Origin of the sequence: Pseudomonas sp. BIGb0558 (assembly GCF_024807515.1) — a bacterium.
GTDB lineage: Bacteria > Pseudomonadota > Gammaproteobacteria > Pseudomonadales > Pseudomonadaceae > Aquipseudomonas > Aquipseudomonas yamanorum_A.
In genome coordinates this window covers 680,373-734,108 of sequence record NZ_JANUEW010000001.1, presented here as the reverse complement: position 1 = coordinate 734,108, position 53,736 = coordinate 680,373, and the positions used below count along the sequence as shown (strand labels likewise).

The following is a 53,736-nucleotide window of genomic DNA, read 5'->3' as shown; positions in this document are numbered from 1 at the left end:
TATAAGGGCTTCCACACCCTGTCACTGAATTTGCAGCGACAGGGCAAAGACTAGTCAGTCGACGCATGCCAAACAAGTTCGCGCCCACCGCTACACGTTGCGGGAAAAGTCCGACGACACACATTCATGCGCTGTGCACATAACCCTGTGGGAGCTGGCTTGCCTGCGATGGGGCCGTGCCAGTCACATATCTGCTGCTGACACACCGCTATCGCAGGCAAGCCAGCTCCCACATTTGATTTGTGTCGCTCAGGGAATTGTCGCCAGGCTTATTTACGCTGCAGCAACCCCGGAAATTGCGCCACCAGCTTCTGGTTGTTCAACGGCGCTCGGATAAACCCGCGCTGCGTCCCATCCGGTCCGATCAGCGCCAGGTTGCCGCTGTGGTCGACGGTGTAGTTGGGCTTGCTGGTGTCCGCCGGAATAAACGGAATGCTCACTGCGTTCGAAACCTTCTGCACCTCCTCAACATTCGCGCCGGTCAGGCCTTCGAACTGCGGATCGAAGTAACCCAGGTACTGCTTGAGCTGCGCCGGGGTGTCGCGGTTGGGGTCGACGCTGACCAGGATCACCTGCAACTTGTCCACAACGTCTTTAGGCAGCTCGCTCTTGATCTGCCGCAGTTGGGCGAGGGTGGTCGGGCAGATGTCCGGGCAGAAGGTGTAGCCGAAGAACAGCACGCTCCACTTGCCTTTCAACTCATTGACCACCACCGGCTGGCCGTCCTGGTTGGTCATGGTCACCGCCGGCAGCTGGCGGCTTTGGGGCAGCAGGATGATGCCCGCGTCGATCAAGGCCGTCGGGTCGCCCTGACCTTTTCCGCTCAGTACTTTGTTGACGGTCAGGCCCATGATCAACGCGACAATGGCCACCAGAATGAAGACAGTTTTTTGAGTTCGAGTCATAGGTTCAACAATAGGTAATGGTCTACGAGCAGGGCGATAAACAGCGCGAACAGGTACCAGATAGAGTACTTGAAGATGTTGATCGCCGCGTGCGGCCGACTGCCACGGTACAGCACCCAGGCCCATTGCAGAAAGCGCCCGCCCAGAACCAGCGCGCACACCAGGTACAGCACGCCGCTCATGTGGATCACATACGGCATCAGGCTGACCGCCAGCAGGGCGAAGGTATAGAGCAGGATATGCACCTTGGTGTAATGCTCGCCATGGGTCACGGGCAGCATCGGGATGTCGGCCTTGGCGTATTCCTCCTTGCGGTGAATCGCCAGGGCCCAGAAGTGCGGCGGGGTCCAGGCGAAGATGATCAATACCAGCAGCAACGGCTCGGCACTGACGTGGCCGGTGACGGCGACCCAGCCCAGCAACGGCGGCGCAGCGCCGGCGAGGCCACCGATGACGATATTCTGCGGCGTGGCACGCTTGAGGAAGCCGGTGTAGATCACCGCATAGCCCAACAGCGAAGCCAGGGTCAGCCACGCGGCCAGTGGGTTGGTAAACGCCAGCAGCAGCGCCAGCCCGGCCACCGCCAGCACCATCGCGAACGTCAGCGCAGCAGCAGGTGATACACGCCCTTCCGCCAGCGGGCGTTTATGGGTGCGCGCCATCAATGCATCGATGCGCCGGTCTACCACATGGTTGACCGCCGCCGCACCACCGGCACACAGGGCGATCCCCAGGTTGCCGAAAATCAGCACCGGCCATGGCACCCCGGCGCGGGTGGCGAGGAACATGCCCACCAGCGAGGTGATAAGCATCAGCACCACTACTTTTGGCTTGGTCAGCTCCAGGTAGTCACGCCAGATCGCCTGGCTATGACGCTCGCCGATCAAGGTCGCCATGGCATCTCTCCTTTGAGGGTTATAAGGCCCGACACGTGTTTACGCGGGCTGAAGCGCCAGCCGAACGGCAACTGGTGCCGCACCCGGACCAGGCTGGTGCGGGCGTGGTAATTGACCAGCACCAGCGACAGCAGCAACGCTGCACCGCCGGCGTTATGCGCAACGGCTACCGGCAGTGGCAAGTGGAAGTAAACGTTGCTCAGGCCCAGGCAGATTTGCGCCGCCAGGGCGATCAGCAACAGGCCGGCCAGGCGGGTCATGCCGACTACCTTGAGTTGCCAGGCCAGGCCCAGCAGCACGACGGTAACCAACAGCGCGCCAATCCGGTGAGTCAGGTGAATCGCCGTGCGCGCATCACTGTCCAGTTGGCCACCGAGGTAATTGGGGCCGATATGTTGAGTCAGGTGGAAACCATTGGCGAAATCCGCCGCCGGCCACCATTGGCCGTGACAGGTCGGCAGGTCGATACAGGCCACCGCCGCGTAGTTGGAGCTGACCCATCCACCCAGCGCAATCTGGCCGATCACCAACACCAGCCCGGCCGTGGCCCAGTACTGCAAACGCCTGGGAACGATCAGCGCCGGCAGCACGCCGGACAATCGCAGCGTCAGCAAAAACAGCAGGCTCAACGTCGCGAACCCGCCCAATAAATGCCCGGTGACCACCTGCGGCCAGAGCTTCAGCGTCACCGTCCACATGCCAAACGCCGCCTGGGCAAACACCACCGCCAGCAGGAACAACGGCAGCTTCAATGGCTGCCCCGGATGATGCCGATGGGTCCAGGCGCGCGCCGCCAGCAGCACGATTAGCAGCCCGAGGGTGCCGGCGAAGTAACGGTGGGTCATCTCGTTCCAGCCCTTGTCCGCCTCTACCGGCGTGTCCGGGTAATGCAGTTCGGCATGGGCCAACTGGGCTTCGCTTTTCGGCACGCTGATAAAGCCATAGCAACCCGGCCAGTCCGGGCAACCAAGGCCGGCATGGGTCAGCCGGGTATAGGCACCCAGCAGCACCACGATCAGGGCCAGCAGGGTGGCAAACAGCGCGAGGCGAAATCCAGGTTTGGCCATGACGGTGTCCTTTATCCGATGTTCGACAGTTTCAACAGCAGGCGCAGGTCGTTCAGCAGGTCCTTGCCCTTGACCCGGGCGTCGTAGCGCAGCACCAGGTTGCCGTGGGGGTCGACGATCCACAGCTGGGCATCACCGCTGCCCTGGGCGGCGGCGTCTTTATTGAAGGTCGACAGGTCCAGGGAATAACGCTGCAGTTGCGGGTATTCGGCCTTGAGCTTGGCGTCGTAGGCAGTGCTTACCGGCTGCGCGCTGGCCAGGGCGTGGCTGGCGCGGGAGGCGTCACGACCCAGGCCGATCTGGAGTTGGCGTGCGAGGTACACCAGTTGCTGGCAGTCGGCGGCGCAGGCCGTGGGTGCGGTGACCAGCAGTTGCCAGCGGTCTTCGTCGGCCTGCACGCCGATGTCGGCGCGGGTCTGGCCATTGCCGATCATCTCGCCGTGGTAGCTGCGGCTGTCCGGCACCCAGAACTGCAGCTTGTACATGAAGGTGGCGAGCACCATCGGGCCGATCACCATCAGCAGGATCAGGATCAGTTGCCAGCGGCCCTTGCGCCGATTGGGCGCTGCTGGCGCGTCAGACATGTTGAGTGGATTCATGGCCGCTCCCATGGCGCTTCTCCTTTTTTGTGTTGTGCCATCCGAGGTAGAGGTAAAGACCGAACAGCGCCACCGCCATGGCGAACCACTGCACGGCATAGCCCAGGTGTTTTTCCGGGCCCATGGCAACCACGGGCCAGTTGGTTTCGTAGGTGGCCGGGCCCGCTTCAGCCCGCACTTCATAGGCGAATCCGCTGCGATCCAACTCGGCCCACAATGCTTCGGGATGCAGTGCAGTCAGCAATCGCGGCCACTTTGCGCCCGCCGGATCGGCGTGCAGCTGGAAGGTCTCGCCCGGGGCTACATAGACCCAAGCGTCGACATTCAGCGGTTGTTCGGGGGTATTGAAAGCGGGCGGCGTGCGCCGGTCCGGCCAGGGCAGCCAGCCGCGATTGAGCAACAGCCACTGGCCGCTGGCCTGATCATGGAACGGTTGCAGCAACTCGACGCCGACCTTGCCGTCACGAAAGCGGTTATCCAGCAACACGCTGTGCTCGGCGTCGAACTGCCCGCGCAAATGCACACGTCGGAACGCCGGATCTTCGGTGGCCTGCAATTGCGTACTGCTCATGGGCTCGGCAGCACGGCGCTCGGCGTAGGTTGCCAGCAGCGCCTGTTTTTCGTGACCACGGGACAGCTGCCAGAAGCCGAGAAACACCAGCAACGGCAGCAGCACAAGCACCACCAGCGTCGGCGCAATACCGGGGCGAAAGGGTTTCATGGCATTGCCGCAGAGGTCGGTGCTGCGCTGGCTATACTGAATCTCATTGCTCGCCCCCTCCAAAAAAAGAGCCCCGGAGCCCACCATGCTCAAAGCAGCCATTGCCCTGATGCTGATTGCTACCGTCGTGAGCCTGTTCAGTGGCTTGTTCTTCCTGGTCAAGGACGAGGGCAACTCCAATCGCCTCGTCACTGCCTTGACCGTGCGTGTGGTGCTGGCCGTGATCACCCTGGGGTTGATCACCTGGGGGTTCTTCAGCGGCCAGCTGGTGTCTCATGCACCCTGGTGAAAATCCTCAAAGCACGTAAACGAAGAAAAACAGCCCGATCCACACCACGTCCACAAAGTGCCAATACCAACTGGCCGCCTCGAAGCCGAACTGGTGCTCGTTGTTGAAATGCCCCTTCAGGATGCGCATCAGCATCACAAACAAAATGATCGTGCCGATGGTCACGTGGGCGCCGTGGAAACCGGTGAGCATGAAGAAGGTCGCGCCGTACACGCCGGAACCCAGGGTCAGGCCCAGCTCTTTATAGGCATGGATGTATTCCTCGGCCTGGAAGCCGAGAAACGCCCAACCCAGCAGCACGGTGATCGCCAGCCAGATCTTCAGCGCGCCGCGATGGCCTTTGCGCAAGGCATGGTGGGCGATGGTGATGGTCACGCTGGAACTCACCAGCAAGATCGTGTTGATCAGCGGCAGGCCCCACGGGCTGATGGTGCCCTTGGGCGCCGGGAACAGTTTCGGGTCAGGATTGTTCAGCAGCGGCCAGGCAAATTCGAAGTTCGGCCACAGCATGTGGGCGATGCCCTTGTGGCCTTCGCCCGCCAGCCAGGGCGCCGACATGTGCCGCACATAGAACAGCGCACCGAAGAAGGCGATGAAGAACATCACCTCGGAGAAGATGAACCAGGTCATGCCCCAGCGAAACGAGCGGTCCATCTGCGAACTGTACAAACCGGCTCGGCTTTCCTTGATCACCGCGCCAAACCAGCCAAACATCATGTAGGCCAGCAGCAGGCCGCCGACGAAAAAGATCAGCGGGCCGTGGGATTCCGGGCGTGCGGCCTTCAGGTCGTTGAACCAGGTAGCCAGCCCGAACACCGTGATCAGCATGCCCAACGTGGCAATTATTGGCCATTTGCTTTGCGCTGGTACGTAGTACGTATCATGAGTCGACATGTATTCGTTCTCCTAATCGAGCCCGCAAGCAACGCCTAGCCGCCGGTATGGACAGCCACGGGCGGTTGGCGCGCGGTGATATCGAACAGCGTGTACGCCAGGGTCAAATGCTTCACATCCTTGGGCATGTCGCGATCGACAATGAAGCGCACCGGCATCTCTATGCGCTGGCCTGGCTGCAGCACTTGCTGGGTGAAGCAAAAACACTCGGTCTTGTGGAAGTACATCGCCGCCTCGGCGGGCGAAATGCTCGGCACCGCCTGGGCCGTCATCGGTTTGTCGGTGGGGTTGTAGGCCACGAACAGCATCTCGGTGACCGCGCCAGGGTTGACCACCACCTCGTCGGCCTTGGAGTGGAACTCCCAGACCATGTCGATGGCATTGGTGGACAAAAACTGCACACGCACCTGGCGCGTCGGGTCCACCACCTGCTCGCCTTCGTACTGCCCGGCGGTCTTGCCGTTGATGCCGAACGCCTTGCACATCACGTCGTAGATCGGCACCAGGGCAAAGCCGAAGGCGAACATCGCCACCACCAGGATCAGCAGCCGTGTGACAAGGCGCTTGATGGGCACGGACTCAAGCATGGCGGCCACCTACGAATGAATGCTCTGTGAATGGCTTTTCTGTGGGAGCTGCCTTGCCCGCGATGCTGGCAACTCGGTTTTTCAGGCACACCGAGGTGATGCCATCGCAGGCAAGCCAGCTCCCACAGGGTAGGGAGGTGTTCATTTGACCTCCGGCGGCGTGGTGAAGGTGTGATACGGCGCGGGCGAAGGGATGCTCCACTCCAGCCCTTCGGCGCCATCCCACGGCTTGGCCGGCGCGGGCGGGCCGCCACGGATGCACTTGATGACGATGAACAGGAAGAAGATCTGCGTCGCGCCAAAGGTGAAGGCACCGATGGAGGAGACCATGTTGAAGTCGGCGAACTGCAGGTTGTAGTCCGGCACCCGACGCGGCATGCCGGCAAGTCCTACGAAGTGCATCGGGAAGAACGCCATGTTCATCCCCACGAACGACAGCCAGAAGTGCAGCTTGCCCAGGGTTTCGTCATACATGTGGCCGGTCCATTTCGGCAGCCAGTAGTAGGCCGAGGCGAAGATCCCGAAGATCGCGCCAGGCACCAGTACGTAATGGAAATGCGCCACCACGAAGTAGGTGTCGTGGTACTGGAAGTCAGCCGGGGCGATGGCCAGCATCAGCCCGGAGAACCCGCCGATGGTGAACAGAATCACGAAGGCCACGGCGAACAGCATCGGCGTCTCGAAGGTCAGCGAGCCTTGCCACATGGTGCTCACCCAGTTGAACACCTTCACCCCCGTGGGCACCGCGATCAGCAGCGTGGCGTACATGAAGAACAGCTCGCCCACCAGCGGGATGCCCACCACGAACATGTGGTGCGCCCACACGATGAACGACAGGAACGCGATACTCGCCGTGGCGTACACCATCGAGGTGTAGCCGAACAGCGGCTTGCGCGAGAAGGTCGGGATGATCGAGCTGACGGCGCCGAAGGCCGGCAGGATCATGATGTACACCTCGGGATGCCCGAAGAACCAGAACACATGCTGGAACAGCACCGGGTCACCGCCGCCGGCGGCACTGAAGAAGCTGGTGCCGAAGTGGATATCCATCAGCATCATGGTCACGCAACCCGCCAGCACCGGCATCACCGCGATCAGCAGGAACGCTGTGATCAGCCAGGTCCAGACGAACAGCGGCATTTTCATCAGGGTCATGCCGGGAGCGCGCAGGTTGAGGATGGTGGCGACCACGTTGATCGCGCCCATGATCGAGCTGATGCCCATCAGGTGGATGGCGAAGATGAAGAAGGTCACGCTTTCCGGCGCATAGGTGGTGGAGAGCGGGGCGTAGAAGGTCCAGCCGAAGTTCGGCCCGCCGCCGGGCATGAACAGGGTGGACACCAGCATCAGGAACGCCGCCGGCAACAGCCAGAAACTGAAGTTGTTCATGCGCGGCAGGGCCATGTCGGGCGCGCCGATCATCAACGGGATCATCCAGTTGGCCAGGCCGACAAATGCCGGCATCACCGCCCCGAACACCATCACCAGGCCGTGCATGGTGGTCATCTGGTTGAAGAACGCCGGCTCCACGATCTGCAGGCCCGGCTGGAACAGCTCGGCGCGGATCACCATGGCGAACGAGCCGCCGAGCAGGAACATGGCGAAGCTGAACCACAGGTACATGGTCCCGATGTCTTTGTGGTTGGTGGTCAGCACCCAACGCATCAGGCCCTTGGCGGGGCCGTGAGCGTGGTCACCGGCATGACCGTGGTCATCGATCACAGCGCTCATGGCCTTTCTCCTGCGAACGAGTGGGCGGGACGGTTCAGGGAATACGCAATGAAGGAAGTCATTTGCTTTCCGCCTGTTTCAGAGCCAGCACGTCTTTAGGAGTGACCATGTCGCCTTTGTTGTTGCCCCAGGCGTTGCGTTCGTAGGTCACGACCGCCGCGATATCGACTTCCGACAGTTGCTTGCCGAACGCCGCCATGGCGGTGCCGGGCTTGCCGAAGTACACGCGGTGCAGGTGGTCTTCCTTGGCTCCCGTGGCGATCGGCGAGCCTTTGAGCGCCGGGAACATCGGCGGCAAGCCCTGGCCTTCGGCCTGGTGACAGGCTACGCAGGTGGTGTGGTAAACCTTGTCGCCACGGGCCACCAGCTCATCCAGGGTCCATTCCTTGGAGGTCAGCTCCTTGAGCTTGGCCGCCTCTTCCTTGCGCTCGCCGAGCCAGGTGTCGTAGTCGGCCTTGGACTTGACCTCCACCACGATGGGCATGAAGCCATGGTCCTTGCCGCACAGCTCGGCACACTGGCCGCGGTAGATGCCGGGCTTCTCGACCCGGGTCCAGGCCTCGTTGACGAAGCCGGGAATCGCATCGCGCTTGACCGCAAACGCCGGCACCCACCACGAGTGGATCACATCGGCGGCCGTCACCAGGAAACGCACCTTGGCGCCCACCGGCAGTACCAGCGGCTGGTCGACTTCCAGCAGGTAATGCTCGCCTTTGACGGCCTGGTTATGGATCTGCTCGGCGGGCGTGGCCAGGTTGCTGAAGAACTCGACATCCTGGCCCAGGTATTTGTAGTGCCACTTCCACTGGTAGCCGGTGACCTGGATATCGATATCCGACTCGGTGCTGTCGTAGATGTTGATCAGCGTCTTGGTGGCCGGAATGGCCATCGCCACCAGGATCAACAGGGGCACCACGGTCCAGAGAATCTCCACCGTCGTACTCTCGTGGAACTTGGCCGCCACCTGGCCCGTGGAGCGCCGGTGAACGATCATCGACCAGAACATCGCGCCAAACACGACGATGCCGATCACCACACAAATCCAGAAAATGGTCATGTGCAGGTCAAACACGGCGTGACTGACTTCAGTGGCCCCTGGCGCCATATTCGTTGTCCAGGCGGCTTGCGCCTGGCCGAATACTGACCACAACAGTAGGCCCATCCAAACATGTGGATGTCGCGTCATTGCGGGTTCCCCTTATCGTTCTTGTTATCCCGCCGGTTTGCACCTGCGGCCAAGGGAGCGGCTTCCATACTGCTTACAACCGCTAAGCCTTGCCTGCTCATGCAGTCGGGCGTCATCAGCTAATTGCGTACAAAACCGAGTATAGACAGCGACCGCCACCCCGCAATGTGATCGGGCAAATGAACGAAAATGGACGAACCGACCACACAACAGGACAAGCGGAGTGACTTATCCGACGAACGATGGCGATTTGATATAACAGCAGTGCATAACCATGAAATAATTATGACAAATGCGTCTTAGGCTCTCGTATAAACGAGCTACCTTATGCTCTCCCTATTTCCTACGCCTGCACCACTGGAGCTTTCATGAACACCGCCGCATTGCGCGAGCAGATTTCCCGTGCCCATCAACACGAATCCAGCACTGGCCAGCTTGCTCAGCAGCTGGAAGTTCAGTTACCGCACTTGCACCCGGCGATCGCCCTGCCTGATGTCGACGCCAAGGGCGTGATGACGCGTTTTGTCAGCGCCTACATCGACCAGGTCCCGGATTTGCTGGACGCGGCCAACGATGTCGCCCGTGAAGCCGGCATTGAGAGCCAGATCAAACCGGTACTGAAAATCGCCGAGCATTTCTTCCTGCAGCCGCCAGCGATCCTGGCCGGGCATGAGGGCCTGGACGGTTTGCTGGACGAGGCTTACCTGGCGCATCGACTGGTGGAAGAGGTCAACGATCTGTATATCAAGCACTTCGGCCAGCCGTTGATCCCGCTGGATACCACCGTGGCGAACGTGATTGCCCACCAGTTGATCGGCGAGACATTTGCCAACCAGCTGGATGAAGCGGTGCACCACGCGGTGGATGAGATGCTCAACGAAGACAGCTTTGCGCTGGAGTCGGTCGAGACTTACCGCGACAAGCTCAAGAGCCCGGACACGGAAGCCGCGTGGAAACGCTGGCCGTGCCTGTCGCGGCAGTTGGGTGTGGGGCTTGAGCTGGACCAGCCGGCCTAAATCTCCCGACCGACATAGATCAAATGTGGGAGCCGGGCTTGCCCACGATAGCGGTGTATCAGCCAATACATTCTTTGCTGATCTAACGCCATCGCGGGCAAGCCCGGCTCCCACGGGGTTATGCAGGGATCACACAGCAGCTGAACCTATCCCGGTCGTTGTCCTGACTCTGCCTTCCAACCTGCGCTTCAACCCTCGCGCCTCGATCACCAGCGTCGAGCCCTTGGCCGCATTCGCCCGCCCCCATTCCTCCAGCAGCTCAAGGCAGGAGTGGTCGATGTAACTCAGGTTACTGAGGGGCACATGCACGGTCGTCCCGGCAGGTACCGTCGACAACACCTGAGTCAACGCCGGCACCTTGAGAAAGGTCGCAGCCCCCGTCAAGCGCAGCTCCATCTCGCCCTCCGGCGGCAGGTCGATCAGGCTTATCTTCAAGCGCGAAGCCTTGAACGCCAGCTTGACCAGCGTCAGCCCGAAGCCCACCAACACACCCGTCAGCAGGTCGGTAAAAATGATCGCCAGGGCAGTCGCCGCGTAGGTGAACATCGGCATCCGTCCGTAACGCGCCAAGCCACGAAACGCCTTCATGTCCACCAGCTTGATCCCGGTGTACACCAACACGCCCGCCAGGCTTGCCACCGGAATGCTTTGCAGCACGCTGGACAGCAACAGCACGAACGCCAGCAACCACAAGCCGTGGAACATCGCCGACAGCCGCGTGGTGGCGCCGGCCTGGACGTTGGCCGAGCTGCGCACGATCACGCCGGTCATCGGCAGGGCGCCCACCAGGCCACACAGCATGTTACCCACACCTTGTGCCGATAATTCCTTGTCGAAATCGGAACGTTGCCCGGCGTGCATACGGTCGACCGCCGCCGCCGAAAGTAATGTTTCAGCGCTGGCGATAAACGCCACGGCGAACGCGGCGATCAACAGGTTGGGATCTGCCAGGTTCAGCAGGTCGCTGGGGCGCAGCCAGTCGATGGCATCGGCGAGGTTTTCCGGCACCTCCACACGCTTGACCTGCAGCGCCAGCACCAGGCTGGTAACCGTCGCCAAGCCCACGCCGAGCAGGGCGCCCGGCACGAAGCGCAGTTTTTGCGGGCGAAACTTGTCCCACAGCCACATCACCAGAATCGTCGACAGCCCGAGCAAACCGGCCTGCCAGCCGAGGCCGCCGCCGAGGGTGGGTATCGCCTGGACCAACGCCGCCGGAAAGCCGGCGAGGTTATCCAGCCCGGAAGGTTTTGGCACACCGTCGAGCATCACATGCACTTGAGACAGGACAATCAGCACCCCGATCCCCGCCAGCATCCCGTACACCACCGCCGGCGCAGTGACGCGAAACCAGCAGCCGAGGCGCAAACGCCCGGCTACCAGTTGCAGGAAGCCCGCCAGCAACAGGATCGGCCCGAGCATGGCCATGCCATGCTGGCGCACCAACTCGAACACCAGCACCGCCAAACCCGCCGCCGGCCCGCTGACTTGCAGCGGCGATCCCGCCAGCCAACCCACTACCAAACCGCCGATGATCCCGGTGATCAGGCCCTTGGCCGGTGGCATCCCGGAAGCAATCGCGATCCCCATGCATAACGGCAGGGCGACCAGAAACACAACCACGGAGGCCAGCAGCTCCCGTGGCAGTACAGCTTTTAATTGAGCAGCACGCATGATGACTCTCCCGAGGCATTCGCCGGGCGTGGCAAGGCCTGGCTGCTCGAATGGCAGCCATCGCTTTACCCGACAGGGGGATTGTTTTAGAAGCGCGCTTTAGGCGTCGCGGATGGGATCGGCTGGGTGCCGTTCAAAGGCAGGAACGCTGCCTGATCCGCATCGTAGGCCCTGATTTCACTGGTCTCGATGTCATAGACCCAGCCATGGATGAACAGATGCCCGTTGGCCATGCGCGAGGCCACCGACGGGTGGGTGCGCAGGTGTTGTAACTGGGCGATTACGTTTTCTTCGGTCAGCACGTGCATGCTCTCGTGCTCGTTGGCGCAATCGCAGTTGTCCTGGACCATGGTCTTGGCGACCTCGGCATGGCGCAGCCAAGCCTTTACGGTGGGCATTTTTTCCAGGCTCAAGGGGTTGAGCACCGCGCGCATGGCGCCGCAGTCGGAGTGACCGCAAATGATGATGTGCTGCACGCCAAGGGCCAGCACCGCGTACTCGATGGCCGTGGAAACACCGCCGTTCATCTGCCCATAAGGCGGCACGACGTTGCCGACGTTACGGGTCACGAACAAGTCGCCCGGGGAGCTTTGGGTGATCAGCTCGGGAACGATGCGCGAGTCGGCGCAAGTAATAAACATCGCCCGTGGGCTCTGGGCCGTGGCGAGTTTTTTGAAGAGTTCTTCCTGCTGGGGAAAGATCTCGTTATGGAAATGCAAAAAGCCTTCAACGATGTGCTGCAGCGCTGCATCGGCGGACTCCGCCTCGTGAGGGGCTGAAGCCGACACAGCCAACGGCTGTTTATCCTTGTCACTCATGATTCATCCTCTTGGTTGGAGCAGGGGAGTTTTCCAGTGCGGTTGGCGCGCAGACCATGGCGCCGACTCATTAGTCACTCGATGAACAAGGTACCCGCCGAAACTTAACTGAAACTGAATGAACCGCTCTAGATCGGGGCTCTCAGTGATGTCAAAACGCGACCATGCCTGCAAGGCAATGCGCTTTTACCCAGCAGTCTACAACAATGCCATCTGCCTGCCCGGCGGACAAAACGCCGTGCAATCCAGATTAAACCCTTCCCGGCGGTTCAGCCCCAAGCGTTTGATCGCCTTGGCGAAACGTTGCGCCAACAGATCGGCAAACGGCCCTTCGCCGCGCATGCGTACACCGAAGCGACTGTCGTAGACCTCACCGCCGCGCACCTGGCGCACCAGGCTCATCACATGGGCCGCCCGCTGCGGGTAATGAGCCGCCAGCCACTCCTCGAACAGCGGTGCCACCTCCAGGGGCAGGCGCAGCATCATGTACGCCGCGCTTTGTGCCCCAGCGGCATGGGCTTCGGTAAGCAGGCTTTCCAGCTCGCTGTCGTTGATCATCGGAATCATCGGCGAACACAAAACGCCTACCGGAATCCCTGCCTCGCGCATCACCCGGATCGCCCGCAGCCGGGCCTTGGGCGCCGCGGTGCGTGGCTCGAGAATGCGCTTGAGCTCATCGTCCAGGCTGGTGAGGCTGATCATCACGGCCACCAGCCGCTGCTGTGCCAGCTCGGTCAGCAGGTCGAGGTCGCGCAGGATCAGCGAGCCCTTGGTAATGATCGTCACCGGATGACGATAGCGCAGCAGCACTTCGAGGGTCTGCCGGGTGATCTTGTACTCGCGCTCGATGGGCTGATACGGGTCGGTATTGGAGCCCAGGTTGATCGGCGCGCAGGTGTAGCCCGGTTTCGACAATTGCTGCTCCAGCACTTCGGCAGCGTTGGTCTTGGCGATCAGCTTGGTTTCGAAATCCAGCCCCGGCGACAGGTCCCAATAGGCGTGACTGGGCCGCGCATAGCAATAGATACAGCCGTGCTCACAGCCGCGGTACGGGTTGATTGCCCGGTCAAACGGGATATCCGGCGAGCTGTTGCGGGTGATGATGGTTTTCGCGGTTTCGATACGGACTTCGGTGCCCTGGGTCTGTGGCACTTCCTGATACCAGCCGTCGTCTTCAGCCACGCTGACGGTGGGCGCAAAACGGTTGTGCAGGTTGGTGGCCGTGCCGCGCCCGCGAGGCGGCAAAGGAATGCTCATGGTCAGACCTCGATATGTGTATGCATATACAGTATTCGAAGATCATGTGTTCGGCCAGCACCGTTCAGCAGGCGAGAGCCATAACAGTCCTCACACAGGCAAAAACGCAACTTCCTACTTCTAATTAAATATGAAATAAATCGCCACATATGAGGCATGGATTTAGCTTTAAGTACATCGCTATGATCAGCGCCTTAATTCACTCCACACCCAAAGGATATTTATGTCTCAGGATGAACTACGTTTGACGTGCGAAGACTTTGAAAAAGACAACAGCCCGGAAGTTCTGCTGGAACGCTTTACCGAAGGTAAACTTTCGTACGCGATGTATGCCTCTTCTTCCAATAAAGACGGGCACTACGACACGACTTCCTCGCCCACAGACCTGGACAATGACGGGGATTATGATGATGAAGACAAAGCTCTATTCTTGATCCTTGCCAATACTTTTGCGAAAACCTGTGCTCGCCGATAATTAGAGACTAGGTGCCGGCCTTATATATAAATAATTACAAGGCCGGCACACTTACAGTGTCATCGGAAGTTTATTCCTCCCTGACAACCGCAGTATTTTTTCGCAGTGTTGCAACTTGTGAAGTTGTCACCGCATTTGCTTTATTACCCCAACTGTCTCGCACAAAGTTCACTACATCTGCCACTTCCTGATCCGACAACCGCCAGGCAAACGCCGGCATGGTGAAGGTCGAGGGCGCCGTATGCGTAGCCGGCAACGTGCCGCCGTTCAACACGATGTTGATCAACGAAGTGGCGTCCGTTGTCTGCAACACCGGGTTACCCGCCAACGCCGGGAATACTCGGGTGTAGCCATGGCCGTCAGTACGGTGGCAGGCCGCGCAGTTGTCGATGTACACCGAGGCCCCCGGCTTGCTGTCATCGCCCTTCCACAGCGCGTCGGCGACCTGTTTGTCGTACTGGTGCGGCTGATCGTTGGGATCCACCGCCGGCAGGCTCTTGAGGTAACGGGCGATAGCCGTCAGGTCTTCTTCGGACATGTACTGCATGCTGTGGACTACAACATCGCTCATGCCACCAAACACTGCACTACGATCACTGCGGCCGGTCTTGAGGAACTGCACCAGCTGTTCCTCGCTCCAGCTCCCCAGGCCATCCTTGTGATCACCCCGCAGGCTCTTGGCAATCCAGCCTTCCAGCGGCGCACTGCCGGACAAGAACGTACTGCCATCTGTCGCACTCAGGGACTTCTCCTGCATGGTCAGCGCCCGTGGCGTGTGGCAGGCGCCACAGTGGCCGAGGCCTTCCACCAGATACGCGCCACGGCTGGTCACCGGATCGGCACCCGCCTGGGCCTTGTAATCCTCGACCTTGGGCGCAAACATCCAGCGCCATCCCGCCAACGGCCAGCGCATGCTCAGCGGCCAGGGAATGTCACTGTCCTTGTTCACCTGCGCCACCGGCTCGACGCCCTTCATGAAGTACGCATACAGCGCCTGCATGTCGCTTTCGCTCACCCGCGCATAAGACGGGTAGGGCATTGCCGGGTAAAGGGTACTACCGTTCTTGGCGACGCCATGGCGCACGGCCTTGTCGAAGTCTTCGAAGCTGTAGTCGCCCAGGCCGGTTTTGTCCGGGGTGATGTTGGTGGAGTAGATAGTGCCGATCGGGGTTTCCATCGGCAGGCCACCGGCGAACGGCTTGCCACCCTTGGCGGTGTGACAGGCCACGCAGTCACCCGCGCGGGCCAAGTATTCACCCTGTTTGACCAGGTCGGTTTCAGCCGCACTCACCGAGCAACTGCTGAACAAGGCCAGGGACGCGATAACAAATGCTTTCATGGTCATCGCTCCTTATGCCTGAACCAGTGGGCCGGGGTTTTTCAGGTACTGCTCGCGAATCGCCCGCGCCGACCAGTAGGTCAGCGCCGCCACCAGGCCCGTAGGGTTGTAGCCCAAGCCTTGTGGGAACGCGGAGGCGCCCGGGACAAACACGTTGTGTACGTCCCAGCACTGCAAGTAGCGGTTCAAGGCACTGGTTTTCGGGTCGGTGCCCATGATCGCGCCACCATTGAGGTGAGTGGTCTGGTAGGCCGCGGTGTTGAAGTGCTCACCGACTTTTTTGCCCAGCAGGGCAATCGCCTTGGGGTTCATGGCTTCGGCGATCTTGCTCATTTTGTCGACCATGAAGCGGTTCATCTTGATGTCGTTTTCCTGCCAGTCGAAGGTCATGCGCAGCAGCGGCAAGCCGTAGGCATCGCGGTAAACCGGGTCAAGATCAAGGTAGTTACCACGGTAGGATTGATGGGCGCCGTGGGCATCCATCGACACCTGGTGGGTGTAGTAATCGGCGGTGGCGCGCTTCCAGGCGCTGCCCCAGGCTGGCGTCCCCGGCGGGTTGGAAGTACCGGCAATCGGTCGGCTGCCCGCCTGGTTGACCCACATTGGCGAGCCGCCCACGAAACCGTGAGGCCCATGGTCGAAGTTGTCGGCGTTGAAGTCATCGATCGCCACGCCATTGCCGCCGGCGCCGATGAAGTTGTTGGTGTGCACGTCCTTGTCGAAGAACGCCTTGATGGTAGCCATGTTCTGGTAAGCAAAGTTCCGCCCCACCACGCCCTCGCCGGAGATCGGGTCGTAGGGTTTGCCGATGCCCGACAGCAGCATCAGGCGCACGTTGTTGAACTGGAATGAACCAAGGATCACCAGGTCCGCCGGCTGCTCGCATTCGCGGCCTTGGGCGTCGACGTAGGTCACGCCGGTGGCCTTGCGCTTGGTGCTGTCGAGGTTGACCTTCAGCACGTGGGAATTGGGCCGCAGTTCGAACTTGGGCTCCTGGCGCAACGCCGGCAGGATGTTCACGTTCGGCGAAGCCTTGGAATACATGTAACAAACGTAACCGCTGCAGAAGCCGCAGAAGTTGCACGGGCCCATCTGCGCGCCGTAGGGGTTGGTGTATGGCCCCGATGTATTTGCGGAAGGCAGGTTGTAGGGTTTGTACCCCACGGAGGCAGCGGCCTTCTGGAACAGCTGTGCGGACACGGTGTTCTTCTGCGATTCCAGCGGGAAATGATTCGAGCGATCCGGCGCGTAAGGGTTGCCACCCTTGCCTTCGCCCACCAGCTGGCCCTTCACCGTCCAGGCTTGGCCGGAGGTGCCGAAGACTTTCTCGGCATAGTCGAAGAACGGCTCCAGCTCTTCGTAGCTGACGCCGAAATCCTGGATGGTCATGTCCTTGGGAATGAAGTTTTTCCCATAGCGCTCTTCGTAATGGCTGCGCATGCGCAACTCGATCGGGTCCACCCGAAAGTGCACGCCCGACCAATGCAGGCCGGCACCGCCGACGCCGTTGCCGGGCAGGAAAGCGCCCAGTTGGCGGTTCGGCATCGCCACGTCATTCACGCTATGGCGAATGGTCACGGTTTCCTTGGAGATGTCCTGGAAGAGTTTTTTACGCACGCTGTAGGTCAATTCGTCGATGACCTGGGGATAGTTGCCGTCGGGATAAGTGTCCTGCATCGGGCCGCGCTCCAGCGCTACCACGTTGAGGCCCGCCTCTGTCAGCTCCTTGGCCATGATCGCGCCGGTCCAGCCGAAGCCGACGATCACTGCATCCACTTTCTTCATGATGGTCGCCACGTTTATGCCCTCTCGCCACGGATCGAAACAGCCGGGAAGGGGTATTGCTCGTTGCGTTCAACCCAATCCATGAAATCGGCGCGGGCGCCGGGGAAGCCGATCATGGTCCAGCCGACCATGCCTTTGTTGCCACCGTGGACCGGGTCGCAGAAGAACCCCTCCTTGGTGTTTTGCAGCAGCAGGTTGAAGAAAATCTTCGGCGGAACGCTGTCGAACTGCGCGTCGCCAGCCTCCAGACGCTGGAGCAATTTTTCCTGGGTAGCGCTGTCTTGCTCGGCAAATAGCTTACCGTTCATCGCTTTCGACCAGGCATCCGTGGCGGCGATGCCGAGGCGATAGATCTCCTTGGGCACCAATTTGCTCTGCCAGCCCATTTCAGGCGGCGCGTCGGCATTGAACGGGCCCTGCATGAACCACAGGGCGCCAGCCGCATACGGCGTGTTCATCTGACGGTCGATGTATTCCGGTGCTCCGGCTTCCAGGGCGCCTGGGCCTTGGTCGTCTGCCGGGATCAAGCGGGCAACTGCCGCGTTGATGAAGGCCCATTCCTCGGCAGTGAAATAGCTCGGCTCATAGACCTTGCTGCTGACTGGCGCTTTTTCGGAACTGGCTTGAACCGGCTCGGGAACCGCCATCAGCATCGAACCGCCCAGGCCCGTGCTGGCGACAGTGACCACCGGGATCAAGGTCAAGGATTTGCGCAAAAACTCACGCCGGGGGTTGTCTTGATCTTGATCAGACATGGTGGCACCTCATCATGTGGTCACGGATTTATCAGTCGCTTCGAGGAGCAACTTATTAGTTTTGGCAGAAAATGGGATCCAAAGGACCCAAAGGGATAGAACACAGCAGCAATCAATAGTTACAAAGGATAGCAGGCTAAGGATCGAGGAGAATCGATTCAGCCGGAAAAAACAGCAGCCGTTCACGATTCTTTGACGAGAGCCTCACGCGGCATTGACCCCCCTTGGGCGAATCTGGGCCCCATCAGCCCTTTCCTATTCGGTTACATCGCCCATGTTCAACCATCAATTACTGCCTGCCCTCAGCCTGGCGTTCATGGCGCTGTTTTCCACCGTGCAGGCCCACGCCGAAGAGCTCACGCCCATGCGTTCACTGGAATGGGCTCAGCCAGTGGGAAGCCAATACAACCTGTATCAAATGACGCCCACGCTCTATCGCAGCGCTCTGCCGGATAGCGGCGCTGTTCCTGTACTGGAAAAACTCAAGATAGGTACGGTGATTAACTTTCTACCGGAGTCCGATGCCAGCTGGCTGAAAACACCGGGAATCAATCAGGTGCAGTTGTCCTATCGCACCAACCACGTCGACGACGCCGATGTGCTCGCGGCGCTGCGTGCCATTCAGGACGCCGAAGCCAGCGGCCCGGTGCTGATGCACTGCAAACACGGCTCCGATCGCACCGGCCTGATGGCGGCGATGTATCGGGTGGTGGTTCAGGGGTGGAGCAAGGAGGAGGCGCTGAGCGAAATGACCTTGGGTGGCTTTGGCGCAAGCAGCGGCTTTAAAGACGGCGTTCGCTACATGATGAAGGCCGATGTCGACAAGTTACGCACGGCACTGGCCAACGGTGAGTGCAGCACCAGCGCCTTTGCACTGTGCTCGATGAAAAGCTGGCTGAATACCGCGGACACCGCCAAAGACGCGACAGCAGAAAAAACAGCCTTGGTGATCACCCCCTGAGCCATCCGCTCAGGGGGCGTAAACCCGTCAGTCTTTTTTCAACTTCGGATTAGGGAAGAACTGCACCGCCTGCACCTTGGGATCCGGTGCTTTCAGGGCCGAGGTATTCACCCGCGTACCCAATTCCTTGGGCACTGACAGACCTTGCTCATTGAGCGTGTCGGAATAACCGCAGGCCACGCATTCGCGGTGCGGCACGTCGTCCTCGCTCCACATCATCAACTTGTCCGGCTCGCTGCACGCCGGGCAGACCGCCCCGGCGATAAAGCGTTTTTTGGTTTTCACAGGTGCTTCACTCATGCTGCCGCGTCCTCACTCAGGCCGCTGTGGCGCAAGAGTGCGTCAATCGACGGCGCACGTCCGCGGAAATCGACGAACAGCACCATCGGCGCCTGGGAGCCGCCACGGGCCAGAATCGCCTCGCGGAACGCCCGGCCTGTCTCGGCGTTGAGCACGCCATCTTCTTCGAACTTGGAGAAGGCATCGGCCGACAGCACTTCCGCCCACTTGTAGCTGTAGTAACCCGCCGCGTAACCGCCGGCAAAGATGTGCGCGAAGCTGTTCGGGAAGCGGTTGTAGGCCGGCGGACGCATCACCGAGACCTCGTCACGCACGCCTTCAAGCACCTGCAACACACTGCGGCCGTCGCCGTGAGTGGCGTGCAGCTCAAAGTCGAACAGCGAGAATTCCAGCTGGCGCACCATCATCAGGCCGGACTGGAAGTTCTTCGCCGCGAGCATTTTTTCCAGCAGGTCCTGAGGCAGCGGCTCACCGGTTTCATAGTGACCGGAAATCAACGCCAGGCCTTCGGGCTCCCAGCACCAGTTCTCCATGAACTGGCTCGGCAACTCCACCGCATCCCAGGCCACGCCGTTGATGCCGGACACGCCAGCGTGTTCAACACGGGTCAACAGGTGATGCAGGCCGTGGCCGAATTCGTGGAACAGGGTAGTCACTTCATCGTGGGTCAGCAGGGCAGGCTTGCCGCTGTCGGCCGGGGTGAAGTTGCACACCAGGTTGGCCACCGGGCTTTGCAGCACGCCGTCAACAGTGCGGCGACGGTCCCGGGCACCGTCCATCCAGGCACCGCCACGCTTGTTGGCGCGGGCGTACAGGTCGAAGAAGAAACGGCCGACGTGTTGGCCGTTTTCCTTGATTTCGAACAGGCGGACGTCCGGGTGCCAGGTGTCGAAACCTTTCTGCTCGGCGATCTCGATGCCGTACAGGCGTTGAACAATGGCGAACAGGCCGCTGAGCACCTTGTCGATCGGGAAGTAGGCGCGCAGGGCTTCCTGGGCGACGCTGTAGCGTTGTTCACGCAGCTTTTCGCCGTAGAAACCGCTGTCCCAGCTTTGCAGGTCCGGGCAGCCTTGTTCGCCAGCGTAAGCCTTGAGCTGTTGCAGGTCCTGGGTGGCGAACGGCTTGCTGCGCTTGGCCAGGTCCCGCAGGAAGCTCAGCACCTGGTCGCTGGACTCGGCCATTTTGGTGGCCAGGCTCAGTTCGGAGAACGAGGCGAAGCCCAGCAGTTGTGCCAGCTCCTGACGCAGGTCGAGGATCTGTTCCATGACCGGGCCGTTATCGTTCTGACCGGCATTCGGGCCTTGGTCCGACGCGCGGGTGCAGTAGGCCGCGTAGATTTCCTCACGCAGGGCGCGGTCGTGGGCGTAGGTCATCACCGCGTAGTAGCTCGGGAATTCCAGGGTGATCAGCCAGCCATCGAGGCCCTTGGCCTGGGCGGCGGCGGCCATTTGTGCCTTGGCCGAATCGGTCAGGCCGGCGAGGGTCGCTTCGTCGGTGACGTGCTTGGTCCAAGCCTGGGTGGCATCGAGCAACTGGTTGGAGAACTTGCTGCCCAGCTCGGAGAGCTTGCTCTGCACTTCGGCATAACGTTTTTGCTGCTCCGGCGGCAAATCGATACCCGACAGGCGGAAGTCACGCAGGGAATGTTCCAGGATGGTTTTTTGCGACACGTCGAAGCCGGCGGCTTCCGGGCTGCTGGCCAGGGCTTCAAAGGCCTGGAACAGTTCGCGGTTCTGGCCCATCTCGGTGGAGTAGGCGCTCAACGCCGGCAGGCACGCCTCGTAGGCTTCGCGCAGTTCGGCGCTGTTGCACACGGCGTTCAGGTGGCTGACCGGGCTCCAGGCGGCGCCCAAACGGTCATTGAGTTCGTCCATGGCCAGGACCAGCCCGGCCCAGGTCGGATTTTTACCCTGGCTTTGCAGGATGCCTTCGATGGCAACACGGTTGTCGGCGAGGATCTGTTCGATGGCCGGCTGTACGTGCTCGGCACGGATCGCCGAGAACGGCGGCAGGTCGTAGGACTGCAGAAGAGGGTTGTTCGCGCTCACGGTTGGCACCTTGGCTGAAGAAACATGTAAGAACAAAGATGGGGCCATCTTAATTACAATCAACGCCCACCGCAGCTATCAGCAGAAGAGAGAGAGCCTATCGTGACCCTTCGCACTTACCAGAATCACACGCCGGCCTTGGCCGCCGGGGCTTTCGTCGATGCGTCGGCGGTGGTGATCGGCGATGTCGAAATCGGCGCCGACAGCTCGGTATGGCCGCTGACAGTGATCCGCGGCGACATGCACCGCATCCGCATCGGTGCGCGCACCAGCGTGCAGGACGGCTGCGTGCTGCACATTACCCACGCAGGGCCCTTCAATCCTGATGGCTTCCCGCTGCTGATCGGTGACGACGTGACCATCGCCCACAAGGTCATGTTGCATGGCTGCACGGTGGGCAATCGCATCCTGATCGGCATGGGCAGCATTGTGATGGATGGCGCCGTGGTGGAAGACGACGTGATCATCGGTGCCGGCAGCCTGGTACCGCCGGGCAAGAAACTCGAGAGCGGCTTTTTGTATGTGGGCAGCCCGGTTAAACAAATCCGCCCGCTGACTGACAAGGAACGGGCGTTTTTCACCTACAGCGCGGCGAACTACGTGAAGCTCAAAGACCTGCACCTGGCCGAGGGCTTCGACCAATGACAAGGATCCCCATGCATTACCAAACCGTTTTGTTCGACCTCGATGGCACCCTCACCGACCCGCGCGAAGGCATCACCCGCTCGATCCAGTACGCCCTCGCCAAACTGGGGATTGATGAGCCAGACCTGACCAAACTCGAACACTTCATCGGCCCGCCACTGCTGCAAGCCTTCATGCAGTTCTACGGCTTCGACGAGGCCAAGGCGTGGGAGGCGGTGAATTTTTACCGCGAGCGCTTCAAGGTCACCGGTCTGTATGAAAACAGGGTGTTTGACGGCGTGATGCCGCTGCTGGAGGCACTGAACGGCCAGGGCCGCCAGCTGTATGTGGCCACGTCCAAACCTTGGGTGTTTGCCCGGGAAATTGCCCGACACTTTGATTTTGCCCGGCACTTCAAAGTGATCTACGGCAGCGAGCTGGACGGCACTCGCACCAACAAGGTCGAGCTGATTGCGCACCTTATGGCAGAAGAAGGCCTGGACCCGGCCAGCACCTTGATGATTGGCGACCGCAAGCACGACCTGATTGGTGCCCGCAGCAATGGGCTGGATTCGGCGGCGGTGGGTTATGGATTTGGCAGCCATGAGGAACTGAGTGCCGAGGCGCCGACCTGGCATTTTGAAACGTTGGCCGAGATGCATCAGGCGTTTTTGCAGCGGCCTTGAGAGCGCTATCGCAGGCAAGCCAGCTCCCACATTTGATCACGGTTGGCCAAGACAACTCAGTCAAATGTGGGAGCCGGGCTTGCCCGCGATGAGGCCCTACCGGCCAACCACTTGCCCGGCCCCCTCCAACGCCCTCAGTGCCGCCTTACGCTGATCCACCGGCAACCCGCCCAGCCTCTCCACCGCTACAAAAAACCTCACCCAATCCCCGCCTTCCTCCCGGAACAACGCGGCAAACGCCGGCACCCACTGGTCATACAAACCAAACGGCAACAACCTTGCGTTGTTCATCGGCAGGTTCATCCATGCGTCATAGCGCTTGTCGCCGGCCCACTGGCTATCGCGCATTTGCCGGTAGTCACGGCGCAGGCGTTCGAATTCGGCCGCCTTCGCCCCGCGCATGGCATCTGCCGCCAGCGGCTGGGTGTACAACTGTTCCAGGCGCTTGCGGGTGTCGAGCACCAGCCGGGTGAACTGGTCGCGCTGCTTCAACGTCGACTCACTGGCAGGCGGCAAACCCTGGGCTGCACGCCACTGGCGGGTGCCTTCCTGCTCGACAAAGGTGGCGTACGACTCGTTGAACTCGGTGTCGTCCTTCACATAAAACCGCTGGTGCGCCAGCTCATGAAAAATCAGCGTGGCCAGGCGCTCATCGCCCCAATTCATCATCGAGTTCATGATCGGGTCGTTGAACCAACCCAGGGTGGAATAGGCCTCGACGCCGCCAATCGACACGTCCATGCCTTGCTGCTTCAACAACGCCGCCTGGCCGCGCGCGGCGCCCTGGTTGTAGTAACCGCGATAGGCCACGCAACCGGCAATCGGGAAGCAGTGGGTCTGGGGCGAGAGGGAAAATTCAGGCGTGGCGAAGACGTTCCAGACCACGTACTGGCGGCCGATATCGGCATACAGACGGTAACTCTGGTTATCCGGCAGGTGCAGGTGTTCGCTGGCGAAGGTGCGGGCTTTTTGCGACTGCGCCAAATGCTCGCGCAGCAGCTGCGGGCGCGAGGGGTCGGCGATGACTTTAGATACCGGCTCCCGGGCCCGCAGCAATTGCAGTTGGCCGTCTGCCAACTGACTGTAATAACTCACGCTGGAACAGCCGCCGAGCAACAGCAGCATCAACCCGGGAAGTAAACGCCTGACCATTCGAACCTCTCGCAGGTAATCATCCCGCCAGACTATCTCGCCTGGGGGGAATTTTTCCATGGCGTGGCGTGTTTATACTCATAGGGAGCTTGCTGCAGAACGCAGCCGCTCAAAACCATTCCTACAGTTGAGTGCTTAACATGCGTCAGCTACTGCTTCCCGTCGCCGCGATTTTTCTCAGTGCCTGCGCGTCGACGCCGCTCCCTGCGGTTGACCCGCAACAAGCCTGGGTCGATTTCGCCACTCCGACACCCGGTGCCAAGCTGGTGATGGCGCAACGCCTGGACGGAAAGAACCTGAACGACGGGCGCTTTTTCCAGGTGCCGCCTGGCAGCCATGAATTAATGGTGCGTTTTGATTTCGAGGTGCCTACCGGCGGCAGCTTCGGCGGGTTTGGCCAAACCACTGACCGCACCTGCTTCATGACCCTGCAATACGACCGTTTCGAGGCCGGCCAGCGTTATCGCCTGGAAGGGCGGTCACTGGGCTACAACCCGAATATCCGGCTGTACAACAAAGCGGGTCAGTTGCTGGCAGAAGAACGCAGCGTCAACTGCATCTGATCAGTCGTTGTTCTTCTGGTAGATGATGCGCTTGGTGCCGTTTTCACAAGAGCCCACGATCATGGCGCTGTCATGATTTTTGGCCTCTTCTGCGGTGATGATTTCCAGGGTGTAGGACGGAATCGCTTTGGCCTGGATTTTGACCTCGATCTCTTTCCTCAGCTCTTCACAGTCTTTCGGCGCGGCCAGTGCCGACGTGGCCAGCGCACCGCAGATAACCGCCAAGGCAATACGTTTCATGTGTGAAGCTCCCTGAATGCATGCGCACGGGTGTGCGCTGAGTCTGCAATCGGCTATTCGACCATACCTGAACGTGTAGGAGCGAGCTTGCTCGCGAAAAACGTCAACGATAACGCGCACCGCCTGGAAGAGCGCGGCGCCTTTGAGCTCTTCGCGAGCAAGCTCTCTCCTACAAGGGTTGATCAACTAACGAGGGTGCCGTCCAGGGTGATTTTGGCGTTCAACACCTTGGACACCGGGCATCCTTCCTTGGCCTTTTTGCTCAATTCATCGAACTGCGCCTGGCTCGCGCCCGGGATCTTGGCCTTGAGGATCAGGTGCACTGCAGTGATCGCAAAACCACCGTCCACCTGGTCCAGGGTCACTTCGGCCTGGGTGTCGATGCTGTCGGCCTTGAGCCCGGCGTCGCCGAGAATCATGGAAAAGGCCATGGAGAAACAACCGGCATGGGCCGCACCGATCAGCTCTTCAGGGTTGGTGCCCTTGCCGCCTTCGAAACGGGCCTTGAAGCCGTAGGGCGCTTCGCGCAGCACGCCGGTTTCCGTGGAGATGGAACCCAGGCCAGTCTTCAGGTCGCCTTCCCAATGCGCGGATGCTTTTTTAACGATACTCATAGCGGTCTCCTCGAACGGTGGTTTTGCGTCAGTAAGGGTTCTGAGGATAGACGCCCCGGCAAAGTTCATCTTGTCGGAGAAACCTAGCGATTAAGTAGGAAATTTGCGCTTCGCTATTGAATCTCGGGTATATGCCCTCATTGCATAGGACATGCACATGAAGCGACAGGTTTTGGTTCCTCTAAGAAGCCTGCGCCCCTATTGGAGAAGCAGGCTTATGAAATCGCTGTCCGACGTAAAGTTCTCGACCCTCGACCTGGTGCCCGTGCGCGCCAACGGCAGCCCGGCGCAGTCGCTGCGCAATTCCCTGGACCTGGCCCAGCATGTGGAAAAATTCGGCTACAACCGTTTCTGGGTGGCCGAACACCACAATATGGACGGCATCGCCAGCTCGGCGACCTCGGTTTTGCTGGGTTACCTGGCCGGCGGTACCTCGACGATTCGCGTCGGCTCCGGGGGTGTGATGCTGCCCAACCACGCACCGTTGGTGATCGCCGAGCAGTTCGGCACCCTGGAAAGCCTGTACCCGGGCCGCATCGACCTGGGCCTTGGCCGTGCGCCGGGCTCCGACCAGATGACCGCCCGCGCCCTGCGCCGTGAACGCTCCGGCAGCGCGGACGATTTCCCGGAAGACGTGGCCGAGCTGATGGCCTACCTGGGCCCACGCACGCCAGACCAGCGGGTTATCGCCGTGCCGGGCACCGGCACCAACGTCCCGGTGTGGCTGCTGGGTTCAAGCCTGTTCAGTGCGCAGCTGGCGGGCGAACGCGGTTTGCCTTACGCCTTTGCCTCACATTTCGCACCGCGCCTGATGCATGAAGCGATTCGCGTCTATCGCAACCACTTCAAGCCGTCAGCCGTGCTGGACAAGCCTTACGTGATGCTCGGCATCCCGCTGGTGGCCGCCGATACCGATGAGCAAGCCGATTACCTGGCGACCTCGGTGTACCAGCGAATCCTCGCGTTGATGCGTGGGCAAAGCCTGGTGCAGCGCCCGCCGGTCAAGACCATGGACGGCCTGTGGCTGCCCCATGAGAAAGACGCGGTCGGCAGCTTCCTTGGCCTGGCCATGGTGGGCAGCCCGCAGAAGATCCGCGCCAAGCTGGAGGTGCTGGTGGAGCAGACCGGCGCTGACGAGCTGATCTTTACCTGTGACCTGTACGAGCACGCAGACCGGATTCATTCCTACGAGTTGCTGGCGCAGATCATGAAGGGCTAAACCCGAGGCATAAAAAAACCGACGCACTTGCGTCGGTTTTTTATGTCTGCAACACGGGATCACCCGCGCTTGTAGGCAATTTCCTTGGTACCGGCTTCACAGCTGCCGACAACCGTGTGGTCACCAGGTGCAGCACCTTTGTCCACGATTTCCAGGGAATAGCCCGAAGCGCCCTTAGCGTCGATTTTCGCCGCAATCTCGCTTTTCAGCTCTTCACAAGGCTTGCCCGCCGCCAGGGCTGTGCCCGCAATGCTCAACAAACCTACCGCCAACAAAAAGTTCTTCATCCGTCACTTTCCTTGGGTTGATCGAAAGGAAGCACGCCGACGCTCGTCACGTCGACGTACCTAAAGGTTGTAGCGGAGTTTATGGCAATCGGCCAGCGCGCAAGTTCAACCGGCTGGATCAACTACTGGCAATACGGAACCCTACCTTGAGGGTGACCTGGAAATGCGCGGCCTTGCCATCCTTGATGTGGCCACGGGTTTCGGTCACTTCAAACCACTCCAAGTGCTTGATGCTCTTGCTGGCTTCCGCCAGGGCATTGTTGATGGCTTCCTCGATGCTGGTCGTGGAAGAGCCCACCAGTTCGACTTTCTTGTAGGTGTGATGATCACTCATAAGGTTTTTCTCCTGGGTGGTTTATGAAGCCTAGCAGTGAATTCTCGTACTGCTTCTGGCGACCATTCCCACGCGAAAGTTCAGATTTACTGCACTTTCTGAAACCGCCGCAGTCGGAAACAACACACGCCACTCAATCACTCCAGGAGAGCCCACATGGCCAACACCTCTTTACGCAAAGCGTCATTGGAAAGCATGGAAGCCGAGATTTCGAGCCTGCTCAAATCTCTGGAAAGCCTCAAGGACGATGCGTCTGACGAGTCGCGCAAAACCCTGAAGGCCCTGAAAAGCAATGCCGAGAACGCCCTCAAGCATTCCCGTCACCTGATCAGCGATGCCTACGAAGAAAGCAAAGTCAAAATCCGCGAAACCAGTGTTGCAACACGGGACTACGCGCAAGAGCACCCATGGACTACCGCCGGTGTCGCCGTTGGTGCGCTGGGCCTGCTGGCGGCTTACTTGCTGTGCAAACGCGGCGACTAAACGTCCTGGCGCGCCAGCTCAGCCTTGAGCCACTGCGCCAGTTGCCCGGCGCGCCCATCTGCGGCGCGCTTGGGTAGCCACAACGCCAGTTGCGCCGGGGTTTCACTGAAACCCCACGGCGCAACCAGGCGGCCCGCTCGCAGGTCCTCTGCCACCAGCGGCTGCGGCGCAATCGCCACCCCCAACCCTGCCACCGCTGCCTCCAGCAAATAATACAAATGCTCGAAACCCTGGCCGTACTTCAACGCGCCGGCGTCGATCCCGTGGTGCTGAGCCCAGCTGGGCCAGGCTTGTGGGCGCGAGGTGGTGTGCAACAGGGTTTCATTGCGCAGTGCCTCGGCAGGCGCCTGGCGCAATCGTTCGTAATGGGCAAAACGTGGGCTCATGACCGGGCCGATGCGCTCGCTGGCCAATTCGTAAACCTGCATATCCGCCGGCCACGGCGGCTCCGCGAACACCAGCAGTGCGTCCAGCCCCGGGCGGCGCGGGTCAAGATCGCCTTCGCCTGCGGACAGGTGCAGGCGTAAATCCGGCAAATCCGTATTCAGGCGTCCCAAGCGCGGGATAAACCAGCGCGCCAGCAGGCTGCCGGAGCAGCCGAGCACAAATGGCGCGTCGGCACTGCTTTGGGTGAGTTCGGCGCAAGTGTCCCTTAAACGCTCGAACGCCTCGAAACTCGCATCCCGCAGGCGGATACCGGCATCTGTGAGTTTGAGGCCGCGTCCGTCCTTGACGAACAGGCTGACGCCGAGATGCTCTTCCAGCACCTTGAGCTGCCGGCTGACCGCCCCATGGGTGACGTGCAGTTGCTCGGCAGCCTGGCTCACGCTGTTCAGGCGAGCGGTCGCCTCAAAAGCGCGCAGGGCATTCAGCGGGGGAAGATCTCGGCTCATCTGTGAGTTTTCCTGACAGGTTGTGGCGATCTTATCGGTTTTCAGCGCCCAGCGTCAGGGGTAGAGTGACCCTCATTGTCTCTTACACATTTTCTACCTGGAGCGTCCCATGACTCAGTCCCAGACCGATTTACGCAACGGCCCAGATGCCAATGGCCTGTTTGGTTCGTTCGGCGGCCGCTACGTGGCGGAAACCCTGATGCCGTTGATCCTTGATCTGGCCCGCGAATACGAAGCGGCCAAGATCGATCCGGCGTTCAACGAAGAACTGGCCTACTTCCAGCGCGACTACGTCGGACGTCCAAGCCCGCTGTACTTCGCCGAACGCCTGACGGAATTCTGCGGCGGCGCCAAGATCTACCTCAAGCGCGAAGAGCTGAACCACACCGGCGCCCACAAGATCAACAACTGCATCGGCCAGATCCTGCTGGCGCGGCGCATGGGCAAAAAACGCATCATCGCCGAGACCGGCGCCGGCATGCACGGTGTGGCCACCGCCACCGTCGCCGCGCGCTTCGGCCTGCAATGCGTGATCTACATGGGCACCACCGACATCGAGCGCCAGCAGGCCAACGTGTTCCGCATGAAGCTGCTGGGCGCCGAAGTGATCCCGGTCGTCGCCGGTACCGGCACCCTGAAAGACGCGATGAACGAAGCCCTGCGCGACTGGGTGACCAACGTCGACAGCACCTTCTACCTGATCGGCACCGTGGCCGGCCCACACCCGTACCCGGCGATGGTTCGCGACTTCCAGGCCGTGATCGGCAAAGAAACCCGTACCCAACTGCAAGCCCAGGAAGGTCGTCTGCCCGACAGCCTGGTGGCGTGCATCGGCGGCGGCTCCAACGCCATGGGCCTGTTCCATCCATTCCTGGATGACACCAGCGTCGACATCATCGGCGTTGAGGCGGCCGGCTACGGCATCGAAACCGGCAAGCACGCGGCGAGCCTCAACGGCGGCGTACCGGGCGTACTTCACGGCAACCGCACGTTCCTGCTGCAGGACGACGATGGCCAGATCATCGACGCCCACTCGATTTCCGCCGGCCTCGACTACCCCGGCATCGGCCCTGAACACGCCTGGTTGCACGACATCGGCCGCGTCCAGTACACCTCGGTGACCGACGACGAAGCGCTCGACGCGTTCCACAAATGCTGCCGCCTGGAAGGGATTATTCCTGCACTGGAAAGCGCCCACGCCCTGGCCGAAGTGTTCAAACGCGCACCGACCTTGCCGAAAGATCACCTGATGGTGGTGAACCTGTCCGGCCGTGGCGACAAAGACATGCAAACCGTGATGCACCATATGGAACAGTCCCAGCAGGAGAAACACTGATGAGCCGCCTGCAAACACGTTTTGCGCAACTGAAAGAACAAAACCGCGCCGCCCTGGTGACCTTCGTTACCGCCGGCGACCCGGGCTATGACACCTCGCTGGCGATCCTCAAGGGCTTGCCGGCGGCCGGCGCCGATGTGATCGAGCTGGGCATGCCCTTCACCGACCCGATGGCCGATGGCCCGGCCATTCAACTGGCCAACATCCGCGCGCTGACTGCCAAGCAGAACCTCACGAAAACCCTGCAAATGGTCCGCGAGTTCCGCAAGGACAACAGCGACACGCCACTGGTGTTGATGGGCTACTTCAACCCGATCCACATGTACGGCGTGCCGCGCTTCATCAGTGACGCAAAAGATGCCGGCGTCGACGGCCTGATCGTGGTCGACATGCCGCCCGAGCATAACGGCGAGCTGTGCGACCCAGCCCAGGCCGCCGGTATCGACTTTATCCGCCTGACCACGCCGACCACCGACGACGTGCGCCTGCCGACCGTACTTAACGGCAGCTCCGGGTTTGTGTACTACGTGTCGGTAGCCGGTGTGACCGGTGCCGGTGCCGCGACCCTGGAACACGTCGAAGAAGCCGTGACCCGCCTGCGTCGCCACACCGACCTGCCGATCAGCATCGGTTTTGGTATCCGTACCCCGGAGCAGGCCGCTGCAATCGCCCGCCTGGCAGACGGTGTGGTAGTGGGGTCGGCACTGATCGATCACATCGCCAATGCCAGCAATGATCAGCAGGCCATCGACGGTGTATTGACCCTGTGTTCGGCGCTGTCGGAAGGTGTGCGCAACGCCCGTAAGTAAGCGGCTCGTAAGCGGTAGGTAAAGTTCCTGATACAGAGGAATCATGCTGGCAAATCAGTACCTAAGCTAACAAGACCAAGGGATTTCGAACGTGGTTCGAAATCCCTTTTTTGTTCGTGCAGTACTGAGGAAACAGCCCCATGAAAATCCCCAAACGTTTGATTGCAGGTGTAGGCGTGCTGGTGCTTGGCGCCAGCGCCCTGGTCCAAGCTGCGCCCTATGACCAGGGTGGCGGACCTGACCGTGGTGGGCCACAAGGCCAGCACGATCAACGTGGCGATGACCATCGCGGGCCGCAGGACAACCACCGTGGCGGTCCTCCTCAGGACTTTGGTCCTGTGAGACAGGTCATCCGCGACAACCATGGCGACTTCCGCCGTGGCGCACCACCGCCTCCCGGTATCCACCTGGAGCGCGGCCAGCGCCTGCCGCCAAACTACTACGGCGAGCGCCTGGACCCTCGGGCGCTGGGCCATCTGCCGCAATACCCAGGTTACGAATGGCGCCGCTCGGGCGGGGACATCGTGTTGATCGCCGTGGGCACCAGCATCGTCTATCAGATTCTGGATGGCGCGCTGTACTAGAGCCGGACTGCTTTTGTGGCGAGGGAGCTGCTGTGGCGAGGGAGCTTGCTCCCGCTGGAGTGCGCAGCGCTCCCAGGATTTTGGGGCCGCTGCGCAGCCCAGCGGGAGCAAGCTCCCTCGCCACAGCAGCTCCCTAGCCATAGCAAGCTCCCTCACCACAGGCATTCAACAGTCGCCTAAATTTCGATACGTTCGACCTTGCCCACCAACAGGATGTAGGAAAGCGCCCCCAGCAACGCCAGCACCGCGATATACGTAATCGCCGGCGCAAACGAATCCCCGGTGGCCAGAAAGCCAATCACGATCGGGGTGGTGATCGCCGACAGATTGCCGATGAAATTGAACACCCCACCCGTCAGCCCCAGCAGCCTTGCCGGCGCCAGGGTCGACACCAGCGACCAGGTGATCGACGCCAGGCCATTGCCGAAAAACGCCACCGCCAGAAAGGCAATCACCCACGCCGTGGAGTCAACAAAGTTGGCGCCAATGATCGCCGTGGAAATCAACAGCCCGCCAATGATCGGCAGCTTGCGCGCAAACCCCACCGACGTTCCCCGGCGAATCAGCCAATCGGAAAACAGCCCCGAACACAGCACGCCGACAAACGCCGCGAGAAACGGCAGCGACGCCAGCAGGCCGGATTTGATGAAGTCCATGCCGCGATATTTCACCAGGTAGGTGGGGAACCACGTCAGGAAAAACCACAACGTGGAGTTCAGGCAGAACTGCCCCAGGTAGATCCCCCATAACTTGCGCTTGCTCAGCACGATGCCGAGGTCGACCCAACTGAACGGCGCCTTGGCCGCCTGCGCCTGGATATCCACCAACCCGCCGCCTGCGCGGATCAGCTCGATTTCCGCCGCATTCGCACCCTTGAAATCCCGAGGCTCGCGGTACACCGCGTACCAGATCAACGCCCACACAATGCCCACGCCGCCGGTGGCGACAAACACCATGTGCCAGCCAAAGGTGTGTTGCAGCCACGCCAGTACCGGCGTGAGAAACGCCAGCCCGACAAACTGCCCGGAGGTGTAGACCCCAATCGCCGTGGCCCGCTCACGCTCGGGAAACCAGGTGGTGACCACCCGGCTGTTGATCGGGTAAGCCGGGGCTTCGAGGGCACCGACCGCCATGCGCAATACGAACAGTGCGATAAAACTGGCGGCGAAGCCGAGCATCACCGTGGCGATTGACCACAGCAGCAGGGCGACGCTGTAGAGAATGCGCGGCGGCACCCGGTCCACCAGCCAGCCGCCGGGGATTTGCATGGCGGCGTAGGTCCAGCCGAACGCGGAGAAGATCAGCCCGACATGCACCGGGTCAATCCCCAGCTCACTGGTCAGGGCCGGGGCGGCAATCGACAGGTTGCTGCGGTCCAGGTAGTTGATCACCACCGTGATGAACAGCAGCACCATGATGAAGAAACGCTTTCGGCTGGGCGTGACTAAAGAAGCCTGCCCGGTGAAGGACTCGGATTGCATGGGGTTGCCTCTTCTTATGATTATTGAGGACGGGTCTTACTGAAGAAACCGCGGTTCATGTGGGAGCTGGCTTGCCTGCGATGGCGGCGTGTCAGTGCCGCGGATGCAAGCTGACACACCGCTATCGCAGGCAAGCCAGCGCCTACAGAGACCGTGTTCCGTCAGGAATAAAGGCTTACCACTCGGCAAAACTCCCATCGGCATGCCGCCAGATCGGGTTGCGCCAGCGATGCCCGATGGCCGCACGTTCGATCACGTATTCTTCATTGATCTCGATGCCCAGGCCCGGCCCGTTAGGGATCTTCACAAAGCCCTGGTCGTAGTCGAAAACCCCCGGATCGCGCACGTAATCCAGCAGGTCATTACTCTCGTTGTAGTGAATGCCCAGGCTCTGTTCCTGGATGAACGCGTTGTAGCAAACCGCGTCCAGCTGCAGGCAAGCCGCCAGGGCAATCGGGCCGAGCGGGCAGTGCAGGGCGAGGGCCACGTCGTAGGCTTCGGCCATGTTGGCGATCTTGCGGGTTTCGGTGATACCGCCGGCGTGGGAAGCATCCGGCTGGATGATGTCGACGTAGCCTTCGCTGAGCACGCGCTTGAAGTCCCAGCGCGAGAACAGCCGCTCGCCGAGGGCTATCGGGGTGCTGGTGAGCGGCGCCAGCTCTTTCAGCGCTTCGTAGTTTTCGCTGAGCACCGGCTCTTCGATAAACATCAGTTTGTAGGGGTCGAGTTCTTTCATCAGCACCTTGGCCATGGGCTTGTGCACCCGGCCATGGAAGTCCACGCCGATGCCGACGTTGGGGCCAACCGCATCACGTACGGCGGCGACGTTGGCCAGGGCCTGGTCGACTTTTTCGAAGCTGTCGAGAAATTGCAGCTCTTCGGTGCCGTTCATTTTCACCGCGGTAAAACCACGGGCCACGGCTTCCTTGGCGGCGCGGGCGGTGTCTGCCGGGCGGTCGCCACCGATCCACGAATACACGCGGATCTTGTCACGCACCTGGCCGCCCAGCAGGTCGCTGACCGACACGCCGAGGGCCTTGCCCTTGATGTCCCACAGCGCCTGGTCGATACCGGCGAGGGCGCTCATATGGATCGCGCCACCACGGTAGAAGCCGCCGCGGTAGAGCACGGTCCAGATGTCTTCGATATTGCGTGGGTCTTTGCCGATCAAGTAGTCGGACAACTCTTCGACAGCGGCCGCCACGGTGTGGGCGCGGCCCTCGACCACAGGCTCGCCCCAACCAGTCACGCCCTGGTCGGTTTCAACCTTGAGGAAGCACCAGCGCGGCGGGACGATGAAGGTGGTCAGTTTGGTGATTTTCATCTTCTTGTCTCTCTTGTAGATGGAGAACGCTAATCAGCCCAAGGCATTCCAGGCCGCGACGTAGGCCTGGGCATTGCTTGCCACCTGGGCGACGCTCATGCCTGGCTTGAACAAGCCGGAGCCGAGGCCGAAGCCTTTGACGCCCGCGTCGAAAAATACCTGCATGTTGTCCGGGGTGATGCCGCCCACCGGCAGCAACACCGTGCCTGCGGGCAGTACCGCGAGCCAGGCCTTGACCACCGCCGGGCCCATTTGCTCGGCCGGGAACAGTTTCAGCACGTCGGCGCCTTCGGCCAGCGCAGCAAACGCTTCAGTCGGCGTGGCCACACCCGGCGACAGGTACAGGCCCGCAGCCTTGGCGGCACGCAGCACCTTGGCATCGCTGTGGGGCATGACGATCACCTGGCCGCCGGCCGCTTTGACTTGATCGACCTGTTCCGGAGTCAGCACCGTGCCCGCGCCGATCAGGCAATCGGCGGGCAGGCTGTCCCGCAGGATGCGGATGCTGGCGTAGGGATCCGGCGAGTTGAGCGGTACCTCGATCACCCTGAAGCCCGCTGTGTACAGCACCTCGCCGATCGCGAGCGCCTCGTCCGGTCGCAGGCCGCGCAGGATCGCGATCAAACCGTTGTGTGTCAGTGCTTGCTTGAGCATGTCGGGCCTCTCGTCAGGTTGCAGGCAGCAGCCCCGCCGCCATGGCCAGCTGCCAAAGGCCACGCTCGGTAGCCTCCTGCGCCAGGGTCACGTGGGGGAAACCACAGAGTTGGAGTGCACGCTGGTAGCGGGTGCAGAGTTGGGTTGCGCCCACCAGGACGATGTCGCGCGCCTGGGCCTGCTGGCGGGTGCGCAGGCCCATGAGTTCGTGGCCGATCAGCAGGCCGGACAGATAGTCCGGTTGCTCGTCGGGCGCCAGTTCGCCGGTCAAGCCCAGGGTGCGGGCGCTGAATAAGGTCGATAACAAACCGGCCTGGCCATCCGCCGAAAGTGCCACCTGCACGCCGCGATCAAAAGCGACGGCCTGGAACTGTTCGGAAGGACGTTGGGTGCGACCCAAAATGCTGTGTTGGCTGAGCACGGCGAACAGCTCGCCGGTCATGAAGGTGTCGAAGTGGGTGATGCAGCCTTCCACCACCTCGACCCACTTGGAATGGCTGCCCGGCAGGCCGATCAAGACGTCGCGCCCGGTATTGGCGGACAGGCTTTGCAGCACGCCGAGGACCTGGGTTTCTTCGCCGCGCATCACGTTAGGCAACGCGCCGCGTTGAATCACCCCGGGAACGATGTGCACCGCGGTGCCCCGCAGGCTGCGCACAACATGCAGCGCCTGGCCAAGGGTGGCGACATCGGCCGGGGTGTCGCGGTAAACCGCTTCGCTCCAGCCCTGGGCGCTGCCGACCATGCCGCAGGCGATGACAGGGAGACCGGGCTGGGCCTCGAGCCAGTCACCGCAGGCCGCGTCGAATGCCAGCTCGAAACCGTTGCTGCTGCGAACGCCGGCAATGTCCCGGGGTTCGGTGGGCAAGTGCATGATCCCCGACGCCAGGGCGCGTCGTTCGATAACGACGCCTGCCGGGCCGAGCTTGTAAGCACGAAGGGAACTGGTTCCCCAATCGAGCGCGATCAATTGCGCCTGCATCGCTTCACCTGAGTGTTCTGAGCGGATGAGGCGAATATAAACCCAAGACCGTTAAAGTCTCAATATATAAATATCAGTCCCATATATAGGGAATACAAACACTCAGAATATCGACAAGTCCAGCGTGCGCATCGCCCCCATCCAGATCGCATGGTCGGTGTGGTCCTTGAGGTCGTCACCGGTGGTGGGGTGCAGGAACACCACCAGGCCGTTGCGGTTGAGCGCCAGCCACGGCAGGACGACGCCGATGTATTCCGGGTCGAACGCCAGCTGGCAGCTCCAGTCCGGGTGCGGGCCTACCGGGCGCTCATGCACGCGGCCCATGCGCAGCGGGAACATCTGCGCGGCGTCTTCGCAGAGTTTGCGCGCCTGGTCGATGGTGTTGGCGTCGAAGTAGATATGGGCGTGGTAGCCCTTGATACGTTGCATGACAGGCTCCGGGCTCAATGATCGGCAAATCCTAGACCGCAATGGACGGCAGGGCCAGGCCGGTCAACGATTGTGCGCTGCTGGCCTGCTCGGCCATCAGCCAGTCGACGAAACGCTCGATCAACTGGCTGCGACGTTTGCGCTGGGGCAGCACCACGTAATAGCCGAAGCGCGAGATCACCGTGTCGCCAATCGGCCGGCACAGCCAGTTTTGCTCCAGCAAGTTATCCACAAGATGGCGCCAGCCAATGGCCACGCCCTGGCCGGCAATCGCCGCCTGGATCAACAGGGTGTAGTTGTCGAAACGCAGTTGGCCCGGGGTGGGCGCGGTAGTGATACCCAGCTCGCGGAACACGCCGCCCCAGTCGAACCACTGGTTGTTGTTTTGCTGGCGCAGGTGCAACAAGGGAAACTCCAGCAGGCTCTGCAACGGCAGCAGCGCGTCGCGGTCCTGGATGAGCTGCGGGCTGCAGACCGGGAACACTTCCTCGTTGAACAGCCAATGGCTGTCGCCCTGTTTGAAACGGCCATCACCGAACAGCACCGCCACATCGATATCGCTGCGCAACGTGGCGTGATTGCGCTCACTGGTGACCAGGCTCACGTCCACCTGCGGGTTGGCTTCATGAAAACGGTGCAGCCGCGGCATCAGCCAATACGCAGCGAAGGCAAAGTCCGTCGCCACCTGCAGGACTTCGTGCTGGTCCTGCTCGGCAATCGCACTCAGGCCCTGGTTGATGCTCTGCAAGCCGGCCTGCACCTGTTCGAACAACAAGGCGCCCGCATCGGTCAGCTCGATGCCCCGGTAAATGCGATCAAACAGGCGCACTTTCAGCCGTTCTTCCAGGCGCTTGATCTGCTGGCTGATGGCCGGCTGGGTGGTGCCCAGCTCCATGGCCGCCGCCGTAAAGCTGCGTTGGCGCGCGGCGGCTTCAAACGCGCGAAGCAGATCAAGTGACAGGTTACCGAGGGATTCATACATAAGCTGTGCTTATCCTAGACATTGCTTCTCATGGGCTTTACCACGTTTTCCATGGCCTGCATGCTCATTCGCATAAACATCGACTATGGAATGCCGCGAAACCATGAAGCGCAAGAACATTCTTTTCATCATGGCCGATCAGATGGCCGCGCCGATGCTTCCGTTCTACGGTCCTTCGCCTATCAAACTGCCGAACCTGAGCCGCCTCGCCGCCGAGGGCGTGGTATTCGACGCCGCTTACTGCAACAGCCCGTTGTGTGCACCGTCGCGCTTTACCCTGGTGAGTGGCCAGTTGCCGAGCAAGATCGGCGCCTACGACAACGCAGCCGATTTCCCCGCCGATGTGCCGACCTATGCCCACTACCTGCGTCGCCTCGGCTACCGCACGGCGCTGTCGGGCAAGATGCACTTTTGCGGCCCCGACCAACTCCACGGTTATGAAGAACGCCTGACCAGTGATATCTACCCGGCCGACTATGGCTGGGCAGTGAATTGGGATGAGCCAGACGTGCGCCCCACCTGGTACCACAACATGGCGTCGGTGCTGCAAGCCGGGCCGTGCGTGCGCACCAACCAGCTGGATTTCGACGAAGAGGTGGTGTTCAAGGCCCAGCAATATCTGTTCGACCATATCCGCGAAGACGGCGACCAGCCGTTCTGCCTGACCGTCTCCATGACTCACCCACACGACCCGTACACCATTCCCAAGCCGTTCTGGGACCTGTACGACGACAACGACATCCCGTTGCCCACAACCCCGCCACAGGCCGATCTCGACCCTCACTCCCAACGCCTGCTCAAGGTCTATGACCTGTGGGACAAGCCGCTGCCGGTGAACAAGATCCGCGATGCGCGCCGCGCCTACTTCGGCGCGTGCAGCTACATCGACAGCAACGTCGGCAAGCTGCTGCAAACCCTGGAAGACACGGGGCTGGCCGACGACACCATCATCATCTTCTCCGGCGACCACGGCGACATGCTCGGCGAGCGCGGGCTCTGGTACAAAATGCACTGGTTTGAAATGGCCGCCCGGGTGCCGCTGCTGATCAGCGCGCCGGGGCAGTTTGCCGCCGGCCGGGTGACCGCCGCCGTGTCCACCGCCGACCTGCTGCCGACCCTGGTGGAACTGGCCGGCGGCGAGCTGGACCCGAGGCTTGCGCTGGATGGCCGCTCGCTGGTCTCGCACTTGCGAGGGCAGGGCGGCCACGACGAAGTGTTCGGCGAATACATGGCCGAAGGCACCATCAGCCCGCTGATGATGATCCGGCGTGGCGCCTACAAGTTCATCTACAGTGAGGACGACCCTTGCCTGATGTTTGATGTAAAAAACGACCCGCACGAGCGGGAGAACCTCAGCCAGTCACCGGAACACCGGCCACTGTTCGAGGCGTTTTTGAGTGAGGCGCGGGCCAAATGGGACATCCCGGCGATTCACCAACAGGTGCTCGCCAGCCAACGCCGTCGCCGCCTGGTATTCGAGGCGCTGACCCAAGGCAAGCTGAAGAGCTGGGACCACCAGCCACTGGTAGACGCCAGTCAGCAATACATGCGCAACCATATCGACCTCGACGATCTGGAGCGCAAGGCACGTTTTCCACAACCCTGCCAAAACCAATAAAACTGAGGGGAAGGCCATGCAAAAGTTATCCACCGTGGTGAGCGTTGCGCTGCTGGCACTGAGCAGTGCCGGCGCCTACGCGGACTCAAGCTGCGACACCGTGAAGATGGCCGATCCGGGCTGGAGTGATATCGCCGCGACCAATGCCATTACCGGTTTTTTGTTGAACGGCATGGGCTACAAGGCCAAGGTCGATACCCTTGCGGTGCCGATCACCTTTGGCGGGCTCAAGGACGGCCAGGTGGATGTGTTCCTGGGTAACTGGATGCCGGCGCAGCAGGGCTTCTACGACAAGTTCGTGGCCAATGGCGATGTGGTGCAACTGGCGAAGAACCTCGACGGCACCGAGTTCACCCTCGCCGTGCCGGACTATGTGTGGGACGCCGGGGTGCACGACTTTGCCGATCTGAACACGTTTGCCGACAAGTTCGACAAGAAGATCTACGGCATCGGTTCGGGTGCACCGGCGAATATCTCGTTGCAGGAAATCATCAAGAAAAACGACTTTGACCTGGGCCAGTGGAAGCTGATCGAGTCCAGTGAACAGGCGATGCTGGCCGAAGTGTCCCGGGCGGTGAAGAAGCAGAAGTTCGTGACCTTCCTCGGCTGGACGCCGCACCCGATGAACGTGCAGTTGAAGATGCATTACCTCAAGGGCGGGGAAAAGTACTTCGGTGACACCGGCAGCGTGTATACGTTGACCCGCAAGGGCTATGCCCAGGCGTGCCCGAATGTGGGCAAATTGCTGACCAACCTGAGTTTCACCCAGGAGATGGAGAACGCCATCATGGCTGAGGTGGTGAACAAGAAGGTCAGCAATGCCGAGGCGGCGAAGGCGTGGATCAAGGCGAATCCGACGGTGCTGGACAAGTGGCTCGATGGGGTTAAAACCGTCGATGGGCAGGATGCGCTGGCCGCTGTAAAAGCCAAGCTCTAACGGCTGACGCCGCACCCTGTGGGAGCCGGGCTTGCCCGCGATAGCATCACCGCGGTGTCCCTGTAGGACCGAGGCGCCTGCATCGCGGGCAAGCCCGGCTCCCACAGTCAGCGGACTCCCACAGTCCGGCGTTTGTCCTGATACCCTGATTCAAACCTATCAATCCGAGCCCTAAATGCCCCGGCCCAACCGCCATACACTCTTCCCCTTCCTCAGCTGGCTCCCGCGCCAAACCCGCGCCAGCGTCGGGCGAGACGCGATCGTCGGCCTGAGCGGTGCAGTCCTGGCATTGCCGCAATCCATTGCCTACGCGCTGATCGCCGGTCTCCCACCGGAGTACGGCCTGTACGCCGCCATCATCCCGGTGTTGATCGCCTGTTTGTGGGGCTCCTCCTGGCACCTGATCTGCGGTCCCACGGCGGCGATTTCCATCGTGCTTTACGCCAGCGTCAGCCCACTGGCCGTGCCCGGCTCCCAGGACTACATCACGCTGATCCTGTTGCTGACTTTCCTGGCCGGCGTCTTCCAATGGCTGCTGGGCATGCTGCGCTTCGGCGCCCTGGTGAATTTCGTCTCGCATTCGGTGGTACTCGGCTTCACCCTCGGCGCAGCTGTGGTCATCGCCCTGGGGCAACTGCCCAACCTGCTGGGGCTGGATCTGCCCAGCCAGGCCACCGCAATCAACAGCCTGCTAGCGCTGATCAACCATGCCGGGGAGTGGAATCATCCTTCACTGGTGCTCGGGCTCGGCACCTTGCTGGTGGGGGTGCTGCTGAAACTCTGGGTACCGCGCTGGCCAACACTGTTGATCGCGCTGGCCCTGGGCAGCCTGATCCCGTGGCTGTGGCCGGCGATGTTCGGGCAGGTGGCGTTGGTCAGTTCATTTGTCGGCAAGTTGCCGCCGTTCAGCCCGCTGCCGATGGACCTGGACATGGTCCTGCGCCTGCTGCCGAGTGCCGTGGCGGTGGGCATGCTCGGGCTGGTGACCAGCCTGTCGATTGCGCGCTCGTTGTCGGCCCGCTCCCAGCAATTGCTCGATGCGAATCAGGAGGTGCGCGCACAGGGTTTATCCAACATCGTTGGCGGATTTTTCTCCGGGTACCTGTCGGCAGGTTCCTTCACCCGCTCCGGCCTTAGCTATGAGGCGGGCGCCTGTTCGCCGCTGGCGGGGGTGTTTTCCGCGCTGTGGGTGGCGCTGTTTGCGCTGTTCGGCGCGGCGCTGATCGCGCATATCCCGATCCCGAGCATGGCCGCCAGCATCCTGCTGATTTGCTGGGGGTTGGTGGACCACCGTGGTATTCGGGCGTTGTTCCGGGTCAGCCGTGCGGAGTTCGTAGTGATGAGCCTGACCTGCATCGCCACGCTGTTGCTGGAGCTGCAGACCGCGATTTACGCAGGAGTGCTGGCGTCGCTGTTTTTCTACCTCAAGCGCACTTCGCAGCCGCGAATCCAGCAATGGCGGGACGGTGAGGACGATGTACTGCGGGTGGGCGGGTCGATCTTTTTCGGCGCCAGCCATTACCTGCAAGTGCGGCTGCAAAGCCTGCACGGCCAGCGGGTGGTGATCGAGGCGCAGCAGATCAACTTTATCGACTATTCCGGGGTGGAGATGCTGCACCAGGAGGCGCGCCGATTGAACGGTTTGGGGCGCAGCCTGGCATTGCGCAAGGCCCGGCCACAGGTGGTGGAGGAGTTGAAGAAACTGGAAGGGGCCGACAAATGCCCCCTCCATTTCGAAGACTGAACGCGGTTGAAACTGTAGGAGCTGGCTTGCCTGCGATAGCGGTGTATCAGTGCCAAGTGTGTAGCTGACCCACCGCTATCGCAGGCAAGCCAGCTCCCACATTTGGATTTGCGTCAGGCCAGTTGCCTGCGCAGCTCAGCTAAAACCGGCGCCGAATCCGGGCGCACACCGCGCCACAGGAAGAACGCTTCCGCCGCCTGTTCCACCAGCATCCCCAGCCCATCCATCGCCACCGCAGCGCCTTGCTCACTGGCCCAGCGGCAGAAAGCCGTAGGCTCTTTGCCGTACATCATGTCGTAGCAAAAAGTCTTTCCGGGTTCGATCAGGCTGCCGGCAATCGGCGGTACATCGCCTGACAGGCTGGCGGACGTGGCGTTGATGATCAGGTCCACCGGCTCACGCAGCCAGTCGAAACCGCTGGCAGACACCGGGCCGAGGTCGTCGAACAGCTCGGCGAGCAATTCGGCCTTTTCCACGGTGCGGTTGGCAATGATCAGCGAACCCGGTTGCTCAGCCAGCAATGGCTCCAAGGCACCGCGCACGGCGCCACCGGCCCCCAGCAGCAGGATGCGTTTGCCTTGCAGCCTGAACCCGGCATTCACCGTCAAATCCCGCACCAGGCCGGCGCCGTCGGTGTTGTCTCCCAGCAGGTTGCCGTCGGCGAGCTTGCTCAGGGTGTTCACCGCGCCGGCCCGCTGGGCGCGCTCGGTCAGGGTGTTGGCCAGGCGATAGGCCTCTTCCTTGAACGGTACGGTGACGTTGGCACCACGGCCTTGTCGGAAAAATTCACGGGCGCAGCCGGTAAAATCCTCCAGCGGCGCGAGCAAGGTGCTGTAGTCCAGTTGCTCGCCGGTCTGTTCGGCGAACAGGCGGTGAATCAGCGGCGACCTGCTGTGGCCAATGGGGTTGCCGAAGACGACATAACGATCCATCAGACCCCCGCCTTGGGCAGCACGCCCAGCCAGTCGCGGTCTTGCAGGAAGTAGTCGGTGAGGCGCGCTTCTTCGCTGTCGGGGGCGGCTTTCCAGTCATAGCTCCAGCGCACTTGCGGTGGCAGCGACATCAGGATCGACTCGGTGCGCCCGCCCGATTGCAGGCCGAACAGGGTGCCGCGGTCGTAGACCAGGTTGAACTCGACGTAGCGGCCACGGCGGAATTCCTGGAACTCGCGCTGCTGCTCGGTATAGGCCATGGCCTTGCGGCGCTGCACGATCGGCAGGTAGGCGTCGATGTAGGCATCGCCGATGGCGCGCATGAAGGCGAAGCTGGTGTCGAAGTCCCACTCGTTCAAATCATCGAAGAACAAACCGCCGATGCCCCGGGGTTCGTTGCGGTGCTTGATGTGGAAGTAGGTGTCGCACCAGGCCTTGTAGCGCGAGTAGACGTCCGGGCCAAACGGCGCGCAGGCCTGCTCGGCCACGCGGTGCCAGTGGATGCAGTCTTCTTCGTTGCCGTAGTAGGGCGTCAGGTCGAAGCCGCCACCGAACCACCACACCGGCTCTTCGCCTTCTTTTTCGGCGATGAAAAAGCGCACGTTGGCGTGGGACGTCGGCACATGCGGGTTGTGCGGGTGGATCACCAGCGACACACCGAGGGCCTCAAAACCGCGACCGGCCAATTCCGGGCGATGAGCACTGGCGGACGGTGGGAGGCCGCTGCCAAACACGTGGGAAAAGTTAACGCCGCCTTTTTCGATCACCGAACCGTTTTCGATCACACGGGTGCGACCGCCGCCGCCGGCAGGCCGGGTCCAGGCGTCTTCGATAAAGCGAGTGTCCGTCTCGAAGGTTTCCAGGGCGCTGCAAATGCGGTCTTGCAGGTCAAGCAGGTAGGCTTTGACAGCCTCGGTGCGGGTAGTCATGACATCACCTTGAATCGGGCAAAGCTACACGAGGCCATTGGGCGTCGGCGGCAAATGGGCGCACAGGATACCACTGCACCCACTACTGCCGCAGTTGACGAAGATCAAGCTTAGGAGTCCGATAGAAAAGTGCCCTGTCCCACCAATGCTGTTCCTTTTGGGCGGCGTCTGTTGCCGTCATACTGCGTTGCCGCTCCTCCCCATAGCACGCTATGAGTCGTCGCGGCGCCTTGTCTGACGACAACAGCCACTCGCCCAAAAGGAACGCATTGGCGAGACAGGGCACTATCGCGAAATTGACTTGAGGAGAGTGCAGATGGCCAAACGTATCCAGTTCCGTGCCCATGGCGGCCCCGAAGTGCTTGAGTATGTGGACTACACCCCGGCAGAACCCGGCCCGCAGCAGGTTCGCGTGCAGAACAAGGCCATTGGCCTGAACTTCATCGACACGTATTTCCGCAGCGGCCTGTACGCGCCACCGGCCTTGCCGTCGGGCCTGGGCGCTGAAGGTGCCGGCGTCGTGGATGCCGTCGGTAGCGAAGTGACTCAATTCAAGGTGGGCGATCGCGTGGCTTACGGCAGCGGCCCATTGGGCGCCTACAGCGAATTGCATGTGCTGCCTGCCGCCAACCTGGTGCACCTGCCGGACGACATCAGCTTCGAACAGGCCGCCGGTGCGATGCTCAAGGGCCTGACCGTGCAATACCTGCTGCGCCAGACCTATGAGTTGAAGGGTGGCGAAACCATTCTGTTCCACGCCGCTGCCGGTGGTGTCGGTTCGCTGGCGTGCCAATGGGCCAAGGCCCTGGACGTGAAGCTGATCGGTACCGTCAGCTCGCCGGAAAAGGCCGCGTTGGCCAAGTCCCTCGGCGCCTGGGAAACCATCGACTACAGCAAGGAAAATGTCGTACAGCGCGTACTGGAACTGACTGACGGCAAGAAGTGCCCGGTGGTGTACGACGGCGTAGGCAAGGACACCTGGCTCACATCCTTGGATAGCGTTGCGCCACGCGGATTGGTGGTGAGTTTCGGTAATGCTTCGGGGGCGGTGGATGGGGTCAACCTGGGGATTCTGGCGGCCAAGGGCTCGCTGTATGTGACCCGGCCGACATTGGCGACTTATGCCAACAACCCGGAAAACCTGCAGGCGATGGCGGATGACCTGTTTTCGATGATCATCAGCGGGAAGCTGCAGATTGATATTAACCAACGGTTTTCGTTGGGGGATGCGGCGAAGGCGCAGACGGAGTTGTCGGCGCGGCGCACCACTGGGTCGACCATTTTGTTGCCGTAAGGCTTTGGGTCTCTGGCACCTGTAAGGGCCCCATCGCGGGCAAGCCCGCGATGGCCGCGACTCGGTCTCAAGACGGGCGCACAACCTCACCCGTCGCCAGATCCCGAATCAGACTCGGGTTCTTGCGCCCCCCCAGGTTCCCGCCCAACACCCGATCCACCTGCCCACGGAAATACTGCTCCACACGAATCCGTGTGCGCGCCGCCGGGCGGCCTTGTGGATTGGCCGAGGTGGAAATCAACGGCCCGACCAGCGAGCATAAATCCCGCACCTGCGGATGATCGGTCACCCGCAACGCCACCGTGTCATGCACCCCGGTAATCCATTCGGGCAACAAATCCTGATGGGGCACGAGCCACGTATTAGGGCCGGGCCAAGTGCTGGCCATGCGGTCCATCCACACATCCGGGAAATCTTCGAAGAGAAAATCAAACTGGCGGATATTGTCGGCAATCAGGATCAGGCCTTTATCCACAGACCGGCCCTTGATCGCCAGCAGCCGATCCACCGCTTCCTCGTTCCAAGGGTCACAGCCCAGGCCCCAGACTGCCTCGGTTGGATAGGCAATCACCGCGCCTGCGCGAATTTCTCGTGCGGCTTCTCGCACACGCCACCTGTTGACCATTGCTCACTCTCCGGACTAAAGCTCTGCGCAGTTTACCGATCTTCGTTACAAAACCTAGCCGCGCGCAAGCCAGCGTCCGCTTTCGCAGATCACCCGGCCCTCCAGTTCCAGCTCCGTGAGGCTGGCCAGCACCTCGGACAAGGCCCTTCCGCTGGCAATCGCCAAGGCTTCACTGGTGTGCGGCGCGGCGTGCAACAGCGCCACCAGCGGATGAGTGACCGCCACTGGCGCCGGGCGGGACAGTGCCTGCCAGCCACGCAAGTTTTCGAGGATGTGTTCAATGGTTTCCACCAGCACGGCGCCATCGCGAATCAACTGATGGCAACCTTTGGCGCCTGGGTGATGGATCGAGCCGGGAATCGCGTAAACCTCGCGCCCTTGCTCAGCCGCCAGCCGCGCGGTGATCAGCGAACCACTGGCCATGCTGGCTTCCACTACCAGCACCCCAAGGGACAGGCCGCTGATAATTCGATTGCGCCTTGGGAAGTTGCCGGCCTGGGGCGCAGCGTCCAACGGAAACTCGGAAACCACCGCACTGCCTTGGGCAATCATCGCCTCGGCCAGGCGTCGGTGGCGCTGTGGATAAAAATTTTCGAGCCCGGTGCCCAGCACGCCGATTGTATGCCCCCCGACATCCAAAGCCGCCTGGTGAGCAGCACCGTCAATACCCAGGGCAAGGCCACTGGTGATGACAAAACCGGCACTCGCCAGGCTGCGGGAAAACGCGGCGGCGGTGTCCATTCCTGGCCTGGAGGCACGGCGGCTGCCCACCATCGCCAGTTGCGGTTTTTCCAGAATCGCCGGGTTGCCGGCAACGAATAACAGCGGGGGCGCGTCATCCAGTTCGGCAAGCAATGCGGGGTAGTCTGGCTGGTCCCACATCAGCAAATGCTGGGCCGGACGCTCCAGCCAGCGCAACGCGACGCTGGCGCCATCACGCACTTCCTCGCTGCGCCGGGCATCGGCACTGGTCATCTTGAGTCCCAGGGAACACCAGGCACTGGCCGGTGCGCTGATGGCTTTTGACGCAGAACCAAATGCCTCGATGAGTTTTTTAAAGCCCTTGGGACCCAGCTCCGGCAGCCTGTGCAAGCGTAGTCGGGCTTCCAGTTCTGCCGGGGAAATTTCACGGTCATTCGTCGGTAACATTTGATCGTCCTTGATCGGAACAAGCTGTGGATAACTCTGTTGGTAACTTATTTAGCAACCTAATTATTGCCTTCGATCAGGCACCTCAAAACGGTCCCCCACCGCCAGGGAGCGCGACGCGCTGATCACCAGGCCGTAACTGAGCTTTTCGTAGCTGCGAAACACCAGGAGTGTTCCGACAGGCTCGTCGGGAATCTTCACCGGGGCGCCGGTCACCCTGTCCCGAATGGTTTCCCCGGTGTTCACCACGGCCAGCAAATGACCTTCCATCAGGCCGTCGCGCCGGCCCTTGTTCAACGTCACCGCGTCCAGTACCCCGATCTGTGTCACGCCTCGGGGCACGTCGATGATGCGCCCGGCAATCGCCTCGGCAGGCCACTGAATCACCAGGCTCGTGAGATCGGTGGGCGCTTGGGGGCTGAGCAGTCGGTCCCCGGGACGCACCTCCTGGGTCACCCGCTGCACGCCCAATGTGCTGACATCGCCCGCGGTCACAAAACGCGCGGTGCCGATGTCGTCAGCGTTGATGCCCAGCAATTCCTGGCTTTCAGGGTCGGTGTAGGCCTTGCCCCGGCGAAAGATCCCGTAGGTTTGGACGGCTGGGTCCAGGGCGCCCCGCGCATAAACGCGCTCGCCGTTGGCGCCCAATACGCGCCTGGCATCTGCAGCAACAATATAGGGAGCGTGGTCCAGTTCCTGGGGCGTATCGAGCACGCGGTTGTGCAGTAAAAAGCGCTGGATGGCTTGCTGGGTATGAAGCGCCAGCGGTTGACCGGCCTGTGGAAAGCTGGCGGGAACCTGGGCAGCAACGACCTGGGCCCACAGCAGCAAGACGAGTAGCGATTTCCTCATGGGGTGAATCTCCTTTATTATGTGCACTCGCGTGAAACGCCACAGCCATCGCGGCTTCCGGACGTTTTCCCACGGCACTTACACCGGCACAGCAGGGATCCATCCCCGGCGCCGACTTGCCTTTACCTCACATGTGCAGCAATTACGCTTATGGCTATTTTGAACATCCTCGAATTTCCGGACTCACGCCTGCGCACCATCGCCAAGCCAGTGGCCGTAGTGGACGCCAAGGTTCGTCAGTTGGTCGATGACATGTTTGAAACAATGTATGAAGCCCCGGGTATCGGCCTCGCCGCGACCCAGGTCGACGTGCATCAGCGCGTCGTGGTCATGGACCTGTCCGAAGACCGCAGCGAGCCTCTGGTGTTTATCAACCCTGAGTTCGAAACCCTGACCGACGAGATGGGCCAGTACCAGGAAGGTTGCCTGTCGGTGCCGGACTTCTACGAGAACGTCGACCGTCCCCAGCGCGTCAAGATCAAGGCCCTGGACCGTGACGGCAAGCCGTTCGAGATGATTGCCGAAGGCCTTTTGGCGGTGTGCATCCAACACGAATGCGACCACCTTAACGGCAAGCTGTTTGTCGATTACCTGTCCACGCTTAAACGCGACCGGATCAAGAAGAAGCTGGAAAAGAAGCATCGCCAGCAAGCTTGATTCCCTTCTTTCAAAGGCTTGCTCCGGCAAGCCTTTTTCTTTTGTGAGACGTTTCCCATGACCGAGCCACTGCGCATCGTTTTTGCCGGCACCCCCGAATTCGCCGCCGAACACCTCAAGGCCCTGCTCGCCAGCCCGTATGAAATCGTGGCGGTCTACACCCAGCCCGATCGCCCGGCCGGTCGTGGGCAAAAACTGATGCCCAGCCCGGTCAAGCAGCTGGCGCTGGAAAACAACATTGTGGTGTTGCAGCCGCCGACGCTGCGCAACGCCGATGCCCAGGCGGAACTGGCGGCGCTGAAGCCGGACCTGCTGGTGGTGGTGGCGTACGGTTTGATCCTGCCCCAGGCCGTGCTGGATATCCCGCGTCTGGGCTGCATCAACAGCCATGCCTCGTTGCTGCCGCGCTGGCGCGGTGCGGCGCCGATCCAGCGTGCGGTCGAAGCCGGCGACGCCGAAAGCGGCGTGACCGTAATGCGCATGGAAGCAGGCCTGGACACCGGCCCGATGCTGCTGAAAGTCACCACCCCGATCACCGCTGAAGACACCGGCGGCAGCCTGCACGATCGCCTCGCCGAAATGGGCCCGCCGGCTGTGGTCCAGGCCATCGCCGGCCTGGCCGCCGGCACCCTGGAAGGCGAAGTACAGGACGACAGCCTCGCCACCTACGCCCACAAGTTGAACAAGGATGAAGCCCGTATCGACTGGAGCCGCCCGGCCGTGGAGCTGGAGCGCCTGGTACGGGCCTTCAACCCATGGCCGATCTGCCACAGCACCCTCAATGGCGAAGCCTTGAAAGTACTCGCCGCTACCTTGGCCGAAGGCAAGGGCGCACCCGGTGAGATCATCGGCGCCAGCAAGGACGGCCTGCTGGTGGCGTGCGGTGAACAGGCGCTGTGTCTGACCCGTCTGCAATTGCCCGGCGGCAAGGCGCTGAACTTCAGCGATTTGTTCAACAGCCGCCGTGAGAAATTTGCCGCAGGCATCATCCTCGGCCAAGCGGTAGACGCCCAATGAACCCACGTCTGGCCGCCGCCAAGGCCCTGGCCGCCGTACTCAACGGCAAGGCTTCCCTCAACAGTTCGCTGCCGATCCAACTGGATAAAGTCGAAGACCGCGACCGCGGCTTTACCCAGGACCTGGCCTTCGGTACCGCCCGCTGGCAGCCACGGTTGTCGGCGCTGGCGGCCAAGCTGCTGCAAAAACCATTCAAGGCGGCGGATGCCGATGTCGAGGCGCTGCTACTGGTAGGCCTGTATCAACTGCTCTACACCCGCGTGCCAGCCCACGCCGCCATCGGCGAAACCGTCGGTTGCGCCGACAAGCTGAAAAAGCCTTGGGCCAAGGCCCTGCTCAACGCCGTACTGCGCCGCGCCCAGCGCGAAAGCGAAGCGCTGCTGGCCGAGCTGGAACATGACCCGGTGGTGCGCACCGCCCACCCGCGCTGGCTGCAAAAATCCCTGAAAGCGTTCTGGCCCGAGCAATGGGAAGCCATCTGCGCCGCCAACAACGCCCACCCGCCAATGATTTTGCGGGTCAATCGCCGCCATCACACCCGCGATGCTTATCTCTCTTTGCTGAGCGAAGCCGGTGTCGCGGCCACGGCCTGTGTCTACAGCCAGGACGGCATCGTTCTTACAGAGCCAGGCGATGTGCGTAACCTGCCAGGCTTCGCCGAAGGCTGGATCAGCGTGCAGGACGAAGCCGCCCAACTGGCCGCCGACCTGCTGGACCTGGCCCCGGGCCAACGGGTGCTGGACGCCTGCTGCGCCCCCGGCGGCAAGACCTGCCACATCATGGAAGTGCAGGCAGACCTGGCCGGCGTCGTCGCCGTGGACCTGGAAGCCAAGCGCCTGGTGCGCGTGCGGGAAAACCTCGCCCGCCTGGGCCTGAGCGCCGAGTTGATCGCCGCCGACGGCCGCGACACCGCCACCTGGTGGGACGGCAAGCCGTTCCAGCGCATCCTGCTGGACGCGCCGTGTTCCGCCACCGGCGTGATCCGTCGCCACCCGGACATCAAGCTGACCCGCCAACCTGACGACATCGCAGCGCTTGCCGTGCTGCAAGGTGAGTTGCTGGACGCGCTGTGGCCAACCCTGGAAGTCGGCGGCATCCTGCTGTACGCCACCTGCTCGACACTGCCGACCGAAAACACCGAGGTCATCGAAGCCTTCCTCGCCCGCACCAGCGGTGCACGGGAACTGGACCTCGACATCCAGGCCGGGATCAAGCAGCCTCATGGCCGGCAGTTGCTGGCCCAGGAAGGCGGCCACGACGGGTTCTATTACGCCAAGCTGATCAAGATTGCCGCCGCTCGCGGCTGAATGGTTTTAAGGGAGTGACCGGATGAAAATCATCATCCTCGGCGCAGGGCAGGTTGGCGGTACGCTGGCCGAGCATTTGGCCAGCGAAGCCAACGACATCACCGTGGTCGACACCGACGCGGAGCGCCTGCGGGATTTAGGCGACCGCCTGGACATCCGTACCGTACAAGGCCGCGCCTCGTTTCCTACGGTGCTGCGCCAAGCCGGCGCCGACGATGCCGACATGCTGGTGGCGGTCACCAACAGTGACGAGACCAACATGGTCGCCTGTCAGGTCGCCCATACCCTGTTCCACACCCCGACCAAAATCGCCCGGGTGCGTGAGGCGGCGTACCTGACCCGTGCCGGACTGTTCGACAACGACGCGATCCCGGTCGACGTGCTGATCAGCCCGGAACAGGTGGTGACCCACTACATCAAGCGCCTGATCGAACACCCGGGCGCCTTGCAGGTGATCGACTTCGCCGAAGGCAAGGCGCAGCTGGTGGCGGTCAAGGCCTACTACGGCGGGCCGCTTGTGGGCCAGCAACTGCGCCAGCTGCGCGAGCACATGCCCAACGTCGAGACGCGGGTGGCAGCGATCTTCCGTCGCGACCGGCCGATTTTGCCCCAGGGCGATACGGTGATCGAGGCTGACGATGAGGTATTTTTCATCGCTGCAAAAGCGAATATTCGCGCGGTGATGAGCGAAATGCGCCGTCTGGATGAAACCTACAAACGCATCGTCATCGCCGGCGGCGGGCAGATCGGTGAGCGCCTGGCCGAGGCCATCGAGAGCCGCTATCAGGTGAAGATCATCGAGATGAATCCGGCACGCTGCCGGTACTTGTCCGACACCCTCGACAGTACGGTGGTCCTGCAAGGCAGCGCCTCGGACCGTGACCTGCTGCTGGAAGAAAACATCGCCGACGCCGACATCTTCCTGGCACTGACCAACGATGACGAAGCCAACATCATGTCGTCGTTGCTGGCCAAGCGGCTGGGGGCGAAGAAGGTGATGACCATCATCAACAACCCGGCCTACGTCGACCTGATCCAGGGTGGCGATATCGACATCGCCATCAGCCCGCAACTGGCGACCATCGGCACCTTGCTGGCCCACGTGCGGCGTGGCGATATCGTCAGCGTGCACTCGTTGCGCCGGGGCGCGGCGGAAGCCATCGAGGCGATCGCCCACGGTGATTCGAAGTCGAGCAAGGTGATTGGCAAGGCGATCCGCGATATCGGTCTGCCGCCGGGCACCACCATTGGTGCAATCATTCGTGATGAAGAAGTGATCATCGCCCACGACGACACGGTAATCGCCACGGGCGACCACGTGATTCTGTTCCTTGTGGATAAAAAACATATCCGCGATGTGGAGAAGCTGTTCCACGTGGGCCTGAGCTTTTTCTGATCAAACGGAGTGACCGACATGCTCGAATCCCTGGAAAAAATGCTCGCCAAGGGTGTGGATAACTCACTGCTGCGGTTTGGTTTGGGCAAGGGTTATCTGGATCTGAAGGACAACGCCAAGGCAGCGGAGCATTTGCAGAAATGCGTCGAGTTCGATCCGAAGTATTCGGCGGCGTGGAAGCTGTTGGGCAAGGCGCAGTTGGGACAGGGTGACAACGTCGGCGCACGACACGCTTGGGAGAAGGGCATAGAAGCGGCCCAGGCTCATGGCGACAAACAGGCCGAAAAAGAGATGACGGTGTTCCTGAAGAAACTCGACCGCCAGGCCTGAGAGAGACTCCTGTGGGAGCTGGCTTGCCTGCGATGCAGGCAACTCGGTCTTTCAGTTACACCGAGGTGATGCCATCGCAGGCAAGCCAGCTCCTACACTAGATCTGCATGGGTCTACAGATCGACGTACATCAGTACCACCGCGCCTCACCCGGCGGGCGTTTCTTGAAGCGCTTCATGCTCCACATGTACTGGCTCGGGTAAGCCCCCACATACCGCTCCACCACCTTGCTCATCGCTGCACACGACGTCGCGGTGTCGGTGCTGTACATGTCTTCCGGCGCCGCTTCCAGGATCACTTTGTAGCCCGAGCCATCCGGCAGCCGCAGGGCATGCAGGAACACCCCGACCGCCTTGTGCCCCGCCAGCATGTTCGGCACGAACTTGCTGGTCAGCGCTTGGGTGGCGAAGAACGGTACGAAGATCCCGGCGGATTCCGCCGGCTCCGGGTCGGCAGGAATTCCCACCTGGCCGCCTTTACGCACCTCCTTGATCACACTCAGGATGCCTTCCTTGGTGGAAGCCGCCACGCGGTTGCCCAGTTGCACCCGCTGTTTGCGCAGCAAATCATCCACCGCCTTGAGCTTGGGCGGGCGGTAGAAAATGATCGGTTTGCACTGGCTGCAATAGAAGTGGTTCAACACTTCCCAGTTGCCCAGGTGGCTGGTGATACCCACCACGCCTTTGCCCGAGGCCAGGGCTTCGTGCAGCACTTCCAGGCCTTCGACCTCACGCACCAGGTCGATGGAGCGCTGGGCCGGCCAGATCCACGCACAGGCGCTTTCGGTCAGGGATTTGCCGATGTCCATCAGGCTACGGCCCACCAGGCGCTCGCGCTCGGCCGGGTCCATGTCCGGGAAGCATTTGGACAGGTTGATCCGCACCGTCTCGCGGGAGCGGTTGGGGGTTTTCCACATGATCCAGCCAATTGCCGAACCGACCGCTTGCACCGCGCGCCAAGGCAGCAGGGCAAACAACCGAAGAGCGCCTACCAGCAAGGCGCCTTTAAACTTTTCCACAGGTCACTCCTGATCGTGTGTGGTGCGCAAAGCCGCCATTCTAACCGGCGTTGGCGAGGTCCGCGTAACGGTCGCAGTCCTGAGTGTGGTCCATGACCATGCCCGAGGCCTGCATGAACGCGTAGCAGATGGTTGGCCCGACGAACGTGAAGCCGGCTTTTTTCAGGGCTTTGCTCATGGCTTCAGCCTCCGGTGTAATCGCCGGGACCTGGCTGCGATCCTTGAAATGATTGACCTTGGGCACACCGCCCACAAACGACCACAGAAACTCCACTGGGTCCTTCAGCGCCAGCCAGGCGGCGGCATTGCGCCGGGTGGCATTGAGTTTCAGGCGGTTACGCACGATGCCCGGATCGAGCATCAGCGCCTCTATTTCGGCATCGCTCAGTTGAGCCAGACGTTGCGCATCAAAACCGAACAAGACCTTTCGATAATGCTCGCGTTTGCGTAAAACGGTGATCCAGGACAGGCCCGCCTGGAACCCTTCGAGCAAAAGCAACTCGAACAGTCCCTGCGCATCGCGCAGCGGCGTTCCCCACTCCTGATCGTGATAAGCCATGTACAGCGGATCTTCAGAACACCAAAAGCAGCGTGGCATAAGGCTCCAGGGGATGGTGGCGCGGCCGAATCGGGTATACTCCCGCTCTTTAAATCGCAGCCCAAGTAACAGGTGAATTTCGTGAGCCAGCCTACGCCAGCCGTGCGTACCTTCCAAGACTTGATCCTCGCCCTCCAGCAATACTGGGCCGAGCAAGGTTGTGTGGTACTTCAGCCCTACGATATGGAAGTAGGCGCCGGCACTTTCCACACCGCTACCTTCCTGCGGGCCATCGGCCCGGAAACCTGGAACGCCGCTTATGTGCAGCCCAGTCGTCGCCCGACTGACGGCCGCTACGGCGAAAACCCGAACCGCCTGCAGCACTACTACCAGTTCCAGGTGGTGTTGAAGCCGAAC

General features: G+C 61.3%; 58 protein-coding genes (1 of these 58 cut by a window edge). 22 read left to right on the top strand and 36 right to left on the bottom strand.

What is annotated here, in order from left to right; translation table 11 throughout:
- Window positions 1-269: 269 nt before the first annotated feature.
- Genes M2400_RS03410 through M2400_RS03390 form a run of 5 tightly spaced genes read right to left on the bottom strand, consistent with a single transcriptional unit; the run spans window position 270 to window position 4,188 of the window.
- The gene (locus M2400_RS03410; RefSeq protein WP_177119920.1) at window positions 270-905 is read right to left on the bottom strand and encodes an SCO family protein; all 636 of its coding nucleotides are present in this window, start codon (window positions 903-905) and stop codon (window positions 270-272) included.
- Window positions 902-1,801, bottom strand: a complete 900-nt coding sequence (gene cyoE / locus M2400_RS03405; RefSeq protein WP_259201118.1) for a heme o synthase — start codon at window positions 1,799-1,801, stop codon at window positions 902-904. Before cyoE ends, M2400_RS03410 begins: the two co-directional genes overlap by 4 nt.
- Window positions 1,789-2,868 carry a heme A synthase gene (locus M2400_RS03400; RefSeq protein WP_259201119.1) on the bottom strand — a complete coding sequence of 360 codons (1,080 nt, stop codon included), beginning with the start codon at window positions 2,866-2,868 and terminating at the stop codon, window positions 1,789-1,791. Before M2400_RS03400 ends, cyoE begins: the two co-directional genes overlap by 13 nt.
- Window positions 2,869-2,879: 11 nt before the next feature.
- Window positions 2,880-3,479, bottom strand: a complete 600-nt coding sequence (locus M2400_RS03395; RefSeq protein WP_177043563.1) for a hypothetical protein — start codon at window positions 3,477-3,479, stop codon at window positions 2,880-2,882.
- Entirely contained in the window at window positions 3,445-4,188 is a 744-nt protein-coding gene (locus tag M2400_RS03390; RefSeq protein WP_259201120.1) for an SURF1 family protein, read from the bottom strand. The genes M2400_RS03395 and M2400_RS03390 overlap by 35 nt, the downstream gene beginning before the upstream one ends.
- Window positions 4,189-4,273: 85 nt before the next feature.
- On the opposite strand from M2400_RS03390, the gene M2400_RS03385 reads away from it, so the two are divergent.
- Entirely contained in the window at window positions 4,274-4,477 is a 204-nt protein-coding gene (locus tag M2400_RS03385; protein WP_010168612.1) for a twin transmembrane helix small protein, read from the top strand.
- Window positions 4,478-4,483: 6 nt separating this feature from the next.
- Here the strand turns inward: M2400_RS03385 and M2400_RS03380 are convergent, their stop codons facing one another.
- From M2400_RS03380 to coxB, 4 genes are all read right to left on the bottom strand, one after another.
- Window positions 4,484-5,371, bottom strand: coding sequence for a cytochrome c oxidase subunit 3 (locus M2400_RS03380; protein ID WP_177043565.1), 888 nt, complete (start codon window positions 5,369-5,371; stop codon window positions 4,484-4,486).
- Window positions 5,372-5,406: 35 nt separating this feature from the next.
- Window positions 5,407-5,958: a cytochrome c oxidase assembly protein gene (locus M2400_RS03375; protein WP_008439615.1), complete on the bottom strand. Its 552-nt coding sequence runs from the start codon at window positions 5,956-5,958 to the stop codon at window positions 5,407-5,409.
- Between the two features lie 141 nt (window positions 5,959-6,099).
- A complete protein-coding gene (gene ctaD, locus M2400_RS03370) occupies window positions 6,100-7,689 on the bottom strand; it encodes a cytochrome c oxidase subunit I (protein WP_177043566.1) in 1,590 nt (529 codons plus the stop codon).
- 58 nt (window positions 7,690-7,747) lie between these two features.
- Window positions 7,748-8,875 carry a cytochrome c oxidase subunit II gene (gene coxB / locus M2400_RS03365; RefSeq protein WP_177043567.1) on the bottom strand — a complete coding sequence of 376 codons (1,128 nt, stop codon included), beginning with the start codon at window positions 8,873-8,875 and terminating at the stop codon, window positions 7,748-7,750.
- A 368-nt stretch (window positions 8,876-9,243) separates the two neighbouring features.
- On the opposite strand from coxB, the gene M2400_RS03360 reads away from it, so the two are divergent.
- Window positions 9,244-9,891: a hypothetical protein gene (locus M2400_RS03360; protein WP_177043568.1), complete on the top strand. Its 648-nt coding sequence runs from the start codon at window positions 9,244-9,246 to the stop codon at window positions 9,889-9,891.
- A gap of 129 nt (window positions 9,892-10,020) precedes the next feature.
- Here the strand turns inward: M2400_RS03360 and M2400_RS03355 are convergent, their stop codons facing one another.
- The 3 genes from M2400_RS03355 to M2400_RS03345 form a co-directional block, all read right to left on the bottom strand.
- A complete protein-coding gene (locus M2400_RS03355; RefSeq protein WP_177043569.1) occupies window positions 10,021-11,562 on the bottom strand; it encodes a SulP family inorganic anion transporter in 1,542 nt (513 codons plus the stop codon).
- A gap of 86 nt (window positions 11,563-11,648) precedes the next feature.
- Entirely contained in the window at window positions 11,649-12,380 is a 732-nt protein-coding gene (locus M2400_RS03350; RefSeq protein WP_177043570.1) for a carbonic anhydrase, read from the bottom strand.
- A 198-nt stretch (window positions 12,381-12,578) separates the two neighbouring features.
- Window positions 12,579-13,637: a PA0069 family radical SAM protein gene (locus M2400_RS03345; protein WP_177079079.1), complete on the bottom strand. Its 1,059-nt coding sequence runs from the start codon at window positions 13,635-13,637 to the stop codon at window positions 12,579-12,581.
- A gap of 223 nt (window positions 13,638-13,860) precedes the next feature.
- On the opposite strand from M2400_RS03345, the gene M2400_RS03340 reads away from it, so the two are divergent.
- Window positions 13,861-14,112, top strand: a complete 252-nt coding sequence (locus M2400_RS03340; RefSeq protein ID WP_177043572.1) for a hypothetical protein — start codon at window positions 13,861-13,863, stop codon at window positions 14,110-14,112.
- Between the two features lie 70 nt (window positions 14,113-14,182).
- Here M2400_RS03340 and M2400_RS03335 read toward each other — a convergent pair whose 3' ends face one another.
- The 3 genes from M2400_RS03335 to M2400_RS03325 are packed head-to-tail and all read right to left on the bottom strand — an operon-like array spanning window position 14,183 to window position 17,991.
- The gene (locus M2400_RS03335; protein ID WP_259201123.1) at window positions 14,183-15,451 is read right to left on the bottom strand and encodes a cytochrome c; all 1,269 of its coding nucleotides are present in this window, start codon (window positions 15,449-15,451) and stop codon (window positions 14,183-14,185) included.
- 12 nt (window positions 15,452-15,463) lie between these two features.
- The gene (locus tag M2400_RS03330) at window positions 15,464-17,248 is read right to left on the bottom strand and encodes a GMC family oxidoreductase (RefSeq protein WP_177079081.1); all 1,785 of its coding nucleotides are present in this window, start codon (window positions 17,246-17,248) and stop codon (window positions 15,464-15,466) included.
- 2 nt (window positions 17,249-17,250) lie between these two features.
- Window positions 17,251-17,991, bottom strand: coding sequence for a gluconate 2-dehydrogenase subunit 3 family protein (locus tag M2400_RS03325; RefSeq protein ID WP_259201124.1), 741 nt, complete (start codon window positions 17,989-17,991; stop codon window positions 17,251-17,253).
- Window positions 17,992-18,265: 274 nt separating this feature from the next.
- On the opposite strand from M2400_RS03325, the gene M2400_RS03320 reads away from it, so the two are divergent.
- The gene (locus M2400_RS03320) at window positions 18,266-18,952 is read left to right on the top strand and encodes a tyrosine-protein phosphatase (protein WP_259201125.1); all 687 of its coding nucleotides are present in this window, start codon (window positions 18,266-18,268) and stop codon (window positions 18,950-18,952) included.
- 27 nt (window positions 18,953-18,979) lie between these two features.
- On the opposite strand, the gene M2400_RS03315 is transcribed toward M2400_RS03320, so the two are convergent.
- Both M2400_RS03315 and prlC read right to left on the bottom strand, forming a co-directional pair.
- Entirely contained in the window at window positions 18,980-19,252 is a 273-nt protein-coding gene (locus tag M2400_RS03315) for a YheV family putative zinc ribbon protein (RefSeq protein ID WP_003214872.1), read from the bottom strand.
- A complete protein-coding gene (gene prlC / locus M2400_RS03310; protein ID WP_259227758.1) occupies window positions 19,249-21,348 on the bottom strand; it encodes an oligopeptidase A in 2,100 nt (699 codons plus the stop codon). The genes M2400_RS03315 and prlC overlap by 4 nt, the downstream gene beginning before the upstream one ends.
- A gap of 54 nt (window positions 21,349-21,402) precedes the next feature.
- On the opposite strand from prlC, the gene M2400_RS03305 reads away from it, so the two are divergent.
- Entirely contained in the window at window positions 21,403-21,945 is a 543-nt protein-coding gene (locus tag M2400_RS03305) for a gamma carbonic anhydrase family protein (protein ID WP_063033719.1), read from the top strand.
- Window positions 21,946-21,956: 11 nt separating this feature from the next.
- On the top strand, window positions 21,957-22,610 hold the full coding sequence (locus tag M2400_RS03300; protein ID WP_177130062.1) for an HAD family hydrolase: 654 nt from the start codon (window positions 21,957-21,959) through the stop codon (window positions 22,608-22,610).
- A gap of 96 nt (window positions 22,611-22,706) precedes the next feature.
- On the opposite strand, the gene M2400_RS03295 is transcribed toward M2400_RS03300, so the two are convergent.
- Window positions 22,707-23,762, bottom strand: a complete 1,056-nt coding sequence (locus M2400_RS03295; protein ID WP_177130064.1) for an aminopeptidase — start codon at window positions 23,760-23,762, stop codon at window positions 22,707-22,709.
- A gap of 140 nt (window positions 23,763-23,902) precedes the next feature.
- Here M2400_RS03295 and M2400_RS03290 point away from each other — a divergent pair, with 140 nt between their 5' ends.
- The gene (locus M2400_RS03290; protein ID WP_088421912.1) at window positions 23,903-24,325 is read left to right on the top strand and encodes a hypothetical protein; all 423 of its coding nucleotides are present in this window, start codon (window positions 23,903-23,905) and stop codon (window positions 24,323-24,325) included.
- Here the strand turns inward: M2400_RS03290 and M2400_RS03285 are convergent, their stop codons facing one another.
- Together M2400_RS03285 and M2400_RS03280 are read right to left on the bottom strand one after the other, a co-directional pair.
- Complete coding sequence (locus M2400_RS03285; protein ID WP_177043581.1) at window positions 24,326-24,565, bottom strand: DUF1161 domain-containing protein; 240 nt, start codon at window positions 24,563-24,565, stop codon at window positions 24,326-24,328.
- A gap of 182 nt (window positions 24,566-24,747) precedes the next feature.
- Complete coding sequence (locus M2400_RS03280; RefSeq protein ID WP_177130066.1) at window positions 24,748-25,179, bottom strand: OsmC family protein; 432 nt, start codon at window positions 25,177-25,179, stop codon at window positions 24,748-24,750.
- A 217-nt stretch (window positions 25,180-25,396) separates the two neighbouring features.
- On the opposite strand from M2400_RS03280, the gene M2400_RS03275 reads away from it, so the two are divergent.
- Window positions 25,397-26,398 (top strand): LLM class flavin-dependent oxidoreductase, encoded by a 1,002-nt coding sequence (locus tag M2400_RS03275; protein WP_008439586.1) that lies wholly within the window; start codon window positions 25,397-25,399, stop codon window positions 26,396-26,398.
- 59 nt (window positions 26,399-26,457) lie between these two features.
- On the opposite strand, the gene M2400_RS03270 is transcribed toward M2400_RS03275, so the two are convergent.
- Window positions 26,458-26,685, bottom strand: coding sequence for a DUF1161 domain-containing protein (locus M2400_RS03270; protein WP_177079086.1), 228 nt, complete (start codon window positions 26,683-26,685; stop codon window positions 26,458-26,460).
- Window positions 26,686-26,803: 118 nt separating this feature from the next.
- Window positions 26,804-27,019, bottom strand: a complete 216-nt coding sequence (locus M2400_RS03265) for a dodecin (protein ID WP_017848986.1) — start codon at window positions 27,017-27,019, stop codon at window positions 26,804-26,806.
- Window positions 27,020-27,175: 156 nt separating this feature from the next.
- On the opposite strand from M2400_RS03265, the gene M2400_RS03260 reads away from it, so the two are divergent.
- The gene (locus M2400_RS03260; RefSeq protein ID WP_032885107.1) at window positions 27,176-27,502 is read left to right on the top strand and encodes a YqjD family protein; all 327 of its coding nucleotides are present in this window, start codon (window positions 27,176-27,178) and stop codon (window positions 27,500-27,502) included.
- Here the strand turns inward: M2400_RS03260 and M2400_RS03255 are convergent.
- Window positions 27,499-28,395, bottom strand: a complete 897-nt coding sequence (locus M2400_RS03255; protein ID WP_177079087.1) for a LysR family transcriptional regulator — start codon at window positions 28,393-28,395, stop codon at window positions 27,499-27,501. The two genes, M2400_RS03260 and M2400_RS03255, sit on opposite strands and share 4 nt — an antisense overlap.
- A gap of 109 nt (window positions 28,396-28,504) precedes the next feature.
- On the opposite strand from M2400_RS03255, the gene trpB reads away from it, so the two are divergent.
- The 3 genes from trpB (at window position 28,505) to M2400_RS03240 (ending at window position 31,124) form a co-directional block, all read left to right on the top strand.
- Window positions 28,505-29,731 carry a tryptophan synthase subunit beta gene (trpB, locus tag M2400_RS03250; RefSeq protein ID WP_177043584.1) on the top strand — a complete coding sequence of 409 codons (1,227 nt, stop codon included), beginning with the start codon at window positions 28,505-28,507 and terminating at the stop codon, window positions 29,729-29,731.
- Window positions 29,731-30,540, top strand: coding sequence for a tryptophan synthase subunit alpha (gene trpA, locus M2400_RS03245; RefSeq protein WP_259201129.1), 810 nt, complete (start codon window positions 29,731-29,733; stop codon window positions 30,538-30,540). Before trpB ends, trpA begins: the two co-directional genes overlap by 1 nt.
- Window positions 30,541-30,680: 140 nt before the next feature.
- On the top strand, window positions 30,681-31,124 hold the full coding sequence (locus M2400_RS03240) for an anti-virulence regulator CigR family protein (RefSeq protein ID WP_177043585.1): 444 nt from the start codon (window positions 30,681-30,683) through the stop codon (window positions 31,122-31,124).
- A 176-nt stretch (window positions 31,125-31,300) separates the two neighbouring features.
- Here M2400_RS03240 and M2400_RS03235 read toward each other — a convergent pair whose 3' ends face one another.
- From M2400_RS03235 to M2400_RS03210, 6 genes are all read right to left on the bottom strand, one after another.
- Complete coding sequence (locus M2400_RS03235) at window positions 31,301-32,605, bottom strand: MFS transporter (protein WP_177043586.1); 1,305 nt, start codon at window positions 32,603-32,605, stop codon at window positions 31,301-31,303.
- Between the two features lie 175 nt (window positions 32,606-32,780).
- Entirely contained in the window at window positions 32,781-33,929 is a 1,149-nt protein-coding gene (gene dgoD, locus M2400_RS03230) for a galactonate dehydratase (RefSeq protein WP_003213645.1), read from the bottom strand.
- Between the two features lie 33 nt (window positions 33,930-33,962).
- A complete protein-coding gene (locus tag M2400_RS03225) occupies window positions 33,963-34,583 on the bottom strand; it encodes a 2-dehydro-3-deoxy-6-phosphogalactonate aldolase (protein WP_177043587.1) in 621 nt (206 codons plus the stop codon).
- 13 nt (window positions 34,584-34,596) lie between these two features.
- Window positions 34,597-35,565, bottom strand: coding sequence for a 2-dehydro-3-deoxygalactonokinase (locus M2400_RS03220; RefSeq protein WP_177043588.1), 969 nt, complete (start codon window positions 35,563-35,565; stop codon window positions 34,597-34,599).
- A 102-nt stretch (window positions 35,566-35,667) separates the two neighbouring features.
- On the bottom strand, window positions 35,668-35,994 hold the full coding sequence (locus M2400_RS03215) for a DOPA 4,5-dioxygenase family protein (protein ID WP_093203349.1): 327 nt from the start codon (window positions 35,992-35,994) through the stop codon (window positions 35,668-35,670).
- A 31-nt stretch (window positions 35,995-36,025) separates the two neighbouring features.
- A complete protein-coding gene (locus M2400_RS03210) occupies window positions 36,026-36,976 on the bottom strand; it encodes a choline sulfate utilization transcriptional regulator (protein WP_259198919.1) in 951 nt (316 codons plus the stop codon).
- A gap of 103 nt (window positions 36,977-37,079) precedes the next feature.
- On the opposite strand from M2400_RS03210, the gene betC reads away from it, so the two are divergent.
- The 3 genes from betC to M2400_RS03195 all read left to right on the top strand — a co-directional run bounded on the left by betC (window position 37,080) and on the right by M2400_RS03195 (window position 41,275).
- Entirely contained in the window at window positions 37,080-38,594 is a 1,515-nt protein-coding gene (betC, locus tag M2400_RS03205) for a choline-sulfatase (RefSeq protein ID WP_177043590.1), read from the top strand.
- 16 nt (window positions 38,595-38,610) lie between these two features.
- Window positions 38,611-39,531 carry a choline ABC transporter substrate-binding protein gene (gene choX / locus M2400_RS03200; RefSeq protein ID WP_259198920.1) on the top strand — a complete coding sequence of 307 codons (921 nt, stop codon included), beginning with the start codon at window positions 38,611-38,613 and terminating at the stop codon, window positions 39,529-39,531.
- Window positions 39,532-39,706: 175 nt separating this feature from the next.
- A complete protein-coding gene (locus M2400_RS03195) occupies window positions 39,707-41,275 on the top strand; it encodes a SulP family inorganic anion transporter (RefSeq protein ID WP_259198921.1) in 1,569 nt (522 codons plus the stop codon).
- A 113-nt stretch (window positions 41,276-41,388) separates the two neighbouring features.
- On the opposite strand, the gene aroE is transcribed toward M2400_RS03195, so the two are convergent.
- Window positions 41,389-42,207 (bottom strand): shikimate dehydrogenase, encoded by an 819-nt coding sequence (gene aroE, locus M2400_RS03190; RefSeq protein WP_259198922.1) that lies wholly within the window; start codon window positions 42,205-42,207, stop codon window positions 41,389-41,391.
- Window positions 42,207-43,136, bottom strand: coding sequence for an oxygen-dependent coproporphyrinogen oxidase (hemF, locus tag M2400_RS03185; RefSeq protein ID WP_259198923.1), 930 nt, complete (start codon window positions 43,134-43,136; stop codon window positions 42,207-42,209). The genes aroE and hemF overlap by 1 nt, the downstream gene beginning before the upstream one ends.
- 316 nt (window positions 43,137-43,452) lie before the next feature.
- Here hemF and M2400_RS03180 point away from each other — a divergent pair, with 316 nt between their 5' ends.
- Window positions 43,453-44,430: an NADPH:quinone reductase gene (locus tag M2400_RS03180; protein ID WP_259198924.1), complete on the top strand. Its 978-nt coding sequence runs from the start codon at window positions 43,453-43,455 to the stop codon at window positions 44,428-44,430.
- A gap of 67 nt (window positions 44,431-44,497) precedes the next feature.
- Here the strand turns inward: M2400_RS03180 and M2400_RS03175 are convergent, their stop codons facing one another.
- The 3 genes from M2400_RS03175 to M2400_RS03165 all read right to left on the bottom strand — a co-directional run bounded on the left by M2400_RS03175 (window position 44,498) and on the right by M2400_RS03165 (window position 47,056).
- Window positions 44,498-45,055 (bottom strand): L-threonylcarbamoyladenylate synthase, encoded by a 558-nt coding sequence (locus M2400_RS03175; protein WP_177043596.1) that lies wholly within the window; start codon window positions 45,053-45,055, stop codon window positions 44,498-44,500.
- Window positions 45,056-45,109: 54 nt separating this feature from the next.
- On the bottom strand, window positions 45,110-46,204 hold the full coding sequence (gene dprA, locus M2400_RS03170; protein ID WP_177079096.1) for a DNA-processing protein DprA: 1,095 nt from the start codon (window positions 46,202-46,204) through the stop codon (window positions 45,110-45,112).
- A gap of 63 nt (window positions 46,205-46,267) precedes the next feature.
- A complete protein-coding gene (locus M2400_RS03165) occupies window positions 46,268-47,056 on the bottom strand; it encodes a peptidoglycan-binding protein (RefSeq protein WP_259198925.1) in 789 nt (262 codons plus the stop codon).
- Window positions 47,057-47,206: 150 nt separating this feature from the next.
- Here M2400_RS03165 and def point away from each other — a divergent pair, with 150 nt between their 5' ends.
- Genes def through M2400_RS03140 form a run of 5 tightly spaced genes read left to right on the top strand, consistent with a single transcriptional unit; the run spans window position 47,207 to window position 51,763 of the window.
- On the top strand, window positions 47,207-47,713 hold the full coding sequence (gene def / locus M2400_RS03160; protein ID WP_003213617.1) for a peptide deformylase: 507 nt from the start codon (window positions 47,207-47,209) through the stop codon (window positions 47,711-47,713).
- Window positions 47,714-47,770: 57 nt separating this feature from the next.
- Entirely contained in the window at window positions 47,771-48,730 is a 960-nt protein-coding gene (gene fmt, locus M2400_RS03155; RefSeq protein ID WP_177119935.1) for a methionyl-tRNA formyltransferase, read from the top strand.
- Window positions 48,727-50,037: a 16S rRNA (cytosine(967)-C(5))-methyltransferase RsmB gene (gene rsmB / locus M2400_RS03150; RefSeq protein WP_177043600.1), complete on the top strand. Its 1,311-nt coding sequence runs from the start codon at window positions 48,727-48,729 to the stop codon at window positions 50,035-50,037. The genes fmt and rsmB overlap by 4 nt, the downstream gene beginning before the upstream one ends.
- A gap of 22 nt (window positions 50,038-50,059) precedes the next feature.
- Window positions 50,060-51,433, top strand: a complete 1,374-nt coding sequence (trkA, locus tag M2400_RS03145; protein ID WP_003213611.1) for a Trk system potassium transporter TrkA — start codon at window positions 50,060-50,062, stop codon at window positions 51,431-51,433.
- A gap of 18 nt (window positions 51,434-51,451) precedes the next feature.
- Entirely contained in the window at window positions 51,452-51,763 is a 312-nt protein-coding gene (locus M2400_RS03140; RefSeq protein WP_259198926.1) for a lipopolysaccharide assembly protein LapB, read from the top strand.
- A gap of 130 nt (window positions 51,764-51,893) precedes the next feature.
- Here the strand turns inward: M2400_RS03140 and M2400_RS03135 are convergent, their stop codons facing one another.
- Together M2400_RS03135 and M2400_RS03130 are read right to left on the bottom strand one after the other, a co-directional pair.
- A complete protein-coding gene (locus tag M2400_RS03135; protein WP_003213605.1) occupies window positions 51,894-52,781 on the bottom strand; it encodes a lysophospholipid acyltransferase in 888 nt (295 codons plus the stop codon).
- Window positions 52,782-52,821: 40 nt separating this feature from the next.
- Window positions 52,822-53,379 carry a DNA-3-methyladenine glycosylase I gene (locus tag M2400_RS03130; RefSeq protein WP_259198927.1) on the bottom strand — a complete coding sequence of 186 codons (558 nt, stop codon included), beginning with the start codon at window positions 53,377-53,379 and terminating at the stop codon, window positions 52,822-52,824.
- An 81-nt stretch (window positions 53,380-53,460) separates the two neighbouring features.
- On the opposite strand from M2400_RS03130, the gene glyQ reads away from it, so the two are divergent.
- A protein-coding gene (glyQ, locus tag M2400_RS03125; RefSeq protein WP_003213601.1) for a glycine--tRNA ligase subunit alpha crosses the window boundary here: on the top strand, window positions 53,461-53,736 show its start. It continues 678 nt past the right edge of the window; only the first 276 of its 954 coding nucleotides appear in the window; its start codon is at window positions 53,461-53,463; the stop codon falls past the right edge of the window.

Excerpts from the sequence above, each read along its gene's own strand:
- M2400_RS03410 (WP_177119920.1), bottom strand. The coding sequence starts at position 905 with ATGACTCGAACTCAAAAAACTGTCTTCATTCTGGTGGCCATTGTCGCG.
- cyoE (WP_259201118.1), bottom strand. The coding sequence starts at position 1,801 with ATGGCGACCTTGATCGGCGAGCGTCATAGCCAGGCGATCTGGCGTGAC.
- M2400_RS03400 (WP_259201119.1), bottom strand. The coding sequence starts at position 2,868 with ATGGCCAAACCTGGATTTCGCCTCGCGCTGTTTGCCACCCTGCTGGCC.
- M2400_RS03395 (WP_177043563.1), bottom strand. The coding sequence starts at position 3,479 with ATGGGAGCGGCCATGAATCCACTCAACATGTCTGACGCGCCAGCAGCG.
- M2400_RS03390 (WP_259201120.1), bottom strand. The coding sequence starts at position 4,188 with ATGAAACCCTTTCGCCCCGGTATTGCGCCGACGCTGGTGGTGCTTGTG.
- M2400_RS03385 (WP_010168612.1), top strand. The coding sequence starts at position 4,274 with ATGCTCAAAGCAGCCATTGCCCTGATGCTGATTGCTACCGTCGTGAGC.
- M2400_RS03380 (WP_177043565.1), bottom strand. The coding sequence starts at position 5,371 with ATGTCGACTCATGATACGTACTACGTACCAGCGCAAAGCAAATGGCCA.
- M2400_RS03375 (WP_008439615.1), bottom strand. The coding sequence starts at position 5,958 with ATGCTTGAGTCCGTGCCCATCAAGCGCCTTGTCACACGGCTGCTGATC.
- ctaD (WP_177043566.1), bottom strand. The coding sequence starts at position 7,689 with ATGAGCGCTGTGATCGATGACCACGGTCATGCCGGTGACCACGCTCAC.
- coxB (WP_177043567.1), bottom strand. The coding sequence starts at position 8,875 with ATGACGCGACATCCACATGTTTGGATGGGCCTACTGTTGTGGTCAGTA.
- M2400_RS03360 (WP_177043568.1), top strand. The coding sequence starts at position 9,244 with ATGAACACCGCCGCATTGCGCGAGCAGATTTCCCGTGCCCATCAACAC.
- M2400_RS03355 (WP_177043569.1), bottom strand. The coding sequence starts at position 11,562 with ATGCGTGCTGCTCAATTAAAAGCTGTACTGCCACGGGAGCTGCTGGCC.
- M2400_RS03350 (WP_177043570.1), bottom strand. The coding sequence starts at position 12,380 with ATGAGTGACAAGGATAAACAGCCGTTGGCTGTGTCGGCTTCAGCCCCT.
- M2400_RS03345 (WP_177079079.1), bottom strand. The coding sequence starts at position 13,637 with ATGAGCATTCCTTTGCCGCCTCGCGGGCGCGGCACGGCCACCAACCTG.
- M2400_RS03340 (WP_177043572.1), top strand. The coding sequence starts at position 13,861 with ATGTCTCAGGATGAACTACGTTTGACGTGCGAAGACTTTGAAAAAGAC.
- M2400_RS03335 (WP_259201123.1), bottom strand. The coding sequence starts at position 15,451 with ATGAAAGCATTTGTTATCGCGTCCCTGGCCTTGTTCAGCAGTTGCTCG.
- M2400_RS03325 (WP_259201124.1), bottom strand. The coding sequence starts at position 17,991 with ATGTCTGATCAAGATCAAGACAACCCCCGGCGTGAGTTTTTGCGCAAA.
- M2400_RS03320 (WP_259201125.1), top strand. The coding sequence starts at position 18,266 with ATGTTCAACCATCAATTACTGCCTGCCCTCAGCCTGGCGTTCATGGCG.
- M2400_RS03315 (WP_003214872.1), bottom strand. The coding sequence starts at position 19,252 with ATGAGTGAAGCACCTGTGAAAACCAAAAAACGCTTTATCGCCGGGGCG.
- prlC (WP_259227758.1), bottom strand. The coding sequence starts at position 21,348 with ATGGCCCCATCTTTGTTCTTACATGTTTCTTCAGCCAAGGTGCCAACC.
- M2400_RS03300 (WP_177130062.1), top strand. The coding sequence starts at position 21,957 with ATGCATTACCAAACCGTTTTGTTCGACCTCGATGGCACCCTCACCGAC.
- M2400_RS03295 (WP_177130064.1), bottom strand. The coding sequence starts at position 23,762 with ATGGTCAGGCGTTTACTTCCCGGGTTGATGCTGCTGTTGCTCGGCGGC.
- M2400_RS03290 (WP_088421912.1), top strand. The coding sequence starts at position 23,903 with ATGCGTCAGCTACTGCTTCCCGTCGCCGCGATTTTTCTCAGTGCCTGC.
- M2400_RS03285 (WP_177043581.1), bottom strand. The coding sequence starts at position 24,565 with ATGAAACGTATTGCCTTGGCGGTTATCTGCGGTGCGCTGGCCACGTCG.
- M2400_RS03280 (WP_177130066.1), bottom strand. The coding sequence starts at position 25,179 with ATGAGTATCGTTAAAAAAGCATCCGCGCATTGGGAAGGCGACCTGAAG.
- M2400_RS03275 (WP_008439586.1), top strand. The coding sequence starts at position 25,397 with ATGAAATCGCTGTCCGACGTAAAGTTCTCGACCCTCGACCTGGTGCCC.
- M2400_RS03270 (WP_177079086.1), bottom strand. The coding sequence starts at position 26,685 with ATGAAGAACTTTTTGTTGGCGGTAGGTTTGTTGAGCATTGCGGGCACA.
- M2400_RS03265 (WP_017848986.1), bottom strand. The coding sequence starts at position 27,019 with ATGAGTGATCATCACACCTACAAGAAAGTCGAACTGGTGGGCTCTTCC.
- M2400_RS03260 (WP_032885107.1), top strand. The coding sequence starts at position 27,176 with ATGGCCAACACCTCTTTACGCAAAGCGTCATTGGAAAGCATGGAAGCC.
- M2400_RS03255 (WP_177079087.1), bottom strand. The coding sequence starts at position 28,395 with ATGAGCCGAGATCTTCCCCCGCTGAATGCCCTGCGCGCTTTTGAGGCG.
- trpB (WP_177043584.1), top strand. The coding sequence starts at position 28,505 with ATGACTCAGTCCCAGACCGATTTACGCAACGGCCCAGATGCCAATGGC.
- trpA (WP_259201129.1), top strand. The coding sequence starts at position 29,731 with ATGAGCCGCCTGCAAACACGTTTTGCGCAACTGAAAGAACAAAACCGC.
- M2400_RS03240 (WP_177043585.1), top strand. The coding sequence starts at position 30,681 with ATGAAAATCCCCAAACGTTTGATTGCAGGTGTAGGCGTGCTGGTGCTT.
- M2400_RS03235 (WP_177043586.1), bottom strand. The coding sequence starts at position 32,605 with ATGCAATCCGAGTCCTTCACCGGGCAGGCTTCTTTAGTCACGCCCAGC.
- dgoD (WP_003213645.1), bottom strand. The coding sequence starts at position 33,929 with ATGAAAATCACCAAACTGACCACCTTCATCGTCCCGCCGCGCTGGTGC.
- M2400_RS03225 (WP_177043587.1), bottom strand. The coding sequence starts at position 34,583 with ATGCTCAAGCAAGCACTGACACACAACGGTTTGATCGCGATCCTGCGC.
- M2400_RS03220 (WP_177043588.1), bottom strand. The coding sequence starts at position 35,565 with ATGCAGGCGCAATTGATCGCGCTCGATTGGGGAACCAGTTCCCTTCGT.
- M2400_RS03215 (WP_093203349.1), bottom strand. The coding sequence starts at position 35,994 with ATGCAACGTATCAAGGGCTACCACGCCCATATCTACTTCGACGCCAAC.
- M2400_RS03210 (WP_259198919.1), bottom strand. The coding sequence starts at position 36,976 with ATGTATGAATCCCTCGGTAACCTGTCACTTGATCTGCTTCGCGCGTTT.
- betC (WP_177043590.1), top strand. The coding sequence starts at position 37,080 with ATGAAGCGCAAGAACATTCTTTTCATCATGGCCGATCAGATGGCCGCG.
- choX (WP_259198920.1), top strand. The coding sequence starts at position 38,611 with ATGCAAAAGTTATCCACCGTGGTGAGCGTTGCGCTGCTGGCACTGAGC.
- M2400_RS03195 (WP_259198921.1), top strand. The coding sequence starts at position 39,707 with ATGCCCCGGCCCAACCGCCATACACTCTTCCCCTTCCTCAGCTGGCTC.
- aroE (WP_259198922.1), bottom strand. The coding sequence starts at position 42,207 with ATGGATCGTTATGTCGTCTTCGGCAACCCCATTGGCCACAGCAGGTCG.
- hemF (WP_259198923.1), bottom strand. The coding sequence starts at position 43,136 with ATGACTACCCGCACCGAGGCTGTCAAAGCCTACCTGCTTGACCTGCAA.
- M2400_RS03180 (WP_259198924.1), top strand. The coding sequence starts at position 43,453 with ATGGCCAAACGTATCCAGTTCCGTGCCCATGGCGGCCCCGAAGTGCTT.
- M2400_RS03175 (WP_177043596.1), bottom strand. The coding sequence starts at position 45,055 with ATGGTCAACAGGTGGCGTGTGCGAGAAGCCGCACGAGAAATTCGCGCA.
- dprA (WP_177079096.1), bottom strand. The coding sequence starts at position 46,204 with ATGTTACCGACGAATGACCGTGAAATTTCCCCGGCAGAACTGGAAGCC.
- M2400_RS03165 (WP_259198925.1), bottom strand. The coding sequence starts at position 47,056 with ATGAGGAAATCGCTACTCGTCTTGCTGCTGTGGGCCCAGGTCGTTGCT.
- def (WP_003213617.1), top strand. The coding sequence starts at position 47,207 with ATGGCTATTTTGAACATCCTCGAATTTCCGGACTCACGCCTGCGCACC.
- fmt (WP_177119935.1), top strand. The coding sequence starts at position 47,771 with ATGACCGAGCCACTGCGCATCGTTTTTGCCGGCACCCCCGAATTCGCC.
- rsmB (WP_177043600.1), top strand. The coding sequence starts at position 48,727 with ATGAACCCACGTCTGGCCGCCGCCAAGGCCCTGGCCGCCGTACTCAAC.
- trkA (WP_003213611.1), top strand. The coding sequence starts at position 50,060 with ATGAAAATCATCATCCTCGGCGCAGGGCAGGTTGGCGGTACGCTGGCC.
- M2400_RS03140 (WP_259198926.1), top strand. The coding sequence starts at position 51,452 with ATGCTCGAATCCCTGGAAAAAATGCTCGCCAAGGGTGTGGATAACTCA.
- M2400_RS03130 (WP_259198927.1), bottom strand. The coding sequence starts at position 53,379 with ATGCCACGCTGCTTTTGGTGTTCTGAAGATCCGCTGTACATGGCTTAT.